This window comes from Providencia sp. 2023EL-00965 (assembly GCF_033550225.1).
Classification (GTDB): Bacteria; Pseudomonadota; Gammaproteobacteria; order Enterobacterales; family Enterobacteriaceae; genus Providencia; species Providencia manganoxydans.
In genome coordinates this window covers 346,029-403,699 of sequence record NZ_JAWUEH010000001.1, presented here as the reverse complement: position 1 = coordinate 403,699, position 57,671 = coordinate 346,029, and the positions used below count along the sequence as shown (strand labels likewise).

General features: G+C 38.9%; 44 protein-coding genes and 1 pseudogene (2 of these 45 cut by a window edge). 27 read left to right on the top strand and 18 right to left on the bottom strand.

The window, feature by feature from the left end; translation table 11 throughout:
* Positions 1-442, bottom strand: the 5' portion of a protein-coding gene (locus SC428_RS01830; protein WP_283125746.1) for a GNAT family N-acetyltransferase. 104 nt of this gene lie to the left of the window's left edge; only the first 442 of its 546 coding nucleotides appear in the window; the start codon lies at positions 440-442; its stop codon lies off the left edge, out of view.
* Positions 443-570: 128 nt separating this feature from the next.
* Here SC428_RS01830 and SC428_RS01825 point away from each other — a divergent pair, with 128 nt between their 5' ends.
* Entirely contained in the window at positions 571-1,413 is an 843-nt protein-coding gene (locus SC428_RS01825) for a helix-turn-helix domain-containing protein (RefSeq protein ID WP_318705720.1), read from the top strand.
* Between the two features lie 7 nt (positions 1,414-1,420).
* Here the strand turns inward: SC428_RS01825 and SC428_RS01820 are convergent, their stop codons facing one another.
* Positions 1,421-2,320, bottom strand: coding sequence for a LysR family transcriptional regulator (locus tag SC428_RS01820; RefSeq protein WP_180737793.1), 900 nt, complete (start codon positions 2,318-2,320; stop codon positions 1,421-1,423).
* Positions 2,321-2,495: 175 nt separating this feature from the next.
* On the opposite strand from SC428_RS01820, the gene SC428_RS01815 reads away from it, so the two are divergent.
* The 6 genes from SC428_RS01815 to SC428_RS01790 all read left to right on the top strand — a co-directional run bounded on the left by SC428_RS01815 (position 2,496) and on the right by SC428_RS01790 (position 9,865).
* The gene (locus SC428_RS01815) at positions 2,496-3,680 is read left to right on the top strand and encodes an MFS transporter (protein ID WP_140180064.1); all 1,185 of its coding nucleotides are present in this window, start codon (positions 2,496-2,498) and stop codon (positions 3,678-3,680) included.
* 280 nt (positions 3,681-3,960) lie between these two features.
* A complete protein-coding gene (ada, locus tag SC428_RS01810; RefSeq protein WP_070927967.1) occupies positions 3,961-5,025 on the top strand; it encodes a bifunctional DNA-binding transcriptional regulator/O6-methylguanine-DNA methyltransferase Ada in 1,065 nt (354 codons plus the stop codon).
* A 266-nt stretch (positions 5,026-5,291) separates the two neighbouring features.
* Entirely contained in the window at positions 5,292-6,539 is a 1,248-nt protein-coding gene (locus SC428_RS01805) for an adenosylhomocysteinase (protein ID WP_070927969.1), read from the top strand.
* Positions 6,540-6,558: 19 nt separating this feature from the next.
* On the top strand, positions 6,559-7,827 hold the full coding sequence (locus SC428_RS01800; protein WP_318705719.1) for a NupC/NupG family nucleoside CNT transporter: 1,269 nt from the start codon (positions 6,559-6,561) through the stop codon (positions 7,825-7,827).
* Positions 7,828-7,849: 22 nt separating this feature from the next.
* Entirely contained in the window at positions 7,850-8,503 is a 654-nt protein-coding gene (locus SC428_RS01795) for a Crp/Fnr family transcriptional regulator (RefSeq protein ID WP_070927973.1), read from the top strand.
* Positions 8,504-8,704: 201 nt separating this feature from the next.
* Positions 8,705-9,865: an MFS transporter gene (locus SC428_RS01790; protein WP_318705718.1), complete on the top strand. Its 1,161-nt coding sequence runs from the start codon at positions 8,705-8,707 to the stop codon at positions 9,863-9,865.
* Positions 9,866-9,891: 26 nt separating this feature from the next.
* Here SC428_RS01790 and ydeE read toward each other — a convergent pair whose 3' ends face one another.
* The 3 genes from ydeE to SC428_RS01775 all read right to left on the bottom strand — a co-directional run bounded on the left by ydeE (position 9,892) and on the right by SC428_RS01775 (position 13,420).
* On the bottom strand, positions 9,892-11,085 hold the full coding sequence (ydeE, locus tag SC428_RS01785) for an efflux MFS transporter YdeE (RefSeq protein ID WP_272579838.1): 1,194 nt from the start codon (positions 11,083-11,085) through the stop codon (positions 9,892-9,894).
* 289 nt (positions 11,086-11,374) lie between these two features.
* The gene (gene yghU, locus SC428_RS01780) at positions 11,375-12,214 is read right to left on the bottom strand and encodes a glutathione-dependent disulfide-bond oxidoreductase (protein WP_318705717.1); all 840 of its coding nucleotides are present in this window, start codon (positions 12,212-12,214) and stop codon (positions 11,375-11,377) included.
* Between the two features lie 48 nt (positions 12,215-12,262).
* Positions 12,263-13,420, bottom strand: a complete 1,158-nt coding sequence (locus tag SC428_RS01775) for an iron-containing alcohol dehydrogenase (RefSeq protein ID WP_070927978.1) — start codon at positions 13,418-13,420, stop codon at positions 12,263-12,265.
* Positions 13,421-13,734: 314 nt separating this feature from the next.
* On the opposite strand from SC428_RS01775, the gene SC428_RS01770 reads away from it, so the two are divergent.
* The 4 genes from SC428_RS01770 to SC428_RS01755 all read left to right on the top strand — a co-directional run bounded on the left by SC428_RS01770 (position 13,735) and on the right by SC428_RS01755 (position 20,562).
* Complete coding sequence (locus SC428_RS01770; protein ID WP_318705716.1) at positions 13,735-14,907, top strand: anthrax toxin-like adenylyl cyclase domain-containing protein; 1,173 nt, start codon at positions 13,735-13,737, stop codon at positions 14,905-14,907.
* A gap of 189 nt (positions 14,908-15,096) precedes the next feature.
* The gene (locus tag SC428_RS01765) at positions 15,097-15,981 is read left to right on the top strand and encodes a 4Fe-4S binding protein (protein WP_318705715.1); all 885 of its coding nucleotides are present in this window, start codon (positions 15,097-15,099) and stop codon (positions 15,979-15,981) included.
* Between the two features lie 442 nt (positions 15,982-16,423).
* Positions 16,424-18,451, top strand: a complete 2,028-nt coding sequence (locus SC428_RS01760; protein ID WP_318705714.1) for an ATP-dependent endonuclease — start codon at positions 16,424-16,426, stop codon at positions 18,449-18,451.
* Entirely contained in the window at positions 18,436-20,562 is a 2,127-nt protein-coding gene (locus tag SC428_RS01755) for an ATP-dependent helicase (RefSeq protein ID WP_318705713.1), read from the top strand. Before SC428_RS01760 ends, SC428_RS01755 begins: the two co-directional genes overlap by 16 nt.
* A 262-nt stretch (positions 20,563-20,824) precedes the next feature.
* On the opposite strand, the gene SC428_RS01750 is transcribed toward SC428_RS01755, so the two are convergent.
* A complete protein-coding gene (locus SC428_RS01750; protein ID WP_318705712.1) occupies positions 20,825-21,715 on the bottom strand; it encodes an alpha/beta hydrolase in 891 nt (296 codons plus the stop codon).
* 95 nt (positions 21,716-21,810) lie between these two features.
* Positions 21,811-22,968 carry an MFS transporter gene (locus SC428_RS01745; protein ID WP_318705711.1) on the bottom strand — a complete coding sequence of 386 codons (1,158 nt, stop codon included), beginning with the start codon at positions 22,966-22,968 and terminating at the stop codon, positions 21,811-21,813.
* 97 nt (positions 22,969-23,065) lie between these two features.
* On the opposite strand from SC428_RS01745, the gene SC428_RS01740 reads away from it, so the two are divergent.
* The 3 genes from SC428_RS01740 to SC428_RS01730 all read left to right on the top strand — a co-directional run bounded on the left by SC428_RS01740 (position 23,066) and on the right by SC428_RS01730 (position 26,088).
* Positions 23,066-23,998, top strand: a complete 933-nt coding sequence (locus tag SC428_RS01740; protein ID WP_233445674.1) for a LysR family transcriptional regulator — start codon at positions 23,066-23,068, stop codon at positions 23,996-23,998.
* Positions 23,999-24,287: 289 nt separating this feature from the next.
* Positions 24,288-24,965, top strand: coding sequence for a hypothetical protein (locus tag SC428_RS01735; RefSeq protein WP_070927989.1), 678 nt, complete (start codon positions 24,288-24,290; stop codon positions 24,963-24,965).
* A complete protein-coding gene (locus SC428_RS01730) occupies positions 24,934-26,088 on the top strand; it encodes an autotransporter outer membrane beta-barrel domain-containing protein (RefSeq protein ID WP_318705710.1) in 1,155 nt (384 codons plus the stop codon). Before SC428_RS01735 ends, SC428_RS01730 begins: the two co-directional genes overlap by 32 nt.
* 96 nt (positions 26,089-26,184) lie before the next feature.
* Here SC428_RS01730 and SC428_RS01725 read toward each other — a convergent pair whose 3' ends face one another.
* Positions 26,185-28,371: a glycoside hydrolase gene (locus SC428_RS01725; protein ID WP_318705709.1), complete on the bottom strand. Its 2,187-nt coding sequence runs from the start codon at positions 28,369-28,371 to the stop codon at positions 26,185-26,187.
* Between the two features lie 250 nt (positions 28,372-28,621).
* On the opposite strand from SC428_RS01725, the gene alkB reads away from it, so the two are divergent.
* Entirely contained in the window at positions 28,622-29,254 is a 633-nt protein-coding gene (alkB, locus tag SC428_RS01720) for a DNA oxidative demethylase AlkB (RefSeq protein WP_070927995.1), read from the top strand.
* 124 nt (positions 29,255-29,378) lie between these two features.
* Positions 29,379-30,404: a threonine aldolase family protein gene (locus SC428_RS01715; protein WP_140186484.1), complete on the top strand. Its 1,026-nt coding sequence runs from the start codon at positions 29,379-29,381 to the stop codon at positions 30,402-30,404.
* Between the two features lie 100 nt (positions 30,405-30,504).
* On the opposite strand, the gene yghX is transcribed toward SC428_RS01715, so the two are convergent.
* Complete coding sequence (gene yghX, locus SC428_RS01710; protein WP_070927998.1) at positions 30,505-31,389, bottom strand: YghX family hydrolase; 885 nt, start codon at positions 31,387-31,389, stop codon at positions 30,505-30,507.
* Between the two features lie 439 nt (positions 31,390-31,828).
* Between yghX and SC428_RS01705 the strand changes: the two genes are divergently transcribed.
* On the top strand, positions 31,829-32,293 hold the full coding sequence (locus SC428_RS01705; RefSeq protein WP_140186486.1) for a YaiI/YqxD family protein: 465 nt from the start codon (positions 31,829-31,831) through the stop codon (positions 32,291-32,293).
* A gap of 64 nt (positions 32,294-32,357) precedes the next feature.
* Here SC428_RS01705 and SC428_RS01700 read toward each other — a convergent pair whose 3' ends face one another.
* From SC428_RS01700 to SC428_RS01680, 5 genes are all read right to left on the bottom strand, one after another.
* Positions 32,358-32,921: a class I SAM-dependent methyltransferase gene (locus SC428_RS01700; protein ID WP_140180033.1), complete on the bottom strand. Its 564-nt coding sequence runs from the start codon at positions 32,919-32,921 to the stop codon at positions 32,358-32,360.
* A 30-nt stretch (positions 32,922-32,951) separates the two neighbouring features.
* Entirely contained in the window at positions 32,952-33,182 is a 231-nt protein-coding gene (locus SC428_RS01695; RefSeq protein ID WP_081335942.1) for a hypothetical protein, read from the bottom strand.
* A 277-nt stretch (positions 33,183-33,459) separates the two neighbouring features.
* The gene (locus SC428_RS01690; RefSeq protein ID WP_081335943.1) at positions 33,460-34,758 is read right to left on the bottom strand and encodes an MFS transporter; all 1,299 of its coding nucleotides are present in this window, start codon (positions 34,756-34,758) and stop codon (positions 33,460-33,462) included.
* Positions 34,759-34,843: 85 nt separating this feature from the next.
* Positions 34,844-35,959 (bottom strand): M20 family metallopeptidase, encoded by a 1,116-nt coding sequence (locus SC428_RS01685; RefSeq protein ID WP_140186490.1) that lies wholly within the window; start codon positions 35,957-35,959, stop codon positions 34,844-34,846.
* 617 nt (positions 35,960-36,576) lie between these two features.
* Entirely contained in the window at positions 36,577-37,035 is a 459-nt protein-coding gene (locus SC428_RS01680; RefSeq protein WP_140180024.1) for a GNAT family N-acetyltransferase, read from the bottom strand.
* Between the two features lie 211 nt (positions 37,036-37,246).
* Here SC428_RS01680 and SC428_RS01675 point away from each other — a divergent pair, with 211 nt between their 5' ends.
* From SC428_RS01675 to SC428_RS01660, 4 genes are read left to right on the top strand one after another with little or no spacing between them, the layout of a single operon-like run.
* On the top strand, positions 37,247-39,082 hold the full coding sequence (locus SC428_RS01675) for an AAA family ATPase (protein ID WP_070928006.1): 1,836 nt from the start codon (positions 37,247-37,249) through the stop codon (positions 39,080-39,082).
* 6 nt (positions 39,083-39,088) lie between these two features.
* Entirely contained in the window at positions 39,089-39,721 is a 633-nt protein-coding gene (locus SC428_RS01670; RefSeq protein ID WP_318705708.1) for a 4Fe-4S single cluster domain-containing protein, read from the top strand.
* A 17-nt stretch (positions 39,722-39,738) separates the two neighbouring features.
* Positions 39,739-45,978 carry an AAA domain-containing protein gene (locus SC428_RS01665; RefSeq protein ID WP_318705707.1) on the top strand — a complete coding sequence of 2,080 codons (6,240 nt, stop codon included), beginning with the start codon at positions 39,739-39,741 and terminating at the stop codon, positions 45,976-45,978.
* A gap of 7 nt (positions 45,979-45,985) precedes the next feature.
* A complete protein-coding gene (locus SC428_RS01660; protein WP_283125732.1) occupies positions 45,986-47,347 on the top strand; it encodes a hypothetical protein in 1,362 nt (453 codons plus the stop codon).
* 64 nt (positions 47,348-47,411) lie between these two features.
* Here the strand turns inward: SC428_RS01660 and SC428_RS01655 are convergent, their stop codons facing one another.
* Positions 47,412-50,498 (bottom strand): efflux RND transporter permease subunit, encoded by a 3,087-nt coding sequence (locus SC428_RS01655; protein ID WP_318705706.1) that lies wholly within the window; start codon positions 50,496-50,498, stop codon positions 47,412-47,414.
* Positions 50,495-51,586: an efflux RND transporter periplasmic adaptor subunit gene (locus SC428_RS01650; protein WP_070928012.1), complete on the bottom strand. Its 1,092-nt coding sequence runs from the start codon at positions 51,584-51,586 to the stop codon at positions 50,495-50,497. Before SC428_RS01650 ends, SC428_RS01655 begins: the two co-directional genes overlap by 4 nt.
* A 197-nt stretch (positions 51,587-51,783) precedes the next feature.
* Here SC428_RS01650 and SC428_RS01645 point away from each other — a divergent pair.
* The 4 genes and pseudogenes from SC428_RS01645 (at position 51,784) to SC428_RS01630 (ending at position 54,940) form a co-directional block, all read left to right on the top strand.
* Positions 51,784-52,431, top strand: a pseudogene (locus SC428_RS01645) (LysE family transporter).
* A gap of 136 nt (positions 52,432-52,567) precedes the next feature.
* A complete protein-coding gene (locus SC428_RS01640) occupies positions 52,568-53,968 on the top strand; it encodes an amidohydrolase (protein WP_318705705.1) in 1,401 nt (466 codons plus the stop codon).
* Between the two features lie 128 nt (positions 53,969-54,096).
* Positions 54,097-54,360: a DUF3811 domain-containing protein gene (locus SC428_RS01635; protein WP_070928017.1), complete on the top strand. Its 264-nt coding sequence runs from the start codon at positions 54,097-54,099 to the stop codon at positions 54,358-54,360.
* 211 nt (positions 54,361-54,571) lie between these two features.
* Positions 54,572-54,940: a hypothetical protein gene (locus SC428_RS01630; protein ID WP_318705704.1), complete on the top strand. Its 369-nt coding sequence runs from the start codon at positions 54,572-54,574 to the stop codon at positions 54,938-54,940.
* On the opposite strand, the gene SC428_RS01625 is transcribed toward SC428_RS01630, so the two are convergent.
* The gene (locus SC428_RS01625) at positions 54,937-55,371 is read right to left on the bottom strand and encodes a MarR family winged helix-turn-helix transcriptional regulator (RefSeq protein ID WP_318705703.1); all 435 of its coding nucleotides are present in this window, start codon (positions 55,369-55,371) and stop codon (positions 54,937-54,939) included. The two genes, SC428_RS01630 and SC428_RS01625, sit on opposite strands and share 4 nt — an antisense overlap.
* Positions 55,372-55,524: 153 nt before the next feature.
* Here SC428_RS01625 and SC428_RS01620 point away from each other — a divergent pair, with 153 nt between their 5' ends.
* Both SC428_RS01620 and SC428_RS01615 read left to right on the top strand, forming a co-directional pair.
* On the top strand, positions 55,525-55,740 hold the full coding sequence (locus tag SC428_RS01620) for a hypothetical protein (protein WP_318705702.1): 216 nt from the start codon (positions 55,525-55,527) through the stop codon (positions 55,738-55,740).
* The gene (locus tag SC428_RS01615; RefSeq protein ID WP_318705790.1) at positions 55,724-56,956 is read left to right on the top strand and encodes a transketolase-like TK C-terminal-containing protein; all 1,233 of its coding nucleotides are present in this window, start codon (positions 55,724-55,726) and stop codon (positions 56,954-56,956) included. The genes SC428_RS01620 and SC428_RS01615 overlap by 17 nt, the downstream gene beginning before the upstream one ends.
* Before the next feature lie 125 nt (positions 56,957-57,081).
* On the opposite strand, the gene mnmH is transcribed toward SC428_RS01615, so the two are convergent.
* On the bottom strand, positions 57,082-57,671 hold the 3' portion of the coding sequence (gene mnmH, locus SC428_RS01610) for a tRNA 2-selenouridine(34) synthase MnmH (protein WP_318705701.1). Its footprint extends 499 nt past the window's final position; the window shows 590 of its 1,089 coding nt (coding positions 500-1,089); the start codon falls outside the window, past its right edge — the gene reads right to left on this strand; its stop codon occupies positions 57,082-57,084.

Sequence of the window (57,671 nt, the reverse complement as noted above, 5' to 3'; positions counted from 1 at the left end):
GGGTAAAGCCACATTTTTCTTGAGCAACTTTGGATTGCGCATTACCTTGGAAATAACCACACCAGAGATTATCCAGTTTTAAATCATTAAAGGCATGGCGCATAATTTCTCGTATCGCTTCGGGTATCAAACCTTTACCCCAAAAAGGCACACCTATCCAATAACTGACTTCTGCATCATTTTCGCCGATCGGAAAATTACTGTCAGCGCTGAAGGATAAACCAATCAAGCCAATAGCTTGGTTATCTTCTTTTAATGCAACGGCGTATATCTCATCACGCATAAATATTTGCTGAATAATCGCTGCACTTTCTTCAACACTTTGATGTGGCGGCCATCCCGCAATAGGGCCAATACGTTCATCTTTAGCATAACGATAAAGGTTTTCTGCATCGCTGAGTTGCCAAGGGCGGAGAATCAATCTTTCGGTATAAAGTATCATTTTTTCATCTCTATATTGATATATGATGAAGCATATTTTAGGTGTTTTTGTGATATATATAAGCGCAAAACCTCGTCAATTTAGGTACTTTTGACAACTATCGTTGTTTTTGATGGAGCAATGGCACTATGGTTAATGGCTTAAGCCAACAATACAGTATTTCTAATAAGGTGAGTATAGGGGCATCAACACTCGACAAGATGTTGTTAGTACCATTAACGCCGAGCTATGTTTCGGTGCTGATATGTAAAAGTGGCTGTGCGGTTTTTAATATTAATTTTATGAACTATGCGGTTAAGAAAAACGATATTATTGTCTTATATGACGATACCTATGTGATGTTGCACCGACGTTCGCGTTTGGCACAGTTTGACATTATTACATTAGAAAAAGCGTTCGCGACCGATGTCGCTTTTAAATTACCAAGCTCACTATTTGCATTCTTTAATCAATCCCCAGTGCTTCAGGTTGCTTTAGCAGAGCAGGTTGTATTACAGCAATGGATGTCATTATTTGTTTATCTTATTCAACAGAAGGGGGAACTTACTGAGTTAATGCTATGTCAGCATGTACAAAACTTTTTCTTATTGATTGCTGAAAAAATCCCTACAACGCTGTTACAACAAAAAATGCAACGTAGCCGTAAAGAGCAACTTTGTTGGCGTTTTTGGAATATGATCACAGAATATTGTCGCGAACAGCGTGATGTTCAATTTTATGCACAAAAATTGTCGATCACACCGTTTTATTTATCCCAAATCACGCGTAATTTTTTTAATGACGCGCCAAAAGCTTTGATTGATAGACAAGTTGTATTGGAAATAAAAGCGCTATTAGGTGCGGGGAAGCTATCAATTAAAGAAATTGCTGCTACCTTAAACTTTGAAGATACATCTTATCTATGTCGTTATTTTAAACGGCATACTGGGCTGACGTTATCTGCATTTAAAAAACACATTGCTCAAGTTTGAGTCATATTTAGTGTGTTTCAATTTGGCTGCTGTGTTTTTTCACAAAATCAATAAAACAGCGTAATCGTGGCGAAACAGCTTGATTGCGGTAATAGACAGCGTGAATTGGTTGCCTTAATTTATTGGTCTGTGCAGTTAATATTTGTACCAACTCACCATTGGCAAGCGCCTCATAGCTGACAAAATCAGAAGAAAGTAAGATCCCACTGCCGTGGAGCGCCAAATGGAGCAACACTTCGCCGCTAGAGGCTGAAATATCGGGTGTAATTTTAAGTGGAGTCCCATCGTCCATATTCAGTGGCCATATATTTAATGACTCAGGCGCGGTGAACCCTAATAAACGGTGATTAGCTAAATCTTCGATACGGGTAGGGACACCATATTTTTTTAGGTATGTGGGGCTAGCAAGTAATCGCCGTTGGCTATAACCAATTAAGGTTGCATTCAGTGATGAATCTTTCAACTCACCAATACGAAAGGCAACATCGGTTTTTTTCTCTAATAAATTGGTAAAACCTTCAAAATTTGTGATTTCTAATTCGACTTGTGGATACTGTTCACTAAATAATGGAATGAGTGGGGCGATGACGCGAGTTAAAAATGGGGTCGATGCATCAATGCGCAATTTCCCTGAAGGGATACTTTGACGCGTTGAGAGCATCTCTTCGGCTTCTTGAGCCAATTGAATTATCTCTCGCGATTTTTGCAAAAATGCGGCACCTTCATCGCTGAGTTTAATTTTACGCGTTGTACGATAAACAAGGGTGGTTTGCATTTTTTCTTCAAGTCTGAGTAATGCTCTACTCACGGTGGATATCGTCAGGTTTAACTGTTCTGCGGCTGCGGTTATCGACCCACAATCAATAACGCTAATAAATACTTGCAACTCTTCAAACGTGATCTTCATTTTTGCAATTTCCGCAAAAGTTTTTTCCACCTTAACGTCTTTTTCATTGCATATCAATGTGGAAAAATCTTGCCCCATCAGATGATTCAATAAACAAATATTTTTATGCTCAATAATTCACAATGCCTCTGAGTCAACATGCTATGCGGAATTATTGTGCCTAATAAGGTCAATTATGAAAATCAATACAGCGTTACTCGCATTAGCTGTCGGTGCTTTTGCTATTGGAGTCACCGAGTTTTCTCCTATGGGGATGTTACCTTACATCGCCGATAATTTGGATGTTTCGATTCCTTCGGTCGGCGCGATCGTGATTATTTATGCGTTGGGGGTCATGATAGGGGCTCCAGTCATGACATTAATTTTAGTCAAATATCGACCTAAGTATGCACTGATCTTTTTAATGTCTATATTTGCTGTTGGGAATTTATTATCGGCGATGTCACCTGATTTAGTGACACTGTCACTTTCTCGCTTTGTGACCAGTCTAAATCATGGCGCATTTTTTGGGATTGGTGCCATTGTGGCTGCAAGTGTTGTTCCACCGAGTAAACAAGCAAGTGCGATTGCCGCTATGTTTATGGGATTAACCATTGCCAGTATAGGTGGTGTTCCTTTGATAACGAAATTGACTCAAGTGATTGGCTGGCGACAAGCGTTCTATCTGATCTCAGTACTTGGTTTCGTCACCATTATCAGCTTGGTTTTAGCGTTACCAAAACATTTAACAGGTAAAAGTGTGAATGTGCGGGAAGAGTTACGTATTTTACGCAAGCCACAGGTGATGTTAGGCATGTTGAGTACTGTGCTCGGCGCTAGTGCAATGTTTACTTTGTATACCTACGTAACACCGATGTTGATGGTATTTATTAATGCATCAGATCAAATGGTGACATTGATGCTGATGATTATTGGTATTGGTTTGACTGTGGGTAACTATCTTGGTGGCTTGTTTGCAGATAAATCATTATATGGTTCATTATTTGCTTTCTTCGCAATGTTGGCGTTGAGTATGGCTATTTTCCCAATTATTGGGACGACGCCAATTGGGGCTGGAATTGGTTTAGCATTTTGGAGTATTTTCAGCTTCAGTATTGTACCTCCATTGCAAATATTGGTCATGAAAGCAGCTACTGGTGCACAAGCCCTAGCTTCTTCTGTAAATATTGGCGCATTTAATTTAGGAAACGCGATCGGTGCGATGATTGGTGCCAGTGTGCTTGCTAATGGCTTCAGTTACGCAATGGTCAGTTATATGGGGACGGTGGTTGCTTTGTTAGGAATATTCGTTCTGTGGATCAAAGTACGTCAACATTCCAAACAAGCGGCTCTACAACAAGTGGCGTGTCTTTCGGATTAAACGGACTGTTTATTAAGGCGTTGTCTTTCATTAATCGCTTGGTTTAGCTCTTGTTCTTGGTGGCTAGGCCGAGCGTTTCTGCTGCTGTAGTCTATGGCTTAGTGCCGAAGATAGTTTATCCCTAATTTACGAGTTCCTATAATTAACAGGGTTAGCTTTATTACTGTCATCATGAATTGGAGACGAAATAATTTGTGAATTAAAAAGCAAGAGATGGAGTTTGTGGTTGGATGATCTTCTCAATAATGACACCATCACAAGCAAGATGGAGTAAATTATCATGACAACAACAAATAAATGGTTAAACGATGAGGCACGTTGGCAAGCAGTTGTTGAACGTGATAAGTCAGCTGATGGTTATTTTGTCTATGGCGTGCGTAGCTCTTTAATCTATTGCCATCCATCAGCAGCGGGTCGTTTACCTAATCGTAATAATATTGAGTTTTTTGATAATGAACAGCAAGCGCTAGATAAGGGTTATCGTCCAGGAAAACGGAGTAATAAGCAGGCGCCACAACTAGAACAGTTTTACCAACAAAAAATAGCTCAAGCTTGTCGATATATTGAACAAAATAATGGTAATGCCAAGCTGGATGAGATTGCGGCTTTTGTCGGGATCAGTCGTTATCATTTTCATCGTCTATTTAAAAACCTCATAGGGCTAACACCTAAAGCCTATGCAATCGCATATCGTCATGGAAAATTACAGCGGCAGCTACAACAGCAACCGAGTATTACTGATGCAATATATGATGCGGGTTTCAGCTCCAATAGTCGTTTCTATGAGACGTCTACTGAACGTCTAGGTATGACACCTACCGCATGGAAAGCGGGTGGAGATGGCTCAAGAATTTACTTTGCATTAGCGGCATGTTCATTAGGGGATGTTTTAGTGGCTCAAAGTGAAGTTGGAGTCTGTGCCATTTTATTAGGCGATGATCCGGAGCGTTTATTACAAGATCTGCAAGATAAGTTCCCTCAAGCCGAACTGATTGGGGGAGATCATCAATTTGAACACGTTGTTGCACAAGTTATTGGTTTTATCGAAGCGCCTGAAATTGGGTTAAAATTACCCTTAGATATTAGAGGTACCGCATTTCAGCAGCGAGTTTGGCAAGCATTACGTTCGATCCCTGTCGGAACAACCGTAAGCTATAGTGATATTGCTAAGCAAATTGGTGATCCGAAAGCGGTTAGGGCGGTGGCGGGAGCCTGTGCTGCCAATATGTTAGCGGTTGCTATACCTTGTCATCGAGTTGTGCGTAATGACGGCTCTTTGTCTGGTTACCGTTGGGGAATAGCGCGTAAACGCAGTTTATTGGATAAGGAGTCCATCAACAAATAATTAGGAATGGTTAATCTTTGTTGCACCATTAATTATTTGAGTGAATTATTGTGTTTGAACGCTGTTCTACTGTTTTTAATACGAATAAAAAGCGACCATTGAAGACAAGTTGCCTAAGTTTAAAAAATAACCGTAGCTAACTATTGTTTGTAATTATTATATCTCGTTAACACTTTTCCAACCTAATATGGGCAAATGACCTATTGTGACCATCAAGCCTTTTGTATGTTTTGCTCCAATTAAAGCAACACGAAAAGGAATATATGATGGTCACCAGTATCTACAAAGATTTATCGTTAGCACCAGCAGGTGAGCAAAAAATTGCTTGGGTACGCGCCCATATGCCACTGTTACGTGCTCTTGAAGCGCGCTTTACACAAGAAAAACCCTTCGCAGGAAAACGTATCGCACTCTCTATTCACCTTGAAGCGAAGACCGCTTATCTGGCTCAAGTCTTTGCGGCTGGAGGAGCAAAAGTTTCTGTTACAGGTAGTAATCCAATGTCAACCAAGGACGATATTGTCGCGGCTCTAGTCAAAAATGGCATCAATACGTTTGCCATTCATGGTGCAAGTGCTGAAGAATATCAACAATTTGTTAAGCAGACCCTTGCTTGTGAGCCACACATTGTGATTGATGATGGTGGTGATTTGGTGCATGAGTTGCACAGCGTTTACCCTGAATATGCTAATCACGTGATTGGTGCTTGTGAAGAAACAACCACGGGTGTATTGCGCGCAATGGCCCGAGAAAAAAGTGCTGAGTTAAATTTCCCTGTTATTTCAATTAATGGCGCACAATCAAAGCACTTGTTTGATAATCGTTACGGCACTGGGCAATCAACATTTGATGGCATAATGCGCACAACGAATCTCGTGATTGCAGGAAAAAAAGTGGTGGTTGCCGGTTACGGCTGGTGTGGTAAAGGCTGTGCGATGCGTGCTAAAGGTCTCGGCGCTGAAGTCATCATTACCGAAATTGATCCAATTAAAGCATTGGAAGCCAAAATGGATGGTTTTGAGGTGATGACAATGGAAGCCGCTGCACCACTTGGGGATATTTTTGTCACTGCAACAGGCTGCTGTGATGTATTAACTGATGTTCACTTTAATTTAATGAAAGAAGGTGCATTGATCAGTAACACTGGTCACTTTGAAGATGAAATCAATCTTAAAGCACTACAAGAGATCGCTATTTCAACGTTTGAAGCACGTGAAAATATCGAAGCATATCGTCTACAAAATGGCCGTACGGTTTATTTACTCGGTCGTGGTGCATTAGTGAATATTGCTTGTGCTGATGGCCATCCCGCAGAAATCATGGATATGAGCTTTGCTTTGCAAGCACTCGGTGCTGAGTATTTGTTAAAACATGATCTTGAAAACAAAGTCTATGCGGTTTCTGATGAAATCGACAGCGAAGTAGCACGTTTGAAATTGCAAGATATGGGTGTTTCTTTCGATATGCTCAGTGATAGGCAATATCAGTATTTAAATGCGTTTGAGCTGAAATAAAAGCAGGCGGAGGACGTTGATGTCGATACTGAATAGCCTTTTGGGTATTGCAGTCATCTTATTGGTTGCCTACCTATGTTCGAACAACCGCCGCAGGATCAGTCTGCGGCTTGTTTCCATCGCATTGCTAATGCAATTTTCCTTTGCCTTTTGCATGCTTTACCTTCCTGTGGGCAAGCAGGTTATGATGTGGATGGCAGATAAAGTCACGGCATTATTAGACTATACCCAAACAGGAACGCAGTTTTTGCTCGGCGGCTTAGCAACCGATAAAATGTTTGATCTGCTAGGTGCTGACGGATTTATCTTTGTATTCAAAGTATTGCCTGTTTTAGTGTTTTTATCAGCACTGTCAGCTTTGTTGTTCCATATCGGTATTATGCAAAAGCTAATCATTTTGATTGGGGGGGCATTACACCGTTTATTGGGGACTTCCCGTGCAGAATCTATGTCATCTGCTGCGAATATTTTTTTGGGGGTAACTGAGGCTCCGCTGGTTATTCGTCCCTATTTGAAATATCTATCCTCATCAGAATTTTTCACCATTTTAGTCGGTGGGATAGCCTCTATTGCAGGGACTGTATTATTGGGCTATGCGCAATATGGCGTTAAAATTGAGTATCTTCTTGCTGCATCTTTTATGTCTGCGCCAGCAGGGTTATTATTTGCAAAAATATTTTTCCCTGAAACCAAAGAAAATAGTGATAAGCACACGACAGCAACATCCATGAAAGGGGAAAAATCAGAGTACCGTAATAGTATTGATGCGGTGACTCAAGGTGCTAGCGTCGGTGTTAGTATGACATTAAACATAGCAGGTATGTTGCTGGCATTGCTGGCGATTATTGCGATGTTTGATGGAATTATGATGTGGGCCACGAGTTTCACGGGCTATGAGGTTTCGCTCACTCAGTTGATCGGGTGGTTATTTTCACCTGTTGCTTGGCTGCTAGGTGTTGATTGGCAGGAGGCTCAGTTTGCAGGGCAACTATTAGGGCAAAAAGTATTATTCAATGAATTTATTGCCTATGCTAATCTACAGCCTTATTTGGATGGTTCGATTCTACCTGCGACAGGTGAGGCTCTCAGTGCGAAAACACAAGTGATCTTATCTTTTGCACTGTGCGGTTTCACTAATATAGGTACTATCGGTATCGCGATAGGTGGGATTGGTGCAATGTGCCCTGAGCGCAGAGGGGAGCTAACAAGCATCGCATTTAAAGCATTTGGTGCAGCAATTTTAGCTAACTTAATGAATGGTGCTGTGGCTGGATTAATTTTAGGTTAACTAACTATTAAATGGTGGCACTATGATGGATGAAACGCCTTTTCGTGAGTTATGGCTGAAGTTTAGTGAACAAGAGCTATTGCCCGATGTGGATTGGCTATTTCGTCATGCGCCACCTTCAGTTAAGAATACTTTTTGTACTATTCACTTACAAGAAGGCTATAAGCTGATCCAACAAGGCACTGAAAATCAATATACCTATATTATTATTGAAGGTGAGTTTGTGGTAAACAAACTCGCCGACAATGGTAAAGAGTTAGCATTAACCTTTTGTTATAAAGGGGAATTCTTAGGGGAAATGGAAGCGCTGTGTCAGCAAAAACACTACTGTTATGACGTCATTGCATTAACAGATGCAAGAGTGATCCGTATACCAACTGACAGCTTTTTAGTTTGGTTGTCGCAAGATCATCGCTTATCTATTTTATTGAATCGTCAATTAGCCAAACGCTCACTGATTAATGGCGAACAGCGCTTAATGACCGCAGTGGATTCAATCGAAAAAAACCTGTTGTATATATTGACGCAGATTTCAAGCCATCAAATTCGCCTACCACGAGAAACGCTTGCCGCGATTTTAGGTACTTCACGCCGCCATCTGGATAAAGTGCTGTTTAAATTAAAAGAGCAGGGTATGATCCGACAGGAAGGTCAAATTATACTGCTAAGTAACTAAGTTTATTGACACTGATAATATCTTTTTATATGCTGATATATCTACATTTGTTCTTCTTATAAATCTCCTTTTTTACCTCTTTTTTCGTCCAGTATTACCTTCTGTTTTAAATTCCAAACTCCAAAAAAACATTCCATTTCTTTGCTGTAGCTTTTGCTAGCGGCGGGTTTGTTATTGTCTTTTTATCTACGAATAAGGTTAATGATGTTATCTCAACGCTATTTATTATTGGTTTTCGCCGCTGCGGTTTATTTGGTGGGTACCACTGAATTTATGTTATCAGCGACATTAACGCCTCTCGCTGAAGTCTTTTCCGTCGATCCTATTCAAGTATCATGGCTAATATCTGCTTATGCATTAACTTATGCTATTACCGCGCCAGTACTAGGTTATTTTTCAGACCGTGTTGATCGTCGAAAGTTATTATTAGCGGGGATGCTTTTATTTGCCATTGATAGTTTGGCAATAATTGTGTCACCGAGCTTCGGTGTTGCGTTAATTTTTCGTATTTGTGGTGGTTTAGCATCTGCGATTATTGTTCCCACCGTATTTGCGCTTATTGCAGACATTGTGCCATCGTCACAGCAACCTGTCGCAATGGGGCAGGCCATGTTGGGTATGACACTCGGTATTGTATTAGGGCCAGTATTTGCAGGCGTTTTGACAGAGTATGCTGCTTGGTATGTGCCATTTATCATGACTGCAATCGGCAGCTTTATCGTGTGGTTTTGTGCATATCGCATATTGCCAAGTCATCAACCCTACGATATTCGGCAAAAACAAGCCAGTTTTCGCTGGTTACGTGACTTTAAACTAATACGCCTTGTTGGAGCAAAGGCCCTATGGAATGGCTCTGCGGTTAGTGTTTTTCTATTAGCTGGTGAAGTACTACGCCATAAATTTAAGATTGATAGCGCGGTGATTGGCATGGTGATCAGTGCATTTGGGGTTGGCTTATTGGTAGGGAATTGGCAAGTTAAATCGCTTAGTAAAATTCTCTATAATAATCATCAACGATTATTATCTGTGGTGACCTTGATGTCTATTGCAATCATTGTATTCATGATGGCCAATTATTCTTTGTTGATAGCGATAGTTATTTTATTTATTTGGGGCAATTTTCTAGGAATGGCCGCACCGCTCAGTGCAAGTATTATTGCCACCGAAAGTGGTGAAAATAAAGGGCAGGTGCTAGCCGTTTCAGAGAGTTTGAATAATATTGTCTTATTTACAATGCTGCCATTTTTATCATGGTTATTGAACCAGTTTGGGTTAAAAGAAGTGGGGGCGATGGTGGCAATCATACTTGTTAGCGCATTGTTAATCAGTTTATTTTCCATGCGGAAAAACCAAGAAGGGTGAGCGTTATAGGCTTTCACCCTTAAGTGTCATGATTCAATTTTCAACGGACTTTTGGGCTTTACACTCATCCCTTTTAGCATGCTCATCCAGGCCAAAACGGTGACTCCCATCAATATGATAAATATAGTTTTAGGTGGGAATTCAGTTAAAACAACCCCTGTTAACATGGGGTTAAAGGCGCCACCTAATAAGCCAAGTGCTTGTGCAGAAAAATAGCTCGATTTCATGCCTTCAGGAGCAATGTTATCAATTAGCATATATTCACCAGGCGCATAAATAATCTCACCTAAAGTAAACACAAACGAAGCAAACGCCCATAGATAAAGATTTTCACCTGCCTGCATAAACGTTGCTAAGCCAGCAACAAAAAATACCGTTCCAATAGTCATATAACGCTTTAAATTATCGCGATGTAAACGTTTACCCACAACATATTGTAAGGTCACTACGACAATTGCATTCACAGGAAGAATAACGCCGATAACGGATTGAGCAAAATCACTGTTTGCAACGGTTATCACATATTGTGATATCCAAGTCATAAACGAGCCAAACACTAATGATCCGAGAAAGGTAGATAAGATAAACCAAGCCAATGCGCGATCGTAGAGCATTGCCATCGGGTTCCACACAACGGATTTACCTTCTGTATTTTGTAACGGCTTTACACTTTGTACAAAACGTTGCACAAAGAAAATGGGCAATGCTGCGGACACGGCTGCTAGCCAGAAGGGTAAATTAATACTATACATGAGCAGCCAAGTGCCTATTGGAGGGCCAACAGTCCAACCAATATTGAGGAAGGTATAGTTAAGTGAGAAGACCTTAGCTTTAATATTAATTGGTAATGTATCTGAGAAATAACCTTTTAATACGGTGGCGAATACAGAATATGAACAGTTAATCAGTGAAAAAAACACTACCACTAATGCCGCATGATTAGTGAGTGGAATGGCAATAAAACCGCAAATAAACGCGATGATAGCAATAAGCATACAGCGCTTTTTATCGACCCGATCAGCCAAAATACCAAATACAATGCTAAACAGTACACCGACTGTTAAGGCTAATGACATGGCAAATCCGACAATATCAATTGCCATTTGATATTGTCGCGTGAGGTATATTGCCATAAAGGGCAATGTTGCGCCGCGCCCAATGGTCAATAGCAGTGACGAACAGAGTAAGGCACTATTTGAGATATTTGATTTTGACAACATGAACTCACGATCCAGATTTTATTATTATGATGTTGTGATTATAGATATAAACTACCGAATTTTGTGGTCACTGGAAATCGCTTATGTGCTATGAAAATCAAAAAATAGAAAAACAAAATATTCCATCATACCTATCTGGGATTACGATTTTAAAGATAGAAAATAGTATGTAAGTAGTTATTTTTCTAGATTATCCTACTGCTGTTTTTTTATGCATGAACGCATTAAGGGTCATCAAGCCTTACAATTTACAGTGTAAGGCTTGATGGGAGATTATAACAAGATTGGGTTATCGTAAATCACTGGCATCATGGCGTTCACGCACTTGTTGTGCAGGATCGCCTTGTAAGCGATTTACCCTGCGGCCACGTTGTACAGCCGGACGTGCATAGACTTCATCAGCCCAACGTATCAAATGTTTATATTCATGTACGCTCAGGAATTCGCCTGCATCATATTGCCAACCTTTGACTAAAGCACCGTACCAAGGCCAGATAGCGATATCAGCGATAGAATAATGTTCACCTGCTACAAACTGATTTTGGGCTAAACGTTTATCTAACACATCGAGTTGACGCTTCGTTTCCATGGCAAATCGGTTGATTGGGTACTCAAATTTTTCTGGTGCGTAAGCAAAGAAGTGTCCAAACCCCCCACCTACGAAAGGTGCTGAACCCATTTGCCAAAATAGCCAAGACAACGTTTCTGCACGTTCAGGTTGGGTGGTTGGTAAAAATGTAGAAAATTTCTCGGCTAAATAGGTCAGAATCGAACCTGATTCAAATACACGAATGGGCTGAGAACCACTTCTATCAACGAGAGCAGGAATTTTTGAGTTAGGATTGATTTCTACGAACCCAGAACCGAATTGATCACCATCACCAATATTAATGAGCCAAGCATCATATTCAGCTTCTTTAATACCTAATTCAAGTAGCTCTTCTAACATGATGGTGACTTTTTGGCCGTTTGGTGTTCCTAAAGAGTAGAGTTGTAATGGATGCTTACCAATAGGCAGCTCTTTCTCATGTGTTGCACCAGAAATAGGGCGGTTGATATTAGCAAACTTACCGCCATTACCGGCTTCCCTATGCCAAACTTTAGGTGGCGTATAGGTTGAATTGCTCATTTTATCTCCTAATTAGCGTTCCCACCAGATGAGGTAGGAACGTAAGATTTATAAGGATGCAACATAAACACGGCGACTGATTTCAGGTGTAATATCATGATGTTCACCTAACGCGGTCATACCATTTTTCGTCAAACTCTCGATCAACGGCTCAATAACATCTTGACCAAGGTTATAGTCACTTAAACGTGTTTTGACCTGCATGCGTTCAAAAAACTCGCGTGTTAGTTCAATGGCCTGTAATGCCTTTTGTTTATCTGAACCATCATGAACTCCCCATACTTGTTCAGCATACTGAGCGAGTTTAGCTTGTTTTTGTGGTAATTTCTCAATCAACATAGAAGGTAAAACAATAGCGAGTGTTTGTGCATGGTCTAAACCATATAACGCGGTCAACTCATGGCCTAACATATGCGTCGACCAGTCTTGAGGGACACCAACACCAATTAAGCCATTCAAGGCCAGTGTGGCAGTCCACATTAAACTCGCTCTGATATCGTAGTCGTGTGGGGTGGCTAAGGCTTTAGGACCAATATCAATCAAGGTTTTTAATAACCCTTCAGCAAATACGTCTTGTACCGGCGCATTCGCGGGATAGGTTAAATATTGTTCCATTACGTGGACAAATGCATCCACAACACCATTACTGATTTGGCGTGGTGGAAGTGTAAAAGTTTTTACTGGATCTAAAATGGAAAACTGTGGATAGACACTATCATGCATAAATGCCCGTTTGGATTGTGTCGCTTCACGTGTGATCACAGAACCTTTATTCATTTCAGATCCTGTTGCAGGTAGCGTTAAAACGGTACCAAAAGGTAGGGCGGAGGTCACTTTTGCACCACCACTGGTCAAGATGTCCCAGCTATCACCTTCAAAATTAACAGCTGCGGCAACAAATTTGGTGCCGTCAATCACTGAGCCACCACCTACAGCTAATAGGTAGTCATAGCCTTCTTGCTTAATTTGTTCGACAGCCTTGATTAATGTTTCATAACGTGGGTTGGCTTCGATGCCGCCAAATAGGCCAATTTGGCGGTGACCAAGTGCTTTTTCTACTTCATCTAATGTGCCTGTTTTACGGGCACTTTCGCCACCAAAAAGAATCAATACTTTCGCTTCTTTAGGGATCAATCTGTTCAACTCAACGATTTTTCCTTCACCAAATACAATACGGGTTGGGTTATAAAATTCGAAATTGTTCATGTACAGACCTTATTTCAGCATGGGAGGAGTAGGATCCTTCTCGTCAATATGTTCTTAACGATGAAGAAAAGCTTAATGAGATCATTAGGCAGTTGAATGCACTAATCAAATAACTAACCTAGCTATATTCTACATATATTAAGTAAATTTGTATTATCGCAATATGCGATTTTTTATAAATAATTATAATTATTAATGATTGGGTATTTATTGTTAGTTGTAGGTAGTTATTGGTGCTGCAAAATTATTAAGTGAAAATTTTATTTTTACGAGTAAAAAGGAATGGTGAAAAATGAGTAGATAAGGAGAATTCAATGATTAAATTAAATAATAAACCAATATTACTATTGCAACCAGAAACATCATTAAACCACCAAACAGTAGAATCCACACAAGGTGAGCATATAGATCAACTGGTTAAAAAGGTCAGTGAAACGTCAGGACTTGTCAGTACACATTTAGATCCTTTACAAGCTGTTGCACAAACGCAAAACTGTATTATCGGTATTCGACCTGTTGATCGACTAGCCACAGATCTTATTGCCGCAGGGTATCCTACTAAAAGCTTTCATATTAAAGGAAAAAGTGCTTCATGGGGGGCTCAAGCAGGGTTGATTTGTACCGATCAGCGGTTTAGTAAATTAGAAAATAAATCAACTGAACAAATAAAAAAATACAATCGTTTGATTGAACAATGCATTGCAGAACAGCATGCTGAGTCAGTGCCATTGGCGGTCACTTATGATCGCTTACATACATTATGTCAGCTCAAAGCCATTGATTCTCTGTCACTTGAAAATGAAGATGGCATTATCCAATTCACAGCAACAGCGCCAAGTCTTCAAACGTATCAATTTGAAGCTAAATGGGACGTTGGGTATCAGAGATACCTTGTTTCTTACCATGGAAAACAGCTACAAGTACTTTCACCTAAACAATCGACACTGCCTTTGACAGCGGACTATGATTTGTTACTGATTGGCCCCTGTTTGGAGGATTTTGGCGTAAAAGATAATCTACCAATTCAAGATGTAGCCCATGAAGTTTTCTTACGTCGATTTAGCCAGTATCGTCGCACCTCAACGGATTCAGCGTTATTTCAATACTATAAAGATCCGCAGAATTTTTATAAAAATGAAGATAAAGAAATTGGAAATGCTTCGTTACGTGTTCGTGAAATGATCCCATTGATCAACCAAGCATTGGTTGGTGACGGTGAAAAAGTGGTACATCACAGCATTGATGCGACTAATCCAGTTAGTGAATTAGAGGCTAATTTCCCTGCAACTTTTGCGTTACCCCGAAAGATAGGTCACTTTGACCCATTGTGCATGATCAATACTAAAGAAGAGTTAGTTGAGCTGGTCAAAGCAGCGAAAGCAGAGGGATATCATATTAAAACTAATCCACTATGGGAAAAAGAGTTGCCACAGGTGAGAAGGCCGAGCTTCGACCAAGCGCAACGAAAGTTTTCTCTTAATAAATAAAATAATGATTATCGAACGCAAGTGGTATAGAGGGGACTACGCCTCCTGAGCCCGCTTGTATTCACAGCATATTACTTGTTTTTACTGATGATTTGATTTGACAACTGATCTGCCTAATCAAAGCATGTTAAGATATTTATCGGTTTTAAGCGTTATTTTGTTTGTTGCTAGGTCATGGAGTTTAGTTATATGAGGCGTTTTATTCGTGTGGAGCTTCCACCTGAACCCGTTATCAATGATAAATGTGTAAGAAAACGCCTCAAAAATAGCGTTTGTGACAGCTGTGCACAAGTTTGTCCTGTCGATGCGATTACCTTTGATACTATGGATGCGGTAATCAATAATCAACTCTGTTATCAATGTGGCAATTGCTTATTTTCTTGTCCTGTTGATGCGATTGATAACATTTCTCCCCATGAACGTACCTATCAGAACAATCATTTAGTGATCAGCCATGATGAACCTTTAGCCAGCGTGGAAGAGCTACTGGTTTGGCATAAGCAATATCAAATCGATGGTATAGAAATTGCGGAACCGTTAGTTGATAAATGGTTACCTGTATTAGCGGCGCTTAACTTAAAACTTAAAACACTTCAAGAGCCTGTTTGGCAATTGATCATGACGCAACCACCTGAGGTAGATAGTGGTCGTCGTTTAATGTTTTTCCGACAAAAGTTAGACGAGGTACCTTTAAATAAAGGGCAAGTGCGTACAGGACTCAATGCACGTAAGCAGTTCTATCCGCAAGACAGCTGGTTTCATATTGAGTTAGATCCGGAAAGTTGCATTCTTTGTGGGGCTTGTGCCAAGGTTTGTGATGAGCAAGCGATTACTTTTGGCGATCATCAATTTAATTTTGATGAAAAACGTTGTACAGGGTGTATGAGTTGTCAGGTGGTTTGTTTTCCTAAATCGATCCAAGTTAAACCGCATGTAGCAAAAGACAGTGAATCCGTTACTTTCCAATACTACGATGCGCATTGTGAGCGATGTCGATTGCCTTTCTCTGCTTGGCAGCAAAATGAGCGTTTGTGCCCAATTTGTATACAACATAAAAAACAGGGCTGGTTATAATTTATAAGACCGCGATAAAACGATTTCGTTAAAAGTTATTCAGTGCTAGCTCAGCTTGTAACCTGAATAAGGATATTTTTCGCCAATTGCTTGGCATCTAGATAAGATATTTATTCATGAGTTATTAGGGACACTATATTATATCTGTAGTGATTAAATCACACGGTATAAATCGTAAGAAATAGCCATATTTTATTGATAACGTATAAAAATAAATTTTACTTATAGTAAAAATAAAATAAATTCCAATTATTATTTTAAATATGACATCACTAACAGAAAAGCTCTCAGTGTTCTGCTAATGTTTATCAGTAAAGGAAAATATACTTTATTGAATAGTCGCTATGCGTTAATAATATAATCAATAATTGACGAAACAATTACCTTATGTAAGTAGTTCATAATCACAGTCTGAGACAATAGTATTTAGAGTTGAATAATTATGAAAATAAAAAGTATAAAAGTTGAAAACTTTAGGCTACTTAAAAATAGCTCATTAGATATGACAGATGGCCTAACCTTGATAGTAGGAAAAAATAACACAGGTAAAACATCTTTTGTAGTTTTACTCGAAAAATTTCTATCGAAGCCAAATCCTTCATTTAACTTTAGTGACTTGCCTGTTTCTGTAAGAAATAAGCTCTACGAAATATCTGAGGAAACAAATATAGATGAATTGAGCATAAGGCTATGTATATCTGTAGAGTATACGGATGAAGATGATCTAAAGCATATTTCCAATTTTATGTTAGATTTAGAACCAGATAAATCAATTATCAACATTATGTTTGAAGCACGCCTAGAGCGAGATGCTTTGCTTCATCGGATGCCAATCAAAAAAGAAGGTATAGATGATGCTAAATATATTACTGAAAAAAGAAATTTTATAGAGAGAAATTTCAGTAAATTTATAAAAACATCAATATACGCCTATGATGATTCGGGATACGAAGGAAATGAGCCTTATTATCTTCACAACAGAGAGGAATTAGAAGAAAAAGAGTTTAAGGATGTTTCTAATCTCCTCAATTTTCAAGTAATACATGCCAGAAGAAATGTCGCCAGTTCAGATGAAACAGGTAAGAGCCCGTTATCTGCGGTAACAACTCAGTTTTTTAAGAAATTAAACGACTCAAATGATGAACGACTTGAACAAGTTAGGATGGCATTAATTGATATAGATAATGATTTAGAAACGCAGTATTCGAATGTCTTTAGTGGTTTTTTATCAAGTGCGGCTAACTTTCTCAATTTGGATAGTTTGAAGGTAATTTCGAATATTGAAGCGAGCTCTCTAATAGGTTCTTCTTCTAAGGTCATTTATGGGACAGCAGAAGAACATCTGCCCGAAAATCTTAATGGACTTGGTTATTTAAATATTTTATATCTCTTGCTTCAGATTGAGATGATGAGAAAGGAGTTCGAGGAGTCTTCATCAGACATTAATTTGTTATTTATAGAAGAGCCAGAGGCACATACGCATCCTCAAATGCAATCAATTTTCTCAAAAAAAATCCGAGAGGTAGTAAACGAAATAAAAGGACTACAGGCTATTATTACTACCCATTCATCCTATATAGTTGCTAATTCTGACTTTGATAATATCCGATACCTCTTGAAGGATGAAAATTCAAATGTCGAATTTAAAAATTTTCATACTGAACTTGCTAAAAAATATAAAGAAGAACAAGGTAATGAGAATGGTGCAAATTTATACAAATTCTTAGAGCAGTACCTTAAGATTCAAAATGCAGAGCTATTCTTTGCTGATAAGGCAATTTTTATTGAAGGGACAACCGAGAGGATTTTGCTACCTTGGTTTATCAAAAAGTATGATGAAAAATGTGATGAAGGAAGCCAACCAATATCTTCGCAAAATATTTCAATAATAGAAGCTGGTGCAAACGCTAAAGCTTTTGCTCCATTTTTAGAATTTATTGGTATAAAGTCACTAATCGTCACAGATCTTGATTCAACAAAGTCAGAAGTAAAATCAGATAAAAATGGTCAAGACAAAACGTCATATGTGGCATGCCCAGTTTCAGAGTCATCACATACCAGTAATGAAACACTGAAGCATTTTTTTTCTGCTCCTGACCTGAAAGATCCTCAATTTCCTGAATGGTTTAACAAACTAAAATGTGGGAAATTAGCTGAAACTGCTAGTTGTGTAAAGGTTGTTTATCAAACGAAGGAAAATAGTTATCAAGCCAGATCTTTTGAGGATGCATTTTTCAATTCTAATAAAGCTAAATTGAAAAGGGTCTGTGCTGAGTGTGAAGTTCTAGGCCTCAAGAATAAGGATATGATTGCAACAATAGAGATGACGGATATCTATGAATTGACAAATAAAGTAATTAATAAAAAATCTGACTTTGCAGCATCATTGCTTTATTTATGTCTTACAGGAGAGGCTGATTGGGATGCACCAGAGTATATTAATGAGAGACTAAAATGGATAAGTCAGTAATGTTACCTTTAGAAAAAATACAAGAATGTATAGCTCTTGGGCAGTCTTTCGTTTTACAGGGAGGGGCTGGAAGTGGTAAGACAGATACATTAAAAAAAACAGTCAAATTTTATCTTGAAAATTACCCTGACAAGAAAATTATTTGTATCACCCATACTAATAAAGCTGCTGATGAAATAGTTGGGCGTGTGGGGGCAGAAGTTGAAGTATCCACAATTCATTCGTTTATTAGCAGACTTATAAAACCATATAAACGTAATCTTCTAAAATTACTACCAGAGTTATTCTGTCTTCCTCTATTCGAGGAGTTGAGTATAGAGCATTACAATGGTGATGATAAAATAAGAAGGACTGAAGAATATAAGAGATTTAAAGCACAGCATAGATCCTTAGCTAAAAAACGTTCTCGCATATTACAAGAAGATACAGGGCAAGTTACTGGAAAACGTGAATACGACAAAGATCCTAGTGCATACAACGCATTATTGAATAATGATATTGAACAGCTAAATAAAGCAATACGAGAAGCTATCAAACAGCACCATTTTAATGATGTTGGATATAATGATTCGCGATTTGACAACTTTGAAAATGCCACGTTTGGTCATGACGGCCTTATTAAAATAGCTTCGCTGCTATTTTCTCAATATCCAAATTTGGGGAAAATAGTTCGTGATAAATATGACTGTGTATTTATCGACGAATACCAAGATACCAGCGAAAATATCATTCACTCATTGATTTATTCTACTCCTGAAACAGGGCTAACCATAGGTTTGTTTGGTGATAGTGAGCAAGCAATTTATGAAGGAGGGATAGGATCAGCAAAAAAATTTATCAATGATGGAAAATTAACATTAATTGAGAAAGAAGATAATTTTCGTTGTTCACCTCAAGTCATCGATGTAGCGAATAAATTTCGCTCTGATAATTTGATTCAAAAAGTTGCGTTGAAGGAAATTGATGGGATCATTGAAACGATTGAAGAGCGGGAGGGTTCTGCTGTTTTTTGCTACTCAGTAAAGCCTCCAGAACCTGAAAAACTTGCCTTGCCTAAAAAAGGAGATACTGATGAAATTAAAAATCATTACTTAATTGCGAAAGATAAGTATGACCAGCAATTGAAGGAATATGAGCAGGATATTTCGAGGCGACTGGACGATTTAGTTATTTTTGCGAGAGCTGATATTGGAGAGCATGTGTTACTGAAATTGCCCAATAAATCGGTTGCGAGTGATGCTGGTTTTGGGTGTTTGTATGAGTTGTTTGATGATAGGTTTTCTGATGCACGAGACAGAATTAAAAAAAACCTTGATAGGCTTCAATTTGATCAGCTTACTAAATTATTACAGCTTTTTAATAGTTCAAAGGATGATAAACGCTCATACAACAAGTTAATAGTGCTGTTGAAAAAACAAGGATTCCTTATTAAAACCAAGCAGGACAAAAGAGGCTTGCATCATATACTACAGGAGTTATCTACGTCTAATGAGCCTGCCTATACTGTTATGAGCCGAGCCATTGAAACTGGGCTGATTTCGTTATCTGAAAGCCATAAGTTTTACCTTAAACGCAAAGAGAGTGAGCTGGAAAGAATTAATAAAGATAGCAAGATTATTGCTTTTAAAAAATTACAACAATCTGGATGTAATTCAATAAATCAGATGTGTGATTATGTTAAAAAAAATAATCACACTGATTTGACTATTGAAATGATTGAAAAGCACTACGAGCAGCTGAGTAAAGATATTAAAATCGAGAGGTTCTATTCTGGATTGTTTGGTGATGCTCTGAGCTTTAGCGAAGTATTAGCATTTTATAAATATGAAAGTGATGATAGTAATTTTATGACAATGCATAAAACTAAAGGAACAGGAATTGAAAATGTTATTGTGGTTTTAGACGAGTTCAAGTGGTCTAAGTATGATTTTGCAAGCTGCTTTAGGTCGGAAACAAGTAATCCTGTTAGGCAAGCTCTCACAAGAAAACTACTATATGTGGCATGCTCCAGAGCAAAGAAAAACTTACGCTGTGTAATGCTTCTTGATAGTGATGATGATTTAGTAAATATAGAGAATTACTTCGACAATATTGTACATGTTGATTTGTGAGAGCCACTATACTCATCCCTTTATATAGTAGTGATTTTCAAGCTTATCCATTGATATATGAAGATAAGTATAGTGGATGTCAGCCTATAGAGCCTTTGGTTAAAATAATGGCTTCAAAGATGAAAAATGTACATGCCGTTGTATATAGCGTGTACATTTTTAAATGCTACTAGAAGAGAACATCGTAAATAGTTATTGCGTATTCACACACGAATGAACATATTACTTACGCTATTCATCAAAAAAGACCTTGTTAAAGCTATTAAGCACTCACAGAATTTAAATGTGTAATGATTTTATCGGCTATTAGAGGAATTAATAGTGGTGGCGTTTCATGCCCCATACCTGAGATCAAATCAAAAGTAGCATTTGCAATATTGTCGGCAATATCTTTCCCAGCAGCGGTAGGGAACAATGGATCTACTGAACCGTGGATCACTAGCGTTGGTGCCGTGATCGTGGTTAAGTGAGGGCGCATATCTCCCGTAATAGCGACCGCAACTAGCTGGCGTTTAGTCCCTTCTGGTGAATAATTGCGTGCTAAGGCTTGCAGTATATAATGACGATAATAAGCTTCATCGAATGGAAAAAGTGTCGAGCTGATACGCCGATAAAATGCCAATTGACCTTCTAGATACCCATCAAGATCTTCTTTTGGATTTGCACCTGAACTCATCAACAGTTGCATCACGTCAGGCTCTGGCTGTGGTAAAGCAGGGTTGCCTGTACTTGACATAATAGGACATAAACTTAATACGTTTTCAGGCGCTAAAGCCGCAACTAATTGTGCAACCATCCCCCCCATTGAACGACCAATAATATGTGCTTTTTCAATCGATAGTTGGTTTAACAGCCTTAGAACATCTTCCGCCATATCAAATAAGGTATAAGGAATATCAACGTGTTCACCACGTTGTAATCGTTCAATCAATTCAGGAATATTGATCGCAGGGAAATGATCAAAATGGGGTGACAGACCACTGTCACGGTTATCAACACGAATTATATAATAACCTGCATTTACCAGTCGTTGGCAAAAGTCTTCTGACCAACTAATGTTATGGCCACCTAAGCCTGGTATCAATACGACCGCAGGGTTAGCGCGATCGCCAAATGAATCATAATAGAGTGTAATTGGCGCATTATTAGTCATTTTATATCCAAATATTGTGAATTAGTTTGTTATTTATCGAACAAAAACATATGCAAAGTAACAATAAAAAAACTTAAAAGTCATCTGAAAACACCTTAACCTTTGCGGTAGCTTAATAAAAGAATTAAAGTTGCAAGCAGCAAAAGTAAAGCAATCGATAGATTCGTGTAAAAATCACTCAAAGCGACAGTAAACCCACCTAAAGTAGAGCCTGCTGCAATGCCTAAATTGAAAAAAGCGATGTAAAGGGAACTGGTGATCTCAATATATTTGTGGCTATGAATTATCATCCATGTCATTAGTACAACAGAAACTCCACCATACATAAAACCCCATAACAACATAGTTATACTACCAGTAATGCTATTTATAGGCAGTAGTATAAATATCGTTAGAGATGCGCAGATCCCCAAAATAATCGTGATTATTGTTGAAGTTAACCAGCGACTGGCACAGAGCCCTAAAACAAAGTTACCGGCTATACCCGCTAAGCCATATATCAGCAGTATCCCACTGAGTTGTTGGCCATTGATTTGGCCTTCAACAGTGAGTAATGGGCGAATGTATGTAAAAGCCATAAAGTGAGCCGCAACTATTAGTAAGGTAATACTTAAACCAATCGTAATAACAGGCCGTTTAATTTGTTTAATAAACAGGCTAATCGTTGGAATTTGCAAACTAGGTAAGCTTGGTAAACTATAGGCCATGAAAAATAATAGTAATAACGAAAAGCCCCCCATTGCCATAAACACGCCACGCCAGCCAAGCCATTCACCAATAAGTACACCTAAAGGAATGCCAATAACAGAAGCCGCGGCTACACCACCAAAAATTAATGATGTCGCAAAACCAATATGCTTTACAGCAACTAAACGAGGTGCAAGTCCACCCGCATTTGCCCAGATAATGCCAATGCAAATACCAACAAAAAATCGACTGAGTAATAGTAACCAAAAGTAAGGTGTTACCGCTGCGACAAAGTTACACATGACCAAGAGCATGGCTCCAAACAATAGAACTGTTTTACGATCAAAGCGCCCAGTAAAAAGTACAATTAAAGGTGAACTAATTGCCGCAACCATGGCGGGTATTGTCATCAACAAACTGACACTGGAAAAAGACACCGAGAATTGTTCAACGATAGGGTTTAATAAGCCAATAGGTAACATTTCTGTGGTAACAACGGCAAAGGTAGCCAACGAAGCGGCAATAACGGGCCACCATGAATATTTAATTGTGGAAGTTTCTATCATCACTATTTTCTACATGTTATTAAAAAAAGTACGCAAATCATATAGGGGAAGGTATGATGGATAAATATGACTATCGTCACATTATTGGGGACAAATTGTGTCAAATAAATCAAGGTTATTGATGGATAATCTGACTGATTTAAATGTGTTAGTCGATGTAGTTGAAACGGGGAGTTTTACTCTATCGGCTGAACGACTACAGCTATCACGTTCCGCAGTTGGCAAATGCATAGCTCGTTTAGAAGCTCGTTTACAGGTTAGATTACTGCATCGTACAACACGTAGTATTCGTCTGAGTGATGAAGGACAAGCTGTGTATGAATCTGCATTACGCATTTTGGCTGAAATTGACCAAATCGAAAATACACTTAGCCAAGGGCAACAACAACCACGAGGACTATTAAGAATTACCGTTCCTGTGGTATTTGGACGACGTTTCGTAATGCCTATTGTGCAGCTTTATCTATCACATTGGCCTGATGTTGAGGTTGATGTCGATTTTTCAGATGATTATTGCGATATCATCCGTGATGGGTTTGATGTGGCAATCAGGATCGGTGGTAACGACGACAATCGATTGATCCGTAAAGTATTAGCACCTCATCGTTATATTACTTGTGCTTCACCAATGTATTTACAGCAGTATGGCACTCCTCTGTCTCTGACTGATTTAGCACAACATCAGCTGTTGGGATTTCGCCATAGAGGGAGTAATGTACCTTGGCACTTTAAAACAGAACAAGGCAAAACCAACTATGCTGTGAATGGACGGTTATTACTCAATGATACTGAAGCGATCCTCAATGCTGCTATACAAGGACAAGGGATTTGTCAGCTAGGCGCATTTTTGGTGAGTGAGTCGATTCAAAATGGCCAACTTCAACCTTTGTTGATGCAAAACTCTCAACCAGAGCCTCCTGTATGTGCTCTTTATCCAACAAAGCGCTATCTGCCTCCAAAGGTTCGCTTATTTTTACAACTTTTTGATGAATATTGGCAAGGGAAAGCGGTTTGGGAACAAAATCATTAGCCTTGATTATGTCTTGGCATAGCGGTAATAAATAGAAATACGGAAAACATCCCAATGTTGAGCGACAGTGTCTATTGATTTTTTGATATCTAAGTAACACCTTCATTTCTGAAATTCAGACTAAGATTTGATCTGATAATATCGACATTGTGCCATTGCCCGCCTAAATTATATATAGGCGGGTTATTTGTAAATCTATTATGTCGTCAGATCGGTTGTTAATCCTCTCCTTATCTCTTATCTAGCGTTTCATTCACGTGTAACAATTACTCACGAAAAGGTTGCAGTTATGCGTAAACTATTTCGTATTCGTCAACAGATAATACTGAGCATGCTGACTTTTATGGTTGAAACGGCACAAGGAGGAAACTGCACGGGAGAACTAGGGGTTTATGTTTGTTCAGGGGGGATCACTGACAATGACCAAACAATTATTCTACTTGGTGTTAGTGGTAAACCTACCATAGTGACGACAACAGACGGATTTGGCCTTTCAACTCAAAGCAATTATTCCATGATGTTAGCATCTAATGGCAATGGCATAACGTTGATTGATGATTATAAATCAACTATTTCCAGCGTTGGCTTTGGGATGTACGTATCAAGTGAAAATGGCGATCTTTTCGTCAAGCTAACCGGAGATGTCATTAATTTAGGTGATATAGGTCTTGCCGCTATAGCCGCAAGTATTAGTAAAAATGCAGAGGAGCTGACTTTGCAAGTTGCTAATACATTAGTTACTGACCATTATGCGAGTGCAATTAATGTATCGAGTTTTGGAGAGAATGGTAAAAATATTACTTTAATTGCTACAGGGGATACAGTTTCTACAAATGGCTGGGGGATCACAGGCACAAGCTATGCCGATAATGCATATATCACAGCAACTAATATTATTGCTGGTATAGGCGGTATTTCATTTCAAAATTATGGCAATGGAGAAAGCATTATTAATACAACCCATTGAATCGATACCTACAGAAGCGCTGACTCTACCTATCGAACCCGCTCTCTCTACTGAAACAAAGATATCAACTGAACCGACCTTGATTGAAGAGAGTGTTGCAATTGAAAGGCCTGAGCTCGGGATTTATTCGGCAAGCCTATCAACAGCAAATACATTATTTATACCTTCACTCCAAGATCGTAAAGGTGTCGCTCAAGAAGTTGGTGTGGCATTACGTATTTTCCAACCGTTTGGGATCATGCAAGCTCAATCACAAACTACAAATACCAAAAGACTTAACAATTTATGGATCCGCAGTGAAGGTCGCCACCAGCAAATAAATGATACACACGCTCAACTAAAAACACAGTCTAACAGTTATGTTTTTCAGCTAGGAAAAGATTTAGTACAGTGGGTTGAACAGAAAGTCGCTCGTTTTAGTTTTGGTGTGATGGCAGGTTATGGTGAAAGCCGTAGCAATACTCACTCAAGTCTTTCTCATTACAATGCAGAGGGGATGTTACGCGGTTACAGTTTTGGAGTGTACGGGTTAGGAGGGGCAAATACTGTTGATAATACCGGTTTATATGTCGACACTTGGTTAATGTATAGCCTATTTAACAACACTGTTTCAGGCGAAGGATTAGCAAGTGAACAATATAAATTGAAAGGGATAACTAGTTCTATTGAGGCTGGCTATACGCTGAAATTGGCTGAAAACACGACAAAAAATATCGCTTATTTTATTCAGCCTAGTGTACAGTTAATTTGGATGGGAATTAAACCCGATATTCATTACGAAGCAAATGGTACTGAAGTGAAAGGTATTGGTGATGGTAATATTCAATCACGTGTAGGTATTAGACTATTAATCAATGGAGTGAATGTTCAATCTACAGATAAAAATAGCCTGTTTTATTCCTATATTGAAGCAAATTGGAACCATAATAGTAAGGATTTTGGCGTGAGTGCCAATGGTGTCATTAGTACACAGAAAGGGAAAAAGGACACTGGAGAATTAAAGTTTGGTATCGAAGGGCAGTTGAATAACCAATTGAATATATGGGGTAATGTAGGTTACCAAATAGGTAGCCATGGTTATCATGACTCAATACTAATGTTAGGTGTTAACTACCCGTTTTAATCGCTTATTTATAGCGCTATTCGAGCTAAAAATAAGCGTAAAATATGATCGAATACAGCTTGCTTTTTTGTCGTTAAACTAGCAACTCATTATCTTTTAAGGATAACTTTGTTTAACGACTTTCCCATTCGATAACACAGCTTTTAATGAACGAGGTGGCACATCATTAAATGGTTTATCGGCAAAATTAGCGATAATCACTGAACCATCGCTAAAGGTGGTTTGTTGTACCCAACCTTCTTTATCGAGCCATGTAAATCCGACTAGTTTTTGATCCCATAATACTTGGTGTATAGGCCGAAAAACACTATCGGATTTGAGCATTGCGGGGAGCCGCTGATTAATCGTCCCTCGACTTAAATTATATAAAGGCGCTGTATTATATAATTGGCTTAATAACTCTCTAGTCGTTTGTACTTCAGGGAATTTGAGGTTATCAAATGTCCAGTGATGTGTGCTAATAATTGCGTCGTGAAATACTGTTTGATAGAGCGGCAGTCGCCAACGCGGATCAAACTCAACGGTTAAATAGGGTTGTTTTAACTTAGCTTTATTAAAAAAAACAGCTGGCTCACTTTCAGGCCACCATGCGCCTAAATAATAAGGTGAATTTTTATCTTTATGGATGCTTTTATCGCCCCAACCAAAACCCCATGTTTCCATTCCATGAGCAAACATAAGATGTTTAGCGGTCACCGCATTACCATCTTCTGAACCTAATGGGATCCGAAGCGTTTTTTCAATCCAACCCAATCGCGCATTACGCGCAGCTGTCATTTGCTCGGCACTCATAGAATTAATATCACTATAGTCATTGACCACCATACCGGTGCCATCGACATCGAGAAATAAGCTATTGATGTGCGACAGTTCAAGTAACGCTTTGATACGCGTTTGTGAATAATCTTGCATACAGTTTGGATTTAAGTAATAGCCTTTTCCCCCAAAGCCAGGGCTTTTTTGTCCATTTTGTTGCACGATGGCACATTTTTGTCGCAAAACAGTAGGAATTTGCGCGGTTAGCCAATGCTCATTGACTCCGATAGGGATCGCGGTGTCATATGAGTCATAAGCTCCTATCAAGTAACCCAATTTTACTGCCTGCTCAACGGCTTCAGGCTGGTAAAAAGTCACTGACCAATTATCAACACCTAGCCATAATTTAGGTAATCCATGAAGGTTCAACTGATTGATTAGTGGAATGGATAAACCTTGCCCCCAATTTTCATTGCCAGTTAGCCATGGTCCAAGTTGTTTTAACACCATGTGTTCTATCTTTTGTGCTTGAATTTGTTGATAGAGTAAGAAATCACTGTCTTCAGGCGTTTTAGGATTAGGCACGACAACTTTAAAAGCTTCATTAAGAGCACTAACTAAATAAGGTTGTTGCCATTTTTCAGGGGGAGATTGTTTGATTTTTTTGAATGCACGTTGTGCATCTTTATCAAGAGCATCCCAAATGGATTTACCTTTAGGTGATTGCAAATATTCATTTAAACCTGACCAGTTTTTAATGTCTTGTTGATCCAATAAACCTTTACCCCAAATATAGACATGAGAGGCACCAATCAATTTATTGCCATCTGGAATATTAAGAAATTTTTGTTGTAAGGTTTTAATTTCATCTATCGATTCTAAATAGCGTCGATAAGCCAATGCACCATCTATTGGACTTTCGCCAATAGAAAGGATGACTTCAAATGGTTGAGTAAGATTGAATTGGTCAAATAAATGACTAGATGACATCTGCAATTGATTAGCTTGCTCAGAAAAGGTAATTTTATTGCTAAATGGAGTGATAAGCAGCCAGCTATATACTTGATTTTGTTGTTGGCTCCATAGCGGTAATTTAAGATCATAATTGGTATCAATCTCGTTTTGTTCATTAATTAAATATTGCCGCCAAATTGGGTTGTTGATAGGAACGTGGCTACCTTCACCGATAGGTAGATAGAGTGCAGAAACAGATTTAGGAAGTTGATACCAATCTAATTTTTGCTGTTTTGAAGTTTGAAAATGCAATCGTAATTGCTGATTTTCGAGATGAGCGGTGACTTGCATTTGTTTATCAGGCCAATACCACTGAGCTGTATCTGTACTGGTATTAAGTTTTTCCACCGTAGTTTGTGGCATCCCCCCATTAATAAGCGCATTTTTGTGCGTTATTTTTAATGTATCAGGCTCGATATCAAGTAAAAAACCATTATGTTGAAGGGGCAGCGCATATGTGGATGAGCTAAAAACGAGCAAAGCTAAAGCTAGGTTGTAAGGATATTTTGTCATGTAAAGGTAAAGTCCTATATTTATAAAATATCGCGGTATGATTAATAATATTCTAACACTGACCTTATTTGATCAAAAACAGATTTGTTTGTAGATAAAAATCGAGTTAATTGAACAATTATTGAAATTATTAATTTTTATATGATTGCATTGAAAATAATAATTTTTGCATGAATGGACAATGGCATCTGTCAAAAAACGTCATAATGTTTAACACTATTGCGCGGATTTTAATTTTCTTGGAGTTAGTATGTTGTTTTCAGATGAAGAAAATACTTTGCTAATGGCTGAAGATGCTTGGTTATTGAAAGGGTATCTATTAGGGAATGGGCAAGAACTGCTCGTTGGATTAGAGCAGGTCATACAACAGTCTCCATTTCGACATATGTTAACGCCAAGTGGTTATTCAATGTCAGTGTCAATGACTAACTGTGGATCTTGGGGCTGGGTGAGCGATCACAAAGGCTATCGTTATCAAATGGATGATCCTGTCACTCAGTCACCGTGGCCAAAAATGCCGGCTATTTTCTTTGAATTGGCACAACAAGCCGCTAATAGTGTTGGGTTTGAGCATTTTTCTCCCGATGCTTGTTTAGTGAACCGCTATGGTGTTGGGGCTAAATTGTCTTTGCATCAAGATAAAGATGAAACTGATTTTTCACAACCAATCGTTTCATTTTCTTTAGGTTTACCAGCAATGTTTGAATTCGGTGGTTTGACCAGAGAAGCGCCGAAAAAAGTATTTTTATTAGAACATGGTGATGTTGTTGTTTGGGGAGGAAAATCACGCTTAAATTACCATGGAATACGTAGCATAAAAGCAGGTTACCATCCAGTATTGGGGGAATGCCGCATTAACCTGACATTTCGTCGCAGCCAGTAACATCCTTCTAATCGTTTTTAAAACACCCTACGAAAAATTAAAAATAACAATATCAATCGATTGATTGAAGATAGGGAAATATTGGAATATAAATAATAATCTATATTAATTAGTAGGAATAGTAATGTATAGCTTCCAAAATGATTATAACGAAATAGCACACCCAAGGGTTATGCAAGTATTAAACGATTTAGTCGGAAAACGTTTTGACGGGTATAGCACGGATAAATATACACAGCAAATCACAGAGAACATCAAGCAAAGGATCGGTCGCAATGATGCAGATCTCCATTTTTTTAATGGTGGGACAATCACTAATCTAACTGCGATTTCTCATGTGCTTCGCCCACATCAAGCTGTAATTGCAGTCGACTCGGGTCATATTGCAACTCATGAGACAGGAGCCATTGAAGCAACTGGGCATAAAGTGATTACAGTGAGTTCTGGATCAGGAAAATTAGAGCCGAAGCATATCCAAGCGATTTTGTCAGAGCATACTGATGAACATTCCGTTCAAGCTAAATTGGTTTACATCAGCAACTCAACGGAAATTGGTACCGTTTACCGTAAGCAAGAATTACAAGCACTGAAAGCGGAATGTAATAAGCATGGGTTATTACTGTTTATGGACGGTGCGCGCCTTGCATCTGGTTTAATGTCGAAAGAAAGTGATTTGACGATCGAAGATATTGCACAGCTTACCGATATGTTTTACATCGGCGGTACTAAAATTGGTGCGTTTGCCGCAGAGGTATTGGTTATCTTACATCCTGCATTAAAATCTGATTTTCGTTTTTCTATCAAGCAGAAAGGGGCATTACAAGCCAAAGGTTGGTTATTAGCCGCGCAGTTTGATGCACTTTTTACCGATGACTTATTTTTTGAATTAGGGAAATATGTTAACGATAAAGCGCAGCAGTTGGTGAGCTTATTCGAACAAAAAGGATTTAGTTTCCTTGCTCCACCTGAGTCAAATCAGATTTTTGTGATCCTTCCTAATCAATTGGCTAAAAAATTAATGGCGCACTATGCACTACGCAAAATTTGTGAGCCAAATGATGGAGTAAGTTGTTTACGCTTATGTACTTCATGGTCAACAACTCAGCAAGATGTTGACAAATTTATTGCTACATTTAAGCAATTACTGTAGTTCGCGCTAGAACAGCGATGTACTGTGCTATTAATGATGACTTCTCATCGTAAACGAGAGAAGTCATCCAGATATTAAAACACATGTTTGTTTGGAAGATCTAACTCAAGTACTTTTCGAACCAGCCTAATGTTCTGTTCCAAGCCAATTCTGCGGCAGGTTTGTCATATCGAGGGGTTGAATCATTGTGAAAACCGTGGTTTACACCGGGGTATATATATGCCTCGTAAATTTTGTTGTTTGCTTTAAGGGCGGCTTCATAGGCGGGCCAGCTCTCATTAATGTTTTGATCATACTCTGCAAAATGAATAAGCAGTGGGGCCTTAATTTTCGGTACATCTGTAGCTGGAGGCTGCCGTCCGTAAAAAGGAACTGCACAAGCTAATTCTGGATAGGCCACAGCGGCGGCATTAGATATCCCTCCGCCATAACAAAATCCGGTAATTCCTACCTTTCCATTGGTTTCGTCGTGTTGTTGCATAAATTCAATGGCCGCAAAAAAATCATTCATTAGTTTTTTGGGATCCACTTTTTCCTGAAGTATTCTTCCCTCATCATCATTTCCAGGATAGCCTCCTACTGAACTTAAACCGTCCGGTGCAAGCGCGATATAGCCTGCTTTAGCTATGCGTCGTGCAACATCTTCAATATAGGGGTTAAGTCCACGATTTTCATGGACAACAACTACAGCTGATACGTTTTCTTTAACCTTAGTTGGTTTAACGAGATATCCACGAACTTGCCCATGACCATTAATTGAATCGTATAAAATATACTCTGCAAAGATGTCTGGATCGGTAAATTTTACTGTCTCTGCGAGCGCATAATTAGGTTTTAGCATGTTAAATAACATCATGGCAGAGAGACCACCAGCAGTATACTTAGCTGCAAGAGCAAGAAATTGCCGCTTATTTATTTTGCCATGGACATAATAATCGTAGTACTCGAGTAATTCTTTAGGGAAATGATCGGCTGTTAGTCGCATTTTGATTTACCTTCTGTAATTTTATATTCAAAAATATGTAAATTAGTAAGGAGTGTATTTTTACGTATTAAAATCAATGCGTTGAATATATTATGAATGATGAGAGTTGATATTGTATAAATGATTACTACTTGTACGACTAAAAATAAGTATTTTCATGATAAAGCCATTTACTCGTTGGTTTATAATGAAATACGATTAAATTATAATCAATAAGTTGAAATTAAATGTAACTTAAGGTAAATAAAATGAAAATTTGTGAGTGAGAAAGAAGTGGTTTAAGCTATTGCGATCTTATTGATAATAAAGAATTTACACTGAATGCTAGCTTTCAATCAGTTTTTATTTTAGTGATGGAAAAAATAGCTTAAAATCAAGAGCAATCAAATTGTTATTATTCAGTGGTAAAACACGATTTTAATTGTTATGGAGTAACTTGATGTTTATTTGGGTTGATGCGGATGCTTGTCCAAAAGTCATCAAAGAGGTTTTGTATCGGGCGGCTGATCGCGAAGAAGTTCAGATAACATTCGTTGCTAATCAGCGTTTAAGTGTACCGCCATCGGCTTTTTTACGTACCCTACAAGTACCCGCTGGGTTTGATGTTGCAGATAATGAAATTGTACGTCGTGCACAGAAGGGGGACTTGGTCGTCACTGCGGATATTCCTTTGGCCGCTGAGGTGATGGAAAAAGGGGCGATCGCCTTGAATCCGCGAGGGGAACGTTATAATGAAGCGACTATTCGAGAACGTTTAACAATAAGAGATTTTATGGATACGATGAGGGCGAGTGGTGTTCAAACGGGTGGACCCGCAAGTTTAAATCAACGAGATCGCCAACAATTTGCCAATGAATTAGATAAATGGTTATTGCAACGAAGGAAAACCTTATCTGCACAATAAAAGATTGATGTCACCTTAAAATCCACTTTAAGGTGACATTGTATATTTATTCATGGTTTAACTCTTAATCTAACTTAGGCTTACAAGTATAGACCCAAGCGGGTGGAACATTAAGGTAAACCCTTTCTTTGGTAAAATGAAAGTAACGTGAAAACATAGATTCACAACCTTTTGTATATTGAAACAATATCAGACTGCCATTATTTTTCAGTAATCGTTCTCGGGTATTTTTCAGGATCTTCATACCTGTTTTCTTGCTTAATGAACGAAAAGGGAGCCCTGAAATAACAATGTCATAGTCCCCGAATAAATATTCTGCTGAACGATGATGTACGGTTATTCGGTGCTCATCTATTTGATTGAGGATCTTAATGAAATCGTTATTAATTTCATAGAGATCTAAACTGGCTAATGAAGACATACGTTGTAAAATATATTGACTAATAACGCCGTTGCCTGCGCCAATTTCCACTATTTTATAGCTATTTTTCCAATCTATATTATTGAGAATATTATTGCATAGCCAAGGTGAAGAGGGTAATAACGTTCCCATTTTAGTTGGCGAAGCAATAAAATTTTTCATATACAATGGGTAGTGATTAAATTGGTAAAAAAAAGATAGTTTCATTTTGCGTACCTTAATGAGAGGCGCTTTTGTTTATACCGATAGACCACATTCACTACAGAATTTCGCATTCTTATTTAAAATAGATTGGCATTGTCGACATTGTATTAGGGGTTGTTCTGAACTGTTAACATCCCAGTTTTGATATTCATATTGTCCATGATGCCTACCGTGTTTAGAGTAACCGCCATGTTTAGAATAGCGATTATAGTTGGAGTAACGTGATTTTCTATTGAAGCCAAATAACCAACTGAGAAATGACATGGTCTAATCCTCCTGCGTTTAATTTAATGATAGTATAAACCTTGGATATAACACTAAGCGCAATATATTAATGCCATAATTACAATTAATTACATTGATAATGGTTTTAATAACAAAAACTGAAGATAATATTTAAATTTATAATAAAAACCATTTATAAGACTGGAAGAATATATTAAATGATATCTTGTTTTAATTGCGGTGAGAGTGAAATGGGGATTCTAAATAGATGTTGTAATTCTATACTTCTCAACATCTATTTAAATAATCATTAAAGTTAAATTTTTCGTTGGCTAAACATAATCACAGAAGCAATTAATAGTAATACTGTCATTAAAATTAAGCCATAAGTGAGTGAGCCTGTGGTTTGTTTGATCCACCCTAAGACATAAGGACTTAAAAAGCCACCAAATAACCCAATGGTATTGATCATAGCTATACCACCAGCAGCGGCAGTTCCCTGCATATATTTAGACGGGATAGACCAAAAGATGGTATAAGCTGTCCAGACTAATGCTGTTGCAATAATTAGCAATAATATCGCCAGAAAAAAATTGCTCATATAGTTAGAGGCAAATAAAGCAAGGCCCGCGACGAGAGCAGGGATAGCAACATGCAAACGGCGTTCTTGGCGTATATCCGATGATTTGGATAAGATCACCATGCTGAATAAGGCTGCAATATAGGGCAGAGCTGAATATAAACCAATATCAATCAGATCAGTAATGCCATGTGACTGTAAAATAGTTGGTAACCAGAAACTGATCGCATAAATACCACACATAATACAAAAGTATAGAATAGCTAATGCATAGGTAAGTGGTGTTTTAATGGCAGTTAAAAACGATGCATGGTTGATAACGCTTTGCTGTTTTTGGGAGATTGAAGAGGCAAGTTCTTGTTTTTCTTCTTTGGTTAACCAACTAGCTTGCTCTGGTTTATCTATAATATAGAACCAAGCCCAAATACCAAGAAGAACGCACGGTAAGCCTTCCAACATGAACATCCATTGCCAACCTTGTAATCCATTGACACCATGAAAGTGAGTCATTAACCATGTTGATAACGGGCCACAAATAATGCTGCCAATTGGGGCTGCTAACATAAGTAATGCCATTGCAGATGCCATACGTTGAACTGGAAACCATAATGTCAGATAGAAAATCACACCAGGGAAGAAGCCAGCTTCAAAAACACCAAGTAAAAAACGTAATATATAAAACATTGTTGGAGAAGAGACAAACATCATGGACGCAGATGTTAGCCCCCATAAGATCATAATACGGACAAACGTTCTTTTTGCGCCGATCTTAGTTAAATACAGATTACTTGGTATTTCAAACAGTACATAACCAAGAAAGAAGATCCCTGCACCTAAACCATATGCAGCATCACTAAGGTTGATCGCATCCTGCATCTGTAACTTAGCGAAACCCATATTAATGCGGTCAATATAAGCAAACATATAGCACAGCGCTAAAAAAGGCAGTAAACGCCAATATAACTTATTGTAGGTTTTGTCAGAAATAGCGCCCTGACTGGTAATAGTTTCGACTTCTACTGTATTTTGGTACATGTAACGACTCCTCGTTTATTTTACTTATGTTGACTAAAGAATTGGAGTACGTACTGCGCATTGATGATTGCTATTTACCCATTCTTCAAGCTGAAGCCCAATCAGAAATAATTTTGCTATACAGTGTCTTAGCTGCCTCCATTTTAACGATAGAGCAATATTCATCCGTTTGATGTGCTTGTTCAGGTTCACCCGGACCTAATACAATGCAAGGGGGATTACCTAATGCGGGAACTAATAACGAAGCATCGGTAAAATAAGGCATTGTTTTTGCTTCTAAAGGTTGTTGGTGTAGGGCTTGGCAATGTTGATAAACTTGACGAACCCAAGTGTGCTTTTCATCGGTTAACACGGCAGGTAAATCAACCAATGTGGTTAATACAGCGCTTTCCCCTAAAAGAGCGGCCAGCTGCTGCGATATTTGCTGATGTGGTAAGTTGGGGACACTGCGAATATCCATATCGAAATGAACATAATCAGGGACAGAGTTAATATTCTCGCCACCTTGAATTCGACTTACATTCATAGTGGGTGAAGACATTAAAGGGTGAGGAGCACCTAGAGAATGATCTTTTATTTTGCCCAAGGCATCAACGGCTAAATAAATGGCATTGATCCCTAAAGAAGGCATAGAGCCATGAGCCGTTTTGCCTTTAAGAGCACAGCGTAACCATAAAGCACCTTTATGGCCGATAATAGGATAATTATTCGTTGGCTCGCCCACAATTAAGGCGCCGGGTTCAGGAACGTGTTCTTCAGCTAGCAGTGCTTTTGCGCCATCACAACCCGTTTCTTCACCACCGGTTAAATAAAGCACTACCCCTGTACTGTTACGCAAAGCGGCTTGCTGCTGTATACAGGCAATGATAAACGCAGCTATAGAAGCCTTCATATCGCTGACTCCGCGTCCATAGAGCTTGTCTCCGTGAATATCGTGACCAAATGGGTCAAACTTCCAAGGTGTTTTGCCTAAAGGAACGGTGTCGATATGTCCAGTAAAACCCAATGGTTTACCAGCCTTTGAACCTGAGATCCACGCTAGAAGATTCATGCGTTGTTCACCAAATGAATGAAGTTTCGTTTCAAAACCTTTGTGCTTCAGATAATCCGCAAGAAACTGCATACATTCGGCTTCATTGCCGGGGGGATTAATAGTATTAAAACTGAGTAATTTTTGCGTTAAAGATAATGTTGAATTCATAGAGCTTCCTTATTTAATCTTTACTCTAGATAATTCGAAGTACAGCTAGGCAAAAAGTAAACAAGTCACTAGGCGCATACATAAGGATATGACTAGTGCGAGTGAACATCGTCAATGCAGCAACTTGAAGTATCACGAGTAAACTATTAACAGCCCCTAGTACTTAAATAATAAAATAGAGGCGCGACTAAACATCCATACTGAACAAGGATAAATAGCTGATATAAAGTTATTTTTTGATAAAAAATGGCATAACAACCGATAATGCTGATGGATATAATTAATTAACAATCTGATAACACTATAAGGGATATATTATTGAAATTGCAATTACTTAATATCTTTAATGATATTTATTCGATATAAATAAATTTTCTGGATTATTATATTTAGTGTTTTCGATGGTAGAAATAGCTTCAACTACCATGATAGTTGAGCTGGAAAACAACATGCTAATAAATAGTTGAGAGTGTTATTAATTCAATATGCTAACTTTATATAAATTAGCAGCACATTTCGAAGGTTATTTTTAGATGAAAAATTATAAAAGTGATACTTAATCATATTATCTAACATGATCTCACATTACTTTTTTTTATTCGGCCAGTTAAATTTATTTACTGTTTATATATATCTGGCCGAACAATTTGCCAAACAAAATTCTCTTGCTTAACTGGGCGATAACCGACTTTTTCGTAAAGCCAAGAAGCGGTCGAAGTTACTAACATAATACGTCGTAAACGCTGAGTAACAGGGTGCTGTTGGCAACATTCAACTAACCAACGACTCAATTTATGATTACGCCATTCTTCTACAATATATACATCGCATAAATAACCAAATGTTGCGTAATCAGTCACTAACCTCGCAAATCCAATTTGCTTATCATCTTTAAATAATCCGAAACATAAACTATTGGTAATAGATAACTGCACAGTTTCACGGGAAATACCCGCAGCCCAAGTCGAATGAGTTAAAAACTGATGAATGGCTGTAATATCCATGTTGTGTGGATTAGTCGTGATAAAACAGTTGGATAACGTTGGATGCAAATAAGTTTCAAATGAAGGGGACATCTCGGCTCACTTATTCAATATTAGGGTAAATTAAGGCGATTGATTGCTTATAAATTACAATGGAATATAGAAATATTAAACACAAAGATGAATGAATAACCAAATGTAATGAGAATGTTCAGATTATTGGTTGTTGTTATAGATAAATGCGCTATTTATCGAACATTTACGGTAAACTTGAATAAAATGCTCATGTAAGGTAAAGGATGTCATGGAAACTGCTTTTCAAAAACCACGTTGGTTACGCGATTTACTGAGATTTATACCATTAAAAAGCCAATTTGTATTATTTGGCAACGTTCGCGATCTTCAGGCAAGCGAAGTTGCTCCTAATGTGGTGACACCATTACCGTTTAATCAATCCTTATTTAATAGTTTATTTGAGGCTGGCTACGCACATATTATTACCTATACCCCTTTATTGGGGTTCCAATGGGTGGCTAACCCAGCCAAACAGGTTGAGGCAGGGATGGCACTCATGCAAAAACTGGGGTTAACACCCACTGAAGGGTATTCAGCAGGAGGAATAGATATCCTCAATCAAGTGCTGGATAAATGGGTAAATTGCACTGAACAGCCGATAGCACTTTGCATTGATTTCGCCTCATGTTTAATTTCCCACCGCGCTAATTTGACGCCAGCAGAGCACAGCTTATTTACTCGAGCCTTAGTGGTGTCCCATCAAGCAAAAGCACGTCCAGCAGGTGAAAAAAATCAACCTTATTTTAATAGCTTATTTTGGATTGTAGAAAAGGAAACGGATTTACCTGATTGGTTCTTAGTCAACAATCCACGAGTGCGCGCTATTTCGGTGGCTAAGCCAGATAGCCAAGTTCGCCGACAACTCGCACCAAGTTTACTGTCTTCGCTAGCAAACTTTAGCGATATTGAGGAAAGCGAAAAACAACGTTTACTTAATGATTTTATTGATGAAACTGAAGGTCTACTGCTACTTGATTTAACTGCGATCATTCAGCTTGCGCGCATTGAGCAAGTTGACGCTGTGCGTATTAGTGATGCTGTACGTCGCTATAAAGTAGGTATTACCGAAGATCCATGGAAAAAAATCGATAAACAAAAAATTCGTCATGCACCACAAATGATCCAACGCAGGGTTAAAGGGCAACAGCATGCAGTCACCCATTTACTCGATATTATCAAACGCGCGATGACAGGGGTTGGTGGTCATAAAGGCGGCCGTCCTAGAGGGGTTGTCTTTTTGGCGGGACCAACAGGGGTTGGTAAAACGGAATTAGCCAAAACAGTAACTCAACTGCTATTTGGCGATGAGAGTGCTTATATTCGCTTTGATATGTCAGAGTTTAGTGCCGAACATGCAGATCAACGTTTGATTGGTGCTCCTCCTGGTTACGTAGGCTATGATTCAGGTGGCGAATTAACCAACGCCATCAGAGAAAAACCTTTTAGTGTTGTGCTATTTGATGAGATTGAAAAGGCACATCCTCACCTAATGGATAAGTTTTTACAAATTATTGATGATGGTGTTTTAACTTCAGGGCGGGGAGATCGCGTTTATTTCTCTGAATCTCTGATCATCTTTACTTCCAACCTCGGTATTTATCGTTTAGATGCTAATGGGGAACGCGTTGCTAATGTGCAACCCCATGAACCATTTGAAACAGTGACTCGCAATGTAAAAAATGAGATTGAGCGACATTTCAAATTAGTGCTCAACCGGCCTGAATTATTAAACCGTATCGGTGAAAATATCATTGTTTTTGATTTTATTCGCCCAGATGTGGCAGAGCAAATCTTTGAACAAATGGTTGATAACATTCTATTAGGTCTGGAAAAACAGTCATTAAACATTGTTATTTCCCAACAGGCAAAAGAGAGACTAAAAACACGTTGTTTAGCTGATTTATCGAATGGTGGGCGCGGTATACGCAATCAATTAGAAGCATATTTAATTAATCCATTATCACGAGCCATTTTTGACAGCGAATTGGTGGAGAATAGCGCTTATCAAATAACAGATATAGAGATAGGTGAATCAACGCGTATATTACTGCAACCGATGGCGTAATAATAAATGACAAAAATCAGTCTTTCACGAATTCATTTTCCTGTCACGACTTTGGGGCCCGGTCAACGTATTGGCTTATGGGTTCAAGGCTGCTCTATACATTGCAAAGGATGTATGTCACCGGACACTTGGCATCGGCGAGAAAGTGGTATTGATATTACAGTTTTGATGCAGCAATTAAAACCATGGTTACAAGAGGCGGATGGGATCACCATTTCAGGTGGAGAACCATTTGAGCAACGAGATGCCTTGCAATGTTTATTAACAGAATTACGGCAAAATTTTCAGGGTGACATTCTAGTTTATAGCGGTTATGAATGGGATGATATTCATCAAGACATTTTAGATATGAATGGGTTGATTGATGCGTTAATCACAGGACCATATCAAGAAAGCGCGCCACAAACATTGGCATTGAGAGGAAGTGATAACCAACAGTTGCATTGTCTCACATCATTGGGAAAACAACGTTTCTCTCAATACGATACTCAGTTAATAGATTCTCATAAAGCGCTTGATCTCGCCGTAGATGAAACAGGTCGTATTTTTTTACTGGGGATCCCCCAGCGCCATGACATGTCCTATTTACAATCATGGCTTGAACAACAAGAACAACCTTTAAAACAACTTAAAAAATAAGTGGATCGGAATAGCGGATGACCATGATACGTTTTTGCCCTCATTGCCAGACAAAACGCCCATTAACGGAGATTTTTTGTGAGGGGCAAATTAATCATCAACCTTGTGGTTGGGATCTTACTCTTGAAACCATTCAGGATGAAAGTTGGCAACCGCCATTACAGCAAAGCGAAGTCACCGGCGATCACATTTCAGCGGGCGATAAGGTTGTCGATGTATCGACACCAGACGCGATAGTTTGCGTCAATGGTCATCCAATGGACCCCAGTGATCTTATTTGCCTACAATGCGGTGCTGATGCAGCGTCATCCAATGATAGTCGCGAGCAGCAACAAGAGATAACTTCTCACCGATATATAGATGACTGGCGTCTAGATCAACGTATTAATGAAATTGATAGCGCGCGTGAGCGTTACGCTGTCACAAATAAGCTAACAGGGCAAGTTGGTGTATTAACGCTGTACCAAAAGGGAGAAGAGCCTGATCCGGCGATTTACCAAGTACTCAAACTCATTCCCACTGAGCATGTGCCACAGTTTTATGAAACAGGGCGATGGGAAAATAGAGCATGGCATGTCACTGAACAGTTAACCGGTGGCTCACTTAGCCAATTTATCCAACAAGGGGATTTTTGGCGGCCAGATGAAATTCCTAAATTAGTTGAAGAGCTGGGAACTGCATTAGCCACATTTGCTGAACATGGATTACGTCATCGTGCTTTAAGGCCTTCTAACCTATTAATACGCAGTCGTGAACCACTCGATATTGTTATTATAGAATATGGTTCAGCAAGCTTGTCTGAATTTGATCTTGATATCGTCTCACCATTAGATATTTCACGTTATACAGCTCCAGAAACCTTAGCAGGAGGGGTTTGCGCCGCATCAGATTGGTGGAGCTTAGGGATTATTTTGCTGGAGCAATTAACCCGTGGAAAATGTTTTGATCATATCCATGATAATGCATTTCTGATTCATGTCATGACGAATGGTATTGAGCTCCCTAGTGAATTGGATGACCGTACTCAACTCTTATTACGTGGTTTATTAAATAGAGATCGCTTTTCACGTTGGCAGTGGCCTCAAGTTTCAGCTTGGTTACAAGGTCGTCCTGTCCAAGCTCCTGAATTGCTCAATAGCGACATACAGCAACAAGTACATAACTTGTCATTCGCAGGATACCAATTCAGTCATCCAGAAACATTTGCGTTGGTTGCAGCGGAACAAGCGCATTGGGACGATGCGATTGACTTGTTAACCCGTGGAGAAATCACGTCATGGTTAAGTAAATTTGACCAAATGGGCAGTGTATTAGGGCAATTACAGCGTTTAATGAATAATACAGAAATTATTCCTGACCTAAAATTGGCCTTAGCGCTACGGATTTTGAATCCAAATATTCCGTTTGTTTTTCAAGGTGAAATTATCACGCCAGCATGGCTACTAGACAACCCAATGTTGGGTTACCAATTAATTAGTGAGCCATTAGCAAATCAACTTCAAGCGATAGACGAGCAACATTGGCTGGTTCAACTTTTTCATCGTCAATGTAGGATCCGCCTGCGCGCAGAACAACAGCAAATCCCACTCAATGAAGAAAGCTTAAAACTCTATTTATTAATTAGTTCTACCAGTCAGTTAATGGCGCGTTGGGATATTTTTCATCAGCAATTCCCTGATACACATAACGACAGTTTAAGGGTACTCATTGGTAAACAAAAGCCACAAGAAGATGATTATATTTTACTACTCAGTGCTGATATTGGGCAGTTTATTGCGGTAGACACTATTATAAGTGATGCGGCTAAATTGGCTACACAATATGATATTGCCCATTTTGACCATGAAGTGGCTAAGCAGCAGTTACTTTTACCACGTAATGAGCTATTTCAATTATTAGCAGAACGATTAGAAGGTTTTAAACGACTCGGTGTAATGGATATTGATCAGTGGGCTGACACTTTTTTATTAACGCGTCGCTTGCCACTCCCGCAGGTTTTGCTGATGTTAGCCGTCCCAATTGAACAATGGCAAGTTCCAGAATCACAGAAGTATATCCTTGAAGTTCTTGGCTTTTTCGCACAAAAACTTACCTCTGTTACCCAGCGTGGTAACCTTGTCCGTATGCGTTTAACGGCTACAGCTGGTCGGGTTGATCTTACTGAGTGCACGAGCTCACACCAAGGTGCTGATAAGCTATTAGAGCATTTAATTAATCGGAAAAGCCGTGCAACCACGATTGATAGTGATTTGTTGTTACAGCGTAAAGGCGTTAATTCACGTTTGTGGGCATTGCAATCAGATACGCAATTGTACCAAAGAGACACCGGTATTAATGGCATGTATTTAGGTTTTCCATTTTTACTCCTGAATACCCAACCCAATAAAATCAAACCACGTATTGCGCCATTATTTTTATGGCCCGTATCTATTTTATCTTCTGAATTACAACGAGGACCTGTCCAACTCGCTTTTGATAATGATAGAGCAGCGGTCCGCATTAACCCAGCGCTGGCTAATTTTGTTGGGATCCCCGCAGTGAGTGAATGGCAAGACGCGTTAGATAATATTCTTTCGCAAGCCGCCTTAAGTGTTGAAGAAACAATGACAATGCTCAATGGGCTTTTGCCTGTGAGAGAATTTAATTTATCACCATTACCCTCTATTACTGAAAATGTGCCCGAAAACAGTGCACAAATCATTTGCTCGGCGGTGTTGTTCCATACTTCATTTATTGGGCAAGCCATCAGCAGTGATTTGCAATTAATTACTTCACAAAGTATTAATCAAACAGCACTAGCCACCATGCTCAACCTCAATGAGCAACAAAGCATAGATGGGGCACCACAGGAACAAACTAAAGACCAATACTTTTTATCACTGCCAGATCCGTCTCAGGAGGCGGTAGTACAGGCTGCTCGCCAAGGAACCGGACTATTAATTGAAGGCCCTCCGGGAACAGGGAAAAGCCAAACGATTGTCAACTTAATTGCTGATGCTATTGGTCGTCAGAAAACGGCATTAGTTATCTGTCAAAAGCCTGCTGCATTAGAGGTGGTTTATAAACGCTTAGTTGCTAGTGGATTGGCAGATCGTGTATTAATGATTAATCAAAATCAGAAATCACGAGAAGTTATTCAGGCAGTTCGAGAACAACTTGAACAATTATGGGTTAAATTGGCAACCGAGTTACACGATGATGATTGGCGCAATCAACGTCGGCAAGTTAATCAAACACTTGAACAGTGTGAAAATACGCTTGATGAATATTATCAGGCAATGTATACCGCCGATGACCAATTAAAATTGTCATATAAAGAGGTATTATCAGGGTTATTGGTTGCTGATAAAGCCGAACGTTATTTGCTGGATATTGATCAAATACAATCTGTTTTAGTCTTACAAAACAAAAACAGTATCACTCAATTTATCAATGATATTAATATTCATGCCCCTAACTGGTTTGCATTAAATTATGAGCAAAGTCCATTGAATGGAATAGCGCAATTTAACCTTGATGATCCAGAATACCGCTTGTTTGAGCAGACTTTTCCATTGTTTATCGCGGCAGAAACTCAGCGTTTAAGCACTGAGAATGGCGTTGAACACCAAATAAATATAGAGCTATTGCTAGATCATCGAACAACTTACCAGCAGTGCCAACAACAGTTTGCTTTATTGACCCCCGATCAATGGCATGACTTTTCGCAGTGGCTAACCTTGTTTTTAAATGAGCAGGGTAAACAAACTATTGGTGCTACGGTGATAGAGCAATTAATACAGCTAAATAACCGCTTAAGCAGCATTGATACCACAGGAACCGAGTCTCATTATTTTTCGCTATTGGCATCATTGGATAATTTAACATTAGCTCAGCTGTCACGTGCTATTTCGGAGAAATTACACGGCTCATTTCTACGTTTGTTAAATCCTTTTTATTACAGTCGAAAAAACAAACTCGCTCAATTCGTTGCTTCCAGTGGAATGAACAGTAGTGTTATTAAGTTTGATTGTTTATTAAAAACGATTAATACCGAGCAACAATGGCGCCTGTTATATCAAGAACTATTACCTATCTACCATCAATTACACATTGAGCCACTAAATCCAGCGACACAGTTATGGCAGAAAACCCTCAGCTCGCTAATTGAACAGCTTCGACAAGTTGAACAAAATGCGGCCACTTTGGCAAATTATCCACAACCAGAACATTTTTTATCGGCCATTGTTCAACAGCAACGACTTGGATTTATGCAGCAATGCCGCGAAGTAGAAGCGGCTATCGACAAAGCGGAAGCAAGGCAAAACAGCTTAGCTATTTTGGATAGGCTAAAACCTGTATTAACAGTAACTTATTGGCAACAATTTAAAGATGCTATTATGACGGGGAACTCATTAGCGACAGCTATTGAACAGCTAAAAAAAGCGTTACCTGAGCTAGCTCGATTTCAAAAATTTAGGGCTGAAACCGCGCATTTTTCACCAGCAAATTGGCAAATATTGGCTTTGTTACGACCGTTGATTGAGGCTGATCACTCTTCTCATTGGGTAAGTAAATTAGCCAATACAGTTAAACATGCCTTTTTGTTATCGGCTAAAAATAAAATTGAAACCCGATCACCTGTACTTTCTTTAGATAATAATCAAGTCACAGAACAGATTGCTCAACTCGCTGAATTGCAAAATCAATTACAACGGCATAATAAGCAAGCGTTAACTCTCAATATTGATACATTAATGTTAGCTAGCCGCCGTGAATGGGAAGCAATTACACGTTTAACAGGACCGAGAGCTAGGCGTCTGCGTGAATTTATTAGTGAAGGATGTGAGCTTGGATTAATGCAATTGCGTCCAGTTTGGTTGATGACACCGGATGTAGCAAGTCAGATTCTACCACTTAAAGCAGGTCTGTTTGACAGTGTCATTTATGATGAAGCATCACAAATGCCGATTGAATATGCATTACCAACCTTATTTAGAGGAAAGCAGGCGATTGTCAGTGGTGATGAAAAACAAATGCCACCATCAAAATTTTTTAGTGGAAAACTCACCGATGATGATGAACATGATGAAGATGAAGATCAACAAGAGCAAGCGGATGAGCAGTGGAATTACCGACAAATTAGCGATTGTCCTGATCTGTTGCATCTAGCACGTACGGTATTACCCGTATATTCTCTCGATATTCACTATCGTTCAGTCTACCGTGAATTGATTAACTTCTCTAACTACGCATTCTATGAAAATCGGTTGAATATCCCAGCCCAACACTCCACGAAAATCGTGAATGATGTTAAACCATTAAGATTGATCACCGTTAATGGTACTTATGTTAATCAAAGTAATGAAGATGAAGCAAAAGCAGTTGTAGAGCACTTATCTCAAATTTGGTTGCGCCCATTTAATGAAAGGCCTTCTATTGGTGTGGTCACCTTTAACCAAAAACAGGCTCAATTGATTAATCAACATATTCGAGCTAAAGCGCTAGTGGACGAGCAATTTCATCAAGCCTACAGTGAAGAAGCTCAACGCCAAACCAACGATGAAGATATGTCATTTTTTGTGAAAAATGTCGAAAACGTCCAAGGTGATGAGCGTGATGTGATTTTATTTTCCACCACGTTTGGGCGTAATCAACAAGGAACATTTAGACGTAATTTTGGTGTATTAGGGCAAACTGGAGGCGAACGGCGCTTAAATGTCGCGATCACTCGGGCGCGTCAACAAGTGGTGATCATGTCATCAATGCCAATCGATGAAATTTCAGATTTACTCACGACATATCGGAAACCTGAGATCCCACGTGATTATTTACAAGGCTATTTAGCTTACGCTAAAAACTTGAGTGACCCATTAATGCAAGCAGAAAACAGTAAATTGCTCAATCGAATGTGTTATACGCAAGCGGCACAAACGCAACCCGAAGTACAGATTGATGCATTTGTTGGATCCGTCACCCAATTTATTCGTTCTCAAGGTTGGAAAATTGCACCTACAGAGCAAGTAGGGGTATTTTATTTTGATTGTTTAATTGAAAATGAAGCCACTGGGCAATTTTTATTGGGGGTAGAATGCGATATGCCACACCATATGTTATTGCAGCGTGCGCGTTCACGAGAACTCTGGCGAGAAGGGGTATTAAAACGTATTGTAGTGGCTCGCCATCGTGTCTCGCTGAGAGAATGGTATTACGAGCGAGAAAAGGCACAACAACAACTTGTTGCAGCAATTCATCAAGCATCATTAATGATTAAATAGGTTAAATATGAGCTCCGCGGTTTATCAAATTTCAGTACGAGAAAGGCATGAAATCCTTTGCCAACGTCAACTTGCAGTCATGAATCGGGTATTTAAACAATGGCAAAAGCTCAACGAACAGCAACGTAACAAAGATGCAAAAACCGATCAATTCATCGCAGCGCATCGAAAGTTAGTGGAACATAGCCAACGATTATATCGACTCAAATCGAGAGAACTCATTTCATTTAATCAAAAAATGGAGAGTTTTATTGCAAGTCTTAACGGTGAAATGCGCCAAATTCGTGAGCAAGTGATTGAAGAACAAGCCGCACAAGCTCGTAGTCAATTTCATCGACAACGCAACCTAGCAGGGTTGATTACGCTACTACAACAGCAAGCTCCTAATGAAACCGCGTTAATGACTGAGTTGCAACGAGCAAGTTCATTAGATCAGGAACAGTTAGCCAATCTCACTTTCCGTGCAATTTCATTAATTGAAAATCTCGCACAAGTTCCTTCAACGCATCAAAGTGAGTTACTTAAACAATTAAAAGCTCAGTCCGACAGCAAGAACGTATTTTGGCACAGTGGAGTTCCACAAACCCCGTTTTCTATGCAGTGTGAACAGATTGCTTTGATGATTGAAAAAGTAAAAATTTTAGCAGGAGAACAACAAGTTATAGGCTATTCAGAGACGTTAGCTGACATTGAATTAATGCCTGAAGGTACCCAGCGCCATGTTCGTGCGGACTCATTGATCATGACGATAGCCGCACAGCTACGTGACAGTCAAAAACGTATTGAACTGATGGAACGGTTAGAACAAGTTAGTGATGAGCTCAATAGCTTTAACAGCACAGAATTCACCTTACTCAGCCAGCAAGCTAGTCAATTATCATCAAGCGCTTCAATTATGCAAATTGAGCAACTGATCATACAAATAGAAGCCGCTATAGCGCAATTAGAACAACAAATTGTCACTCAAGCTCAGCGTACCATCGTCCTTGAAGGGCTTAGCAAATTAGGTTATGAAGTGCGTGATAGTTCTGTTGCCTCATGGCTAGCAAATGGCCAAGTGGTGGTGACTCATCCGGCTACGCCTGGCTATGGTTTGGAGCTTGGAGGGAAGCAAACTCGTTTTCAAGCACGTACTGTTGCATTTTCTTCGCAGCGCGATACCCAACGTGATCATGATGTTGATGCTATTTGGTGTCATCAACATCAACAACTACAAGATATTATTGCGAAGTCAGATGCTGAACTCACATTAGATAGAGCCTTACCGGCGGGCAGCGGTGAAATGAAAGTGATAGAAACCGCAAATCAAGAAAATGAGCAGGTTCATAGGGTCATTGAACAAACCCAATATAGAACATTAAATAAATAGATTTAGAAGTTATTTATTTTACTAATTATTTAACTAAAAAGGGCAATTAAGCCCTTTTTAGTGATTACCAATGTTTCACATCACGATCTGCTTTTGTTACGGATGTAAACTTCGCTAGTAGCGGCAATAGTTTCTTTTTTAGGTCATCAATAAAGCTATAAATAACGGGTACAAATAATAAACTCAATATCGTAGAGCTTAATAACCCACCAATGACAGCAACAGCCATTGGTGCTCTAAAGCCTGCATCAGCACCTGTCGTTAATACTAATGGTATCATTCCTGCGATCATGGCAAATGTTGTCATAATAATAGGGCGGATCCGTTCTTGACCGGCTTCGACAATTGCTAATTCACGGCTTAAGCCTGAACGCTCTTTTTCTAAGATAAACTCGACTAATAATATTGAGTTTTTAGTCACGATCCCCATTAACATTAAAATACCGATAATCACCGGTAAATCAATCATGGCACCATATAACACTAAAGCAATAATCGCACCGCCAATGGAAAAGGGTAATGCAGCTAAAATAGTAATAGGCTGCATGAAATCCTTAAATAAAATAATTAAGATGGCAAAAACGAGTAAAATACTAAATAGCATTGTGGTACTGAAACGATTGAACATGTCATTCATATATTCCATATCGCCATATTCTAATTGAGTCACACTCGTTGGTAGAGCGTTGTATTCGGGTAATGCCATGACACTTTCTAACGCTTCACCCAAGGTTAATCCCTCTAAATTACCCTCAATTGACATTTTTCTGGAGCGATTGATACGGTCAATCTGTGATGGGCCATCGCTAAAATCAATATTTGCTATCGACTTTATAGGAATATTTTGTTGTTGGTTATTGCGTACATAAAGATTATTCAAAACGTTGACATCATCTTTCTGGTAATCGGGTAATATCACCTGTAAGGCTAATTGGCGTTCCGGTAAGTTAAATTTCGCACTTCGTGAATTAGCTTCTCCCATTGTAGCAACACGCAAAGTATTGGCGATTTCATCGACATTAACGGCGGTACGGCCAAGATCGCGAGTAATTGGTTTAACGATTAGCTCTTTACGCAATAATGGCTTAACCACGCGAACATTATTAATGCCTTTTATCTTAGCAATACTGTCACGCAATATATGCATTTGATGTTCTAGTTCTTGTGGGTCTGTACCTGTAAAGGTGAGTGAAAACTCTTTATTGCCATCACTATTACTGAAAGTGTAACGAGCGTCAGGGCTTTGCTGAAGTAAATGTGCAATCGAGTTTTCGAATTGTTTTTGTGACATTTCCCTTTCATCGGGTTCAGTTAACGTTAAAATTAATTGGCCTTTATGTTGAGCGATACCCTCAGCATCGTCGCTGATCCCTGCAATAGTGTAGATAGATTTAATCTCTTCTCGCTGGTGTAATAATGATGCCATATGAATAATAGCTTGCTGTGTTTCTTCGACAGGTGTACCTGGAGGTAATTCAACCTCAATTTGGCTAACGCTAATATCACCTTCAGGCATAAAACCAGCAGGTAAATAAGCGACTGTTGAAACAGAACCCACTAAGAACATCAGTGCCAATGAAAGTGCTAATTTACGGTGCTTTAAGGTAGCTAATAACAACTTTGTATAGTTCACAATCCATTGTGGTGTCGTGTGTTTTGTAATAGCTCTTTTGCTGGGTAATAGTAAATATGCAGCCATTAATGGCGTAACCAACCGAGCCACTAATAAAGAGGACAATACAGCGGCAGAAACCGTGATACCAAAGGGAACAAAATATTTACCGACGAAACCACCAATAAAGCTAACCGGTAAAAATACGGCAACAATCGTTAATGTAATAGCAACAATGGCAAAACCAATCGCATCTGAGGCTTTTAATGCCGCTAAATAAGGGCGTTCTCCGCGCTCAATGTATTTTTGAATATTTTCAATTTCAACAATAGCATCATCGACTAAAATACCAATCACTAACGTTAAAGCTAACAAGGTAATACTATTTAATGTATAACCAAATAGCGCCAGTATAAAAAAGGTTGGTAATATTGATAGAGGCAGAGCCACTGCGGCCACTAAGGTGGCTCGCCAACTCTTTAAAAAGAAGAAAACGATGATGACCGTTAAGAATGCACCTTCTAATAGCGTTTGGATAGTTAAATGATAACTGGATTCGGTATATTTGACGGTTGAAGAAACCAGCTGAATATCAATATCAGGATGTTTTTGTTTTAACTCTGCAATTGCGTTATCTACACCTGCTGCGACTACGGTATCACTCGAATCTTTAGCACGAAAAACCGCAAAACCAACTACATCGGCCCCATTTAATTGGGAAAAAGTTTTCGAGGTTTTTTGTCCATGATAAATGGTTGCAATGTCATCAAGTTTAATCCATTGTTGTTCACCAACAGGTAACTGAATATTTTTGATTTCATCGATATTATTCTTTTCGCCTAGCACACGGATAGTGTGTTGTAATGCGTTATATTTAGATGAGCCACCGGCTGAATTTTGATGCACACCGCGCAGTAATTCATTAAGGCTGACAATTGAAAGCTGTAATGCAGCAAGTTTATTTGCATCAGGTTCAACACGTATAACACTTTCTGCACCACCTAAACGGCTAACTTTTTGTACGCCGGGGATCATAATAAGTTGTTTGCTAATCGTATCATCAACAAACCAAGACAAATCGGCAATTGATTGATTATCTGATGCAACGGCATAACGTAAAATTGCCCCTCCTTCGACATCAATACGATTAATTAACGGTTCATCGATAGTTTGTGGTAAATCACTTCTAATTTGCGAAATTTGTTCGCGAATATCGTTGGTCGCAATATATGAATCAATATTTAAATCAAATTCAACGGTAGTGGTTGAAACACCTTCAGTAATAGTAGATGAAATATGACGAATACCTGGAATACCAGAAACGGCACGTTCAACTTGTTTGGTAACCGCATTTTCAAGTTCGGTGGGTGATGAGCCATCTTGAGTAACGGTTACGGTGACAATTGGAAAGTTAATGACAGGATTTGCAGTCACGGGTAAATTAATAAATGAAAATATACCTGCGATGGTCAGCGCCAAAAAAATGACAATAGTCGGGATAGGGCGAGTTATCGCCCAAGACGATAGCTGTAATTTCATGGCTTAGCCCTTACTGGTGTAACCGTATCATTCTCTGTTAAAAACGCTTGCGCATTGGTCACAACATCAAGGTCAGCGAGTAATGGTGAAAGGATTTCAATATCTCCAGCCTGTATTCTACCAACAGTGACTTTCTGCGATTTCACGACATTGTTATCGACAGTGAAAATAATCCGTTCGCCATTATCAAGCGTTCTAATCGCACTGTAAGGCAAAGTAGTTTGCATTTTTGCTGCATTACTGACCGTCATTACACCTGACTCACCAATTTGAATATGTGATTTGTCGGAGTCTAATGAAACACGTATTTTCCCTAGCTGCGATATACTGTCTAATTTAGGTGAGATATAGCGTATTTTCCCTGAAAACTGCTGTTTATCTGAGGTTGTTAATACAATTGTCTCAACTGACGATAAGCGTTTTAACTCTGAGGCATGCGCCAGTGCTTCAAATTCTATGTCATCGTTTTCAATGATTTTAAATAGCAATTGATTATCAGATAACATACCGCGTATCGCATGGCGTTCACTGATCACCCCCGCGACAGGAGCAATAATTCGCGATTTATCTTGCTGGCTCTGTTCTTTCATAAGCTGTGCCTGCAATTGACGTAATTCTGCTTTGCTAGCTTCAAGCATAGCCGATTGGGCTAATGCTTCTGATTTGGCTTTTTCAAAATCATTAGCTGAAATAACACCAGAGCGTGCCAAGGGTTTTAAGCGAGCAAGTTCTTTTTGTGACTGTTCTGATAAGGCTTTTTGCTGCCTAATATAAGCACTTGCTTTTTCAGTCTCTGCTTGCAATTGTTTGACCGCGGCGCTTTGCACTGGTGACTCTAAAGTTGCAAGTAATTGACCTTTTTCAACCGATTCACCTTCTTCAACAAACACATCAATGACCATTTGTTGCTGTAGTGGTGAACCAATTGCTATTTCATTTTTTGCCACAAATTTACCAGGCAAAGAAAGTGTGTCTACATATTGAGTTTTTTGTGGTTGAGTGACACTCAAACGCATATTTTCTGCATTAGATATTGGTGAAATAAATAAAAAAAATAGTAAAGATGAAGTAGTAATAAAACGTCTCATAAATACATATGTTCCCTGAGTAGCATTGCCGGTAACATAATGAAACGTAGTGCTGATTACCATAAACCAAAGTTAAACCTTAATTTTTCGTTAAGCTTGTGAAGTCAGAAAAGAAAAGTAATTTACGCTTGAGTTATAGTGCTAAACATTATGATAAGTTTCAGGTGAATTATAACTTTCTAATAGGTGGCTAACGTATGGATCCTCTACATAGCATTATTGTCACGTTGTTCTTGTTTATATTGACATTTCTTAACCCTGGAGCGAATTTGTTTGTCGTTGTACAAACCACATTGAGTTCGGGGAAGCGGGCAGGTTTAACGTGTGGCTATGGGGTTGTGTTAGGTAATGCCATTTATTCAGGATTAGGGCTATTTGGCTTAGTGGCTTTAATGACACAATTTGGTGAATTCTTTTCTATTATTAAAATTTTAGGTGGGGCTTATTTACTTTATTATGCTATCTCGACTTTTCGTAATAAAACACAGCTCAATTTAAATACAGATAGCGAAATCGAAAAATTGCACACTATTATTTATTTTAGGCGAGGGTTAATTTCTGATTTATCGAACCCACAAACTATTCTGTTTTTTATCAGTATTTTTTCAACAACGCTAAATGCAGATACCCCACTGTGGGCAAAAATCGTGATCTGGTTAGGTATTGTGACGGCGTCACTTATTTGGCGCATTATTTTGTGCCAAACCTTTTCTTTATCATCAGTAAGGTGAACCTACTCACGGATCCATAAAATCGTTGGGAAAGTAGTAGGGGTGATACTTGGGGGATTGGCCTCAAGATTAATTATCCAAGGTATAGATGAGCTGATTTATCGCAAAATATGATCATGACTATAGATGGCGTAGTCTTTAGTTTATTATTGGTAGCGGGTGTTGTGGGAGTGTAACCGCTATATGCATGTTTATCTCTATTATTCATAAGGGTATCATATTTAAATATCTTAATTCTTATGGGGTCATTATGTCTTTTTCTAAATCAGTGCTGGCATTAACAATTATTGCTACTTCTTTTTCCAGCTATGCCCTCAAAGAGGCATCTTTAATGATTGTTGATGGAACCGTTCTCACCATGGATCCTCAAAATAAGGTGATTGAAAATGGCACTGTGGTGATAAAGGATAATAAAATAATTGCCGTAGGTGGCGCTGAGCTAGCTAAGGAATACCAAGCCACAGATGTATTGAATGTTGATGGCGATATTGTTATGCCTGGTTTAATCAATACCCATACTCATGCCTCAATGACCGTGTTTCGTTCATTGGCAGATGATGTGCCTGATCGTCTTCACCGCTATATCTTCCCACTTGAAAATAAAATGGTGTCACGTGATATGGTACGGATTGGGGCGAACTTGGGTAACGTAGAAATGGTGAAAGGCGGCGTTACTACTTATGTTGATATGTATTATTTTGAAGATGAAGTCGCTAAATCTGTCGACAAAATGGGGAATAGAGCAGTTCTTGGTGAATCAGTGATCCAATTTCCTGTTGCGGATGCACAAAATGCAGATGAAGGTATTGCTTATGCTATGAACTTTATTAATCAATATAAAGATCATCCGCGCATTACACCTGCATTCGCGCCCCATGCCCCATATACCAATTCTACGGAGCATCTACAGAAAATAGCCAAGCTTTCGCAACAACTTGATGTTCCCGTCACAATCCATTTAGCTGAAACTGACCGTGAACAAGCGGAAATAGCTAAGCGTACGGGAGGGAAAAGTCCTGTTCAATATATGGCTGATATCGGTGCATTAAATAATAAAGTGATCGCAGCTCATGCCATTATGGTTGATGACAAAGACATTGATTTATTGAAGCAATATGATGTTGGCGTAGCCCATAATATCAGTGCAAATACTAAATCGGCGAAAGGTGTTGCCCCAGTGACAAAAATGCTAGAAAAGGGCGTTCGTGTTGGTCTTGGTACTGATGGCCCTATGTCGAGCAATACCTTAACCACCATGAACGAGTTAGGCTTAGTCGGGAAAATTCATAAATTAGAGAATAAAGATCGTTCTGCCATGCCTCCATTGACGGTCGTTAAAATGGCGACTATGGGATCAGCTCAAGCATTGCATATGGAAGATAAACTTGGTTCTTTGGAGGTGGGTAAGTTAGCCGATATTATTGTTGTTGATACTAAAGCCCCCAATATGGTTCCAATGTATAGTCCATATGCCGCATTAGTATATGGGGCAAATGGCGGAGATGTCCGTCATACTATCGTTGATGGCAAAGTATTAATGAAAGATCGCCAATTACTAACCGTTGATGAAAAAGCGATTATCAAAGAAGCCCAAAAATTCGCACAACAAGTGCGTGAAACAGTGATAGCCAGCGGTGAAGCTGTTAAGTAACACTAACCAATAGCAACGCTGATACCATCATTGTTGTTATGGTATCAGCTCTATTGATATTCTTCATAGTCAGCATGGTTTGTTCAGTGTTATATTATTATCTCCTACGCGATGACCGAGGTGATAAAATGAAGATGTTAACGCTACAAGAGATGACCGAAGCGCAGTTATTTAGAGTAAAAACACGCTTAGGTCAGGAAAGAAAAAAATTGGGGCGTGAATTAACGAATGCGGAACACAGTAGGGTAAAGACGGCAATAGTCACTGAAATATCTAAAGAAGTTGAGTTAGCCGCTAAAAAAGCCAGAGCACAAAAGAAAAAAGATAAATTAGTTTCTAGTGATGAAACATTCAGTTGGTCATCTAATAACCATCGTCGAGGCCTTCGTTAAATCATAGATTAATTACACGTTAGCGCATTTATTTCTGCCCGATACAGAGTCCTTAACGTGGATTCTGTATGTCTAGTTGATTCAAAAACTCCCCTTTATTCCCTTTTTTTAGCAGCTTAGCAACGAACACAGTTTCGCTATCTATCTATTTGACTCTCCATATGATTGCAATTACAATCATTGCAAATGCGATTATATTTCAGGCTAGAGTATGTTAACCCAATATTTTAAGATGCCTTCGACAACAGTTAAAACAAGGCAAGCTGTGCAAGCCTGTAATCGACAACAAAATGTTCAAAACCCGTTAGTCAAATCACATATAGAACGGTGCTTTGGAAAAGAGGATTGGCCGGTTATTGCTGTGACTGATTACAACTATTTAATTGCTAGCCAAATCAAGCCGTTTGTTACTGCTAAGTTCACCGCAATCGGTTCAGATCCACAAATACATGGAGAAGCGAGTTATCCTCAGCCTGAATGGATCGCATTATGTGCATTAAAAAGATTAGTTGAACAGCAAAAACTGTCTACCGATATATTAGAAAATGCAATCCATCTCTTAGGTATCGAAAATAATTAATCTCTAACTTCTCTTGCTGAGGCATCTAAAGCTTCAGCAAAGCGAGTGATTTCGTCTGCACTAAACTGACTAATAAAATGCTCCTTGATCACAGTTTGGTAAACTGCCCACATTTCTTTTCTAAGGGCTTTTCCTTTTTCAGTAATAGTAGCAAAGGCAGCTCTGCGGTCATCATCTGAACGTGATCTAACTACCAATTGCTCTTTTTCAAGGCGGTCAATAAGTCGAGTTAAGTTATACCGTTCAATTATAACCATGTCAGCGAGCTCATGCATACGCCGAGTTCCATCTTTACCGCTCTCTAAGCCCCAAAGCACATCATACCATGCATATATCGGGAGCTTTGCTTCAGCTAATTTCGCTTCAATTTTTCTAATAATTAACTTATGGGCTCTTACGAAAGAAAACCATAAATCAGGTTTTTTGCTCATCACTATCCGCCATTTATTAAGTCCCGGAAAAAGTTGCAATTGCAATTATAAAAGGATACAGTCACTTTTACCATGATTGCAATTGCAACTATAGCAATTGCAATTGTATGTGGGCGTATTACCTACGATAGAAAGAAAATATTTGGAGAAATTATGTCCTCACCTGCAATAAAAAATGATCTAGATCCATTGGAAACTGCCGAGTGGATAGAAGCTTTTAATGATGTGACTGTACTGGATGGCCTTGAGCGAGCACATTTTTTGCTCGAAAAAATGACCGAGGCAGATCAACTGGTTTATGGCGATTATCATACCGTAGTGACTACGCCTTACGTTAATTCAATACCTGTAGATAAACAGCCTAGGTAGTGGTGAACGTACTCAATCAACGACGACCGCTTTTGTCAATATCCTCAATGTATTATTAAAAGATAAAAACCTTGGCGAATTAATTGTGCCTATTGTACCTGATGAATCAAGAACCTTTGGGATGGAAGGATTGTTTAGACAAATAGGGATCCATTCATGGATAGGGCAGCTGTATACTCCGCAAGATGCAGGCCAATTAAGTTATTACAAAGAAGCTAAAGATGGGCAGATCCTTCAAGAAGGAATTAATGAATCAGGCGCTATATCAACATGGATTGCAGCAGGTACTTCATATAGCAATCATGATGTGCCAACAATTCCGTTTTATATTTTCTACTCCATGTTTGGTTTACAGCGTGTTGGTGACTTAGCGTGGGCAGCAGCCGACGCAAGGACAAAAGGCTTCTTGCTGGGTGCGACCTCTGGGCGAACAACTTTAATGGGAGAAGGATTACAACATGATTATGGGCACAGCCATGTATTATCATCAGTGATCCCTAGTTGTATTTCATACGATCCATCTTATGCCTATGAACTCGCTGTTATTATTCGTAATGGCATGTATCGCATGTACACATTGCAAGAAGATATCTATTATTACATCACCTTATTAAATGAAAATTATCAACAACCTGCGATGCCTGAAGGCGTTGAAAATGGTATTTTACGAGGGGCCTATTTGCTGAAATTCACAGCGCAGTCTATGGATAGTGAAAAGCGTGTGCAGCTGATATCCAGTGGATCAATAATGAATGAAACCTTAGCGGCCGCAGATATATTGCTGGCGGACTTTGCTATTGAGAGCAATATTTGGAGTGCAACGAGCTTAACCGAATTAAGACGTGATGGCATGGCAACGGAACGTTGGAATATGCTTCACCCAGAAGAGGAGCCGAGAAAAAGCTATATTGAGCAATTGATGGCACCACACTCAGGACCTGTCGTCGTTGCAACAGACTATATGAAAATAGTCGGTGACCAAATAAGGCCATATTTGCCTGAACGTAAGTTTATTTCATTAGGTACAGATGGTTTTGGACGTTCAGATACTCGTGAAGCTTTGCGTGAATTATTTGAAGTTGATCGTCATTTCATTGCTATTGCGGCACTGAAGCTATTAGCCGATGATAATATCATTCCAAGAACTGAAGTTCAGCGGGCGATTCAATTGTATGGTATTGATCCTGAAAAAGTGGCTCCCGCAGAGGTAAACTAATTTGATAGCAGATAACCCACGATTGGTGGGTTATCTTTTTCGTATAAAGACAAAAAAATTTTTGATTTTTAACGTACATATCATAATTATTATTTAATAAAGCGATTTGTTTTTTAGGTTTTACACTAATGTGTGGTTAGCCATTCAAATACTTCTGAATAAGTTCCCCGAAAAGCTATTCTTTCCTGTTTTTTATCTAATTGATAATTGTACATAGGATCATAGTATTCGTTTAACAAAGGACATAACCAAGTAAAGTGGGCTTCTGTGGAGCCTGTTTTTTTCTGCTCAATTAAGGCTATGTCTAATAAGGCTGTTAGCTCTAACGCACGTTGAGAACCTAAGCGACGGCGTATCGCAGATAAGCCATGATGCAAATATTCACTATAGGCTAACCAGCCTTGTTCCTCACCATAACAGCGTAAAAAATCGCGGGTCATACTATCAAAATACTCCTGTTTTAACCGCTGTAACCGCTGCTCGAAAGGATCACTAACAACAACTAATGAAGCTGTAGCCATTTTATGACGTAATGGTTCAGGTAAACTGTTTGCTCCGATCGCCTTGCTTTCGTCTTCGAATATCCAACGTGCAGTATGTGAAGATTTTTTCAGTAATTGAACGCCCAAATAGTTTTCAAATGTTGCTTGTGGAAACTGAGGCTGTAAAGTTCGACCAAACGATGAACCTCTATGATGTGCAATACCTTCAAGAT

What these genes read in the sequence shown, in the direction of transcription:
- SC428_RS01815 (WP_140180064.1), top strand. Translation starts at nt 2,496, where the DNA reads ATGAAAATCAATACAGCGTTACTCGCATTAGCTGTCGGTGCTTTTGCT.
- SC428_RS01790 (WP_318705718.1), top strand. Translation starts at nt 8,705, where the DNA reads ATGATGTTATCTCAACGCTATTTATTATTGGTTTTCGCCGCTGCGGTT.
- yghU (WP_318705717.1), bottom strand. Translation starts at nt 12,214, where the DNA reads ATGAGCAATTCAACCTATACGCCACCTAAAGTTTGGCATAGGGAAGCC.
- SC428_RS01755 (WP_318705713.1), top strand. Translation starts at nt 18,436, where the DNA reads ATGGATAAGTCAGTAATGTTACCTTTAGAAAAAATACAAGAATGTATA.
- SC428_RS01770 (WP_318705716.1), top strand. Translation starts at nt 13,735, where the DNA reads ATGATTAAATTAAATAATAAACCAATATTACTATTGCAACCAGAAACA.
- SC428_RS01670 (WP_318705708.1), top strand. Translation starts at nt 39,089, where the DNA reads ATGACAAAAATCAGTCTTTCACGAATTCATTTTCCTGTCACGACTTTG.
- SC428_RS01800 (WP_318705719.1), top strand. Translation starts at nt 6,559, where the DNA reads ATGTCGATACTGAATAGCCTTTTGGGTATTGCAGTCATCTTATTGGTT.
- SC428_RS01765 (WP_318705715.1), top strand. Translation starts at nt 15,097, where the DNA reads ATGAGGCGTTTTATTCGTGTGGAGCTTCCACCTGAACCCGTTATCAAT.
- SC428_RS01635 (WP_070928017.1), top strand. Translation starts at nt 54,097, where the DNA reads ATGAAGATGTTAACGCTACAAGAGATGACCGAAGCGCAGTTATTTAGA.
- SC428_RS01820 (WP_180737793.1), bottom strand. Translation starts at nt 2,320, where the DNA reads ATGAAGATCACGTTTGAAGAGTTGCAAGTATTTATTAGCGTTATTGAT.
- SC428_RS01630 (WP_318705704.1), top strand. Translation starts at nt 54,572, where the DNA reads ATGTTAACCCAATATTTTAAGATGCCTTCGACAACAGTTAAAACAAGG.
- SC428_RS01795 (WP_070927973.1), top strand. Translation starts at nt 7,850, where the DNA reads ATGATGGATGAAACGCCTTTTCGTGAGTTATGGCTGAAGTTTAGTGAA.
- SC428_RS01725 (WP_318705709.1), bottom strand. Translation starts at nt 28,371, where the DNA reads ATGACAAAATATCCTTACAACCTAGCTTTAGCTTTGCTCGTTTTTAGC.
- SC428_RS01735 (WP_070927989.1), top strand. Translation starts at nt 24,288, where the DNA reads ATGCGTAAACTATTTCGTATTCGTCAACAGATAATACTGAGCATGCTG.
- SC428_RS01805 (WP_070927969.1), top strand. Translation starts at nt 5,292, where the DNA reads ATGGTCACCAGTATCTACAAAGATTTATCGTTAGCACCAGCAGGTGAG.
- SC428_RS01750 (WP_318705712.1), bottom strand. Translation starts at nt 21,715, where the DNA reads ATGACTAATAATGCGCCAATTACACTCTATTATGATTCATTTGGCGAT.
- SC428_RS01675 (WP_070928006.1), top strand. Translation starts at nt 37,247, where the DNA reads ATGGAAACTGCTTTTCAAAAACCACGTTGGTTACGCGATTTACTGAGA.
- ydeE (WP_272579838.1), bottom strand. Translation starts at nt 11,085, where the DNA reads ATGTTGTCAAAATCAAATATCTCAAATAGTGCCTTACTCTGTTCGTCA.
- SC428_RS01695 (WP_081335942.1), bottom strand. Translation starts at nt 33,182, where the DNA reads ATGTCATTTCTCAGTTGGTTATTTGGCTTCAATAGAAAATCACGTTAC.
- alkB (WP_070927995.1), top strand. Translation starts at nt 28,622, where the DNA reads ATGTTGTTTTCAGATGAAGAAAATACTTTGCTAATGGCTGAAGATGCT.
- SC428_RS01665 (WP_318705707.1), top strand. Translation starts at nt 39,739, where the DNA reads ATGACCATGATACGTTTTTGCCCTCATTGCCAGACAAAACGCCCATTA.
- SC428_RS01760 (WP_318705714.1), top strand. Translation starts at nt 16,424, where the DNA reads ATGAAAATAAAAAGTATAAAAGTTGAAAACTTTAGGCTACTTAAAAAT.
- SC428_RS01690 (WP_081335943.1), bottom strand. Translation starts at nt 34,758, where the DNA reads ATGTACCAAAATACAGTAGAAGTCGAAACTATTACCAGTCAGGGCGCT.
- SC428_RS01660 (WP_283125732.1), top strand. Translation starts at nt 45,986, where the DNA reads ATGAGCTCCGCGGTTTATCAAATTTCAGTACGAGAAAGGCATGAAATC.
- SC428_RS01640 (WP_318705705.1), top strand. Translation starts at nt 52,568, where the DNA reads ATGTCTTTTTCTAAATCAGTGCTGGCATTAACAATTATTGCTACTTCT.
- ada (WP_070927967.1), top strand. Translation starts at nt 3,961, where the DNA reads ATGACAACAACAAATAAATGGTTAAACGATGAGGCACGTTGGCAAGCA.
- SC428_RS01775 (WP_070927978.1), bottom strand. Translation starts at nt 13,420, where the DNA reads ATGAACAATTTCGAATTTTATAACCCAACCCGTATTGTATTTGGTGAA.
- SC428_RS01685 (WP_140186490.1), bottom strand. Translation starts at nt 35,959, where the DNA reads ATGAATTCAACATTATCTTTAACGCAAAAATTACTCAGTTTTAATACT.
- SC428_RS01625 (WP_318705703.1), bottom strand. Translation starts at nt 55,371, where the DNA reads ATGAGCAAAAAACCTGATTTATGGTTTTCTTTCGTAAGAGCCCATAAG.
- SC428_RS01655 (WP_318705706.1), bottom strand. Translation starts at nt 50,498, where the DNA reads ATGAAATTACAGCTATCGTCTTGGGCGATAACTCGCCCTATCCCGACT.
- SC428_RS01705 (WP_140186486.1), top strand. Translation starts at nt 31,829, where the DNA reads ATGTTTATTTGGGTTGATGCGGATGCTTGTCCAAAAGTCATCAAAGAG.
- SC428_RS01700 (WP_140180033.1), bottom strand. Translation starts at nt 32,921, where the DNA reads ATGAAACTATCTTTTTTTTACCAATTTAATCACTACCCATTGTATATG.
- SC428_RS01680 (WP_140180024.1), bottom strand. Translation starts at nt 37,035, where the DNA reads ATGTCCCCTTCATTTGAAACTTATTTGCATCCAACGTTATCCAACTGT.
- yghX (WP_070927998.1), bottom strand. Translation starts at nt 31,389, where the DNA reads ATGCGACTAACAGCCGATCATTTCCCTAAAGAATTACTCGAGTACTAC.
- SC428_RS01715 (WP_140186484.1), top strand. Translation starts at nt 29,379, where the DNA reads ATGTATAGCTTCCAAAATGATTATAACGAAATAGCACACCCAAGGGTT.
- SC428_RS01730 (WP_318705710.1), top strand. Translation starts at nt 24,934, where the DNA reads ATGGAGAAAGCATTATTAATACAACCCATTGAATCGATACCTACAGAA.
- SC428_RS01825 (WP_318705720.1), top strand. Translation starts at nt 571, where the DNA reads ATGGTTAATGGCTTAAGCCAACAATACAGTATTTCTAATAAGGTGAGT.
- SC428_RS01620 (WP_318705702.1), top strand. Translation starts at nt 55,525, where the DNA reads ATGTCCTCACCTGCAATAAAAAATGATCTAGATCCATTGGAAACTGCC.
- SC428_RS01745 (WP_318705711.1), bottom strand. Translation starts at nt 22,968, where the DNA reads ATGATAGAAACTTCCACAATTAAATATTCATGGTGGCCCGTTATTGCC.
- SC428_RS01650 (WP_070928012.1), bottom strand. Translation starts at nt 51,586, where the DNA reads ATGAGACGTTTTATTACTACTTCATCTTTACTATTTTTTTTATTTATT.